At 65.2% G+C, this 57,671-nt stretch carries 45 protein-coding genes and 1 riboswitch (2 of these 46 cut by a window edge); of the genes, 27 read left to right on the forward strand and 18 right to left on the reverse strand.

The window, feature by feature from the left end; translation table 11 throughout:
- A protein-coding gene (locus F7D09_RS11265) for a DUF3027 domain-containing protein (RefSeq protein WP_226835784.1) crosses the window boundary here: on the forward strand, nt 1–47 show its 3' portion. 1,327 nt of this gene lie to the left of the window's left edge; 47 of the gene's 1,374 nt are visible here — the last part of the coding sequence; its start codon lies beyond the left edge, outside the window; the stop codon is at nt 45–47.
- Nucleotides 48–146: 99 nt separating this feature from the next.
- Here the strand turns inward: F7D09_RS11265 and F7D09_RS00500 are convergent, their stop codons facing one another.
- Entirely contained in the window at nt 147–1,121 is a 975-nt protein-coding gene (locus tag F7D09_RS00500; protein WP_152233544.1) for a universal stress protein, read from the reverse strand.
- A 230-nt stretch (nt 1,122–1,351) separates the two neighbouring features.
- On the opposite strand from F7D09_RS00500, the gene F7D09_RS00505 reads away from it, so the two are divergent.
- The 5 genes from F7D09_RS00505 to F7D09_RS11270 all read left to right on the forward strand — a co-directional run bounded on the left by F7D09_RS00505 (nt 1,352) and on the right by F7D09_RS11270 (nt 7,187).
- Nucleotides 1,352–3,961 carry an ATP-dependent Clp protease ATP-binding subunit gene (locus tag F7D09_RS00505; protein ID WP_152233481.1) on the forward strand — a complete coding sequence of 870 codons (2,610 nt, stop codon included), beginning with the start codon at nt 1,352–1,354 and terminating at the stop codon, nt 3,959–3,961.
- A 437-nt stretch (nt 3,962–4,398) separates the two neighbouring features.
- A complete protein-coding gene (locus F7D09_RS00510; protein WP_152233482.1) occupies nt 4,399–4,788 on the forward strand; it encodes a hypothetical protein in 390 nt (129 codons plus the stop codon).
- The gene (locus F7D09_RS00515) at nt 4,788–5,159 is read left to right on the forward strand and encodes a hypothetical protein (RefSeq protein WP_152233483.1); all 372 of its coding nucleotides are present in this window, start codon (nt 4,788–4,790) and stop codon (nt 5,157–5,159) included. The genes F7D09_RS00510 and F7D09_RS00515 overlap by 1 nt, the downstream gene beginning before the upstream one ends.
- A gap of 136 nt (nt 5,160–5,295) precedes the next feature.
- Complete coding sequence (locus tag F7D09_RS00520) at nt 5,296–5,973, forward strand: response regulator transcription factor (RefSeq protein ID WP_193312242.1); 678 nt, start codon at nt 5,296–5,298, stop codon at nt 5,971–5,973.
- Nucleotides 5,974–5,981: 8 nt separating this feature from the next.
- The gene (locus F7D09_RS11270) at nt 5,982–7,187 is read left to right on the forward strand and encodes a sensor histidine kinase (RefSeq protein WP_226835786.1); all 1,206 of its coding nucleotides are present in this window, start codon (nt 5,982–5,984) and stop codon (nt 7,185–7,187) included.
- A 125-nt stretch (nt 7,188–7,312) separates the two neighbouring features.
- On the opposite strand, the gene F7D09_RS00530 is transcribed toward F7D09_RS11270, so the two are convergent.
- Nucleotides 7,313–8,740, reverse strand: a complete 1,428-nt coding sequence (locus F7D09_RS00530; protein ID WP_152233485.1) for a DUF349 domain-containing protein — start codon at nt 8,738–8,740, stop codon at nt 7,313–7,315.
- A gap of 87 nt (nt 8,741–8,827) precedes the next feature.
- On the opposite strand from F7D09_RS00530, the gene hisS reads away from it, so the two are divergent.
- On the forward strand, nt 8,828–10,240 hold the full coding sequence (gene hisS, locus F7D09_RS00535; RefSeq protein ID WP_152233486.1) for a histidine--tRNA ligase: 1,413 nt from the start codon (nt 8,828–8,830) through the stop codon (nt 10,238–10,240).
- Nucleotides 10,237–12,033 (forward strand): aspartate--tRNA ligase, encoded by a 1,797-nt coding sequence (gene aspS / locus F7D09_RS00540; RefSeq protein WP_152233487.1) that lies wholly within the window; start codon nt 10,237–10,239, stop codon nt 12,031–12,033. The genes hisS and aspS overlap by 4 nt, the downstream gene beginning before the upstream one ends.
- A gap of 228 nt (nt 12,034–12,261) precedes the next feature.
- On the opposite strand, the gene F7D09_RS00545 is transcribed toward aspS, so the two are convergent.
- Nucleotides 12,262–13,764, reverse strand: coding sequence for a DUF2142 domain-containing protein (locus F7D09_RS00545; protein WP_226835800.1), 1,503 nt, complete (start codon nt 13,762–13,764; stop codon nt 12,262–12,264).
- Nucleotides 13,765–14,272: 508 nt separating this feature from the next.
- Between F7D09_RS00545 and F7D09_RS00550 the strand changes: the two genes are divergently transcribed.
- From F7D09_RS00550 to F7D09_RS00585, 8 genes are all read left to right on the forward strand, one after another.
- Entirely contained in the window at nt 14,273–14,830 is a 558-nt protein-coding gene (locus tag F7D09_RS00550; protein WP_152233489.1) for a YbaK/EbsC family protein, read from the forward strand.
- Between the two features lie 76 nt (nt 14,831–14,906).
- Entirely contained in the window at nt 14,907–15,707 is an 801-nt protein-coding gene (locus tag F7D09_RS00555; RefSeq protein ID WP_152233490.1) for an amino acid ABC transporter ATP-binding protein, read from the forward strand.
- A 24-nt stretch (nt 15,708–15,731) separates the two neighbouring features.
- Nucleotides 15,732–16,565, forward strand: coding sequence for a glutamate ABC transporter substrate-binding protein (locus F7D09_RS00560; protein ID WP_152233491.1), 834 nt, complete (start codon nt 15,732–15,734; stop codon nt 16,563–16,565).
- Nucleotide 16,566: 1 nt separating this feature from the next.
- Nucleotides 16,567–17,244, forward strand: a complete 678-nt coding sequence (locus tag F7D09_RS00565; RefSeq protein ID WP_152233492.1) for an amino acid ABC transporter permease — start codon at nt 16,567–16,569, stop codon at nt 17,242–17,244.
- A 7-nt stretch (nt 17,245–17,251) separates the two neighbouring features.
- Nucleotides 17,252–18,505, forward strand: coding sequence for an amino acid ABC transporter permease (locus tag F7D09_RS00570; protein ID WP_226835788.1), 1,254 nt, complete (start codon nt 17,252–17,254; stop codon nt 18,503–18,505).
- Between the two features lie 140 nt (nt 18,506–18,645).
- Nucleotides 18,646–19,185, forward strand: a complete 540-nt coding sequence (locus F7D09_RS00575) for a hypothetical protein (RefSeq protein ID WP_152233493.1) — start codon at nt 18,646–18,648, stop codon at nt 19,183–19,185.
- The gene (locus F7D09_RS00580) at nt 19,185–21,992 is read left to right on the forward strand and encodes a hypothetical protein (protein ID WP_152233494.1); all 2,808 of its coding nucleotides are present in this window, start codon (nt 19,185–19,187) and stop codon (nt 21,990–21,992) included. Before F7D09_RS00575 ends, F7D09_RS00580 begins: the two co-directional genes overlap by 1 nt.
- Complete coding sequence (locus tag F7D09_RS00585; RefSeq protein WP_152233495.1) at nt 21,989–22,708, forward strand: hypothetical protein; 720 nt, start codon at nt 21,989–21,991, stop codon at nt 22,706–22,708. Before F7D09_RS00580 ends, F7D09_RS00585 begins: the two co-directional genes overlap by 4 nt.
- A gap of 414 nt (nt 22,709–23,122) precedes the next feature.
- On the opposite strand, the gene F7D09_RS00590 is transcribed toward F7D09_RS00585, so the two are convergent.
- The 4 genes from F7D09_RS00590 to F7D09_RS00605 all read right to left on the reverse strand — a co-directional run bounded on the left by F7D09_RS00590 (nt 23,123) and on the right by F7D09_RS00605 (nt 26,778).
- Nucleotides 23,123–24,343 carry a caspase family protein gene (locus F7D09_RS00590; protein WP_152233496.1) on the reverse strand — a complete coding sequence of 407 codons (1,221 nt, stop codon included), beginning with the start codon at nt 24,341–24,343 and terminating at the stop codon, nt 23,123–23,125.
- 111 nt (nt 24,344–24,454) lie between these two features.
- A complete protein-coding gene (locus F7D09_RS00595; protein ID WP_152233497.1) occupies nt 24,455–25,645 on the reverse strand; it encodes a zinc-ribbon domain-containing protein in 1,191 nt (396 codons plus the stop codon).
- A 170-nt stretch (nt 25,646–25,815) separates the two neighbouring features.
- Complete coding sequence (locus tag F7D09_RS00600) at nt 25,816–26,391, reverse strand: hypothetical protein (RefSeq protein WP_152233498.1); 576 nt, start codon at nt 26,389–26,391, stop codon at nt 25,816–25,818.
- Nucleotides 26,392–26,454: 63 nt separating this feature from the next.
- On the reverse strand, nt 26,455–26,778 hold the full coding sequence (locus tag F7D09_RS00605) for a cytochrome c-type biogenesis protein (protein WP_152233499.1): 324 nt from the start codon (nt 26,776–26,778) through the stop codon (nt 26,455–26,457).
- A gap of 347 nt (nt 26,779–27,125) precedes the next feature.
- Here F7D09_RS00605 and F7D09_RS00610 point away from each other — a divergent pair, with 347 nt between their 5' ends.
- A complete protein-coding gene (locus tag F7D09_RS00610) occupies nt 27,126–28,262 on the forward strand; it encodes a hypothetical protein (RefSeq protein ID WP_152233500.1) in 1,137 nt (378 codons plus the stop codon).
- A gap of 109 nt (nt 28,263–28,371) precedes the next feature.
- Nucleotides 28,372–29,457 (forward strand): PPK2 family polyphosphate kinase, encoded by a 1,086-nt coding sequence (locus tag F7D09_RS00615; protein ID WP_152233501.1) that lies wholly within the window; start codon nt 28,372–28,374, stop codon nt 29,455–29,457.
- A gap of 83 nt (nt 29,458–29,540) precedes the next feature.
- On the opposite strand, the gene F7D09_RS00620 is transcribed toward F7D09_RS00615, so the two are convergent.
- A complete protein-coding gene (locus F7D09_RS00620; RefSeq protein WP_152233502.1) occupies nt 29,541–29,795 on the reverse strand; it encodes a hypothetical protein in 255 nt (84 codons plus the stop codon).
- On the opposite strand from F7D09_RS00620, the gene F7D09_RS00625 reads away from it, so the two are divergent.
- From F7D09_RS00625 to F7D09_RS00635, 3 genes are all read left to right on the forward strand, one after another.
- Entirely contained in the window at nt 29,794–30,234 is a 441-nt protein-coding gene (locus F7D09_RS00625) for a hypothetical protein (protein ID WP_152233503.1), read from the forward strand. The genes F7D09_RS00620 and F7D09_RS00625 overlap by 2 nt on opposite strands.
- A gap of 80 nt (nt 30,235–30,314) precedes the next feature.
- Nucleotides 30,315–30,644, forward strand: a complete 330-nt coding sequence (locus F7D09_RS00630; protein WP_152233504.1) for a hypothetical protein — start codon at nt 30,315–30,317, stop codon at nt 30,642–30,644.
- A 338-nt stretch (nt 30,645–30,982) separates the two neighbouring features.
- Entirely contained in the window at nt 30,983–33,550 is a 2,568-nt protein-coding gene (locus F7D09_RS00635; RefSeq protein WP_152233505.1) for a DEAD/DEAH box helicase, read from the forward strand.
- 120 nt (nt 33,551–33,670) lie between these two features.
- Here the strand turns inward: F7D09_RS00635 and F7D09_RS00640 are convergent, their stop codons facing one another.
- The 5 genes from F7D09_RS00640 to F7D09_RS00660 form a co-directional block, all read right to left on the reverse strand.
- On the reverse strand, nt 33,671–34,105 hold the full coding sequence (locus F7D09_RS00640; RefSeq protein ID WP_152233506.1) for a hypothetical protein: 435 nt from the start codon (nt 34,103–34,105) through the stop codon (nt 33,671–33,673).
- Nucleotides 34,106–34,164: 59 nt separating this feature from the next.
- Complete coding sequence (locus tag F7D09_RS00645) at nt 34,165–34,875, reverse strand: hypothetical protein (protein WP_152233507.1); 711 nt, start codon at nt 34,873–34,875, stop codon at nt 34,165–34,167.
- Nucleotides 34,876–35,094: 219 nt separating this feature from the next.
- Entirely contained in the window at nt 35,095–35,619 is a 525-nt protein-coding gene (locus F7D09_RS00650; protein WP_152233508.1) for a hypothetical protein, read from the reverse strand.
- A 50-nt stretch (nt 35,620–35,669) separates the two neighbouring features.
- A complete protein-coding gene (locus F7D09_RS00655; protein WP_152233509.1) occupies nt 35,670–35,924 on the reverse strand; it encodes a Txe/YoeB family addiction module toxin in 255 nt (84 codons plus the stop codon).
- A gap of 2 nt (nt 35,925–35,926) precedes the next feature.
- On the reverse strand, nt 35,927–36,232 hold the full coding sequence (locus F7D09_RS00660; protein WP_152233510.1) for a type II toxin-antitoxin system Phd/YefM family antitoxin: 306 nt from the start codon (nt 36,230–36,232) through the stop codon (nt 35,927–35,929).
- Between the two features lie 216 nt (nt 36,233–36,448).
- Between F7D09_RS00660 and F7D09_RS00665 the strand changes: the two genes are divergently transcribed.
- Together F7D09_RS00665 and F7D09_RS00670 are read left to right on the forward strand one after the other, a co-directional pair.
- Complete coding sequence (locus tag F7D09_RS00665; RefSeq protein ID WP_226835790.1) at nt 36,449–37,942, forward strand: replication-associated recombination protein A; 1,494 nt, start codon at nt 36,449–36,451, stop codon at nt 37,940–37,942.
- 252 nt (nt 37,943–38,194) lie between these two features.
- Nucleotides 38,195–39,700 (forward strand): MDR family MFS transporter, encoded by a 1,506-nt coding sequence (locus F7D09_RS00670; protein WP_152233511.1) that lies wholly within the window; start codon nt 38,195–38,197, stop codon nt 39,698–39,700.
- Here the strand turns inward: F7D09_RS00670 and F7D09_RS00675 are convergent.
- On the reverse strand, nt 39,697–42,399 hold the full coding sequence (locus F7D09_RS00675; protein ID WP_376863599.1) for an energy-coupling factor transporter ATPase: 2,703 nt from the start codon (nt 42,397–42,399) through the stop codon (nt 39,697–39,699). The two genes, F7D09_RS00670 and F7D09_RS00675, sit on opposite strands and share 4 nt — an antisense overlap.
- 119 nt (nt 42,400–42,518) lie before the next feature.
- Entirely contained in the window at nt 42,519–43,136 is a 618-nt protein-coding gene (locus tag F7D09_RS00680) for an ECF transporter S component (protein WP_376863597.1), read from the reverse strand.
- Nucleotides 43,121–43,272: riboswitch (FMN riboswitch) on the reverse strand. Its footprint overlaps the gene before it by 16 nt.
- 212 nt (nt 43,273–43,484) lie before the next feature.
- Between F7D09_RS00680 and ppgK the strand changes: the two genes are divergently transcribed.
- Together ppgK and F7D09_RS00690 are read left to right on the forward strand one after the other, a co-directional pair.
- The gene (gene ppgK / locus F7D09_RS00685; protein ID WP_152233513.1) at nt 43,485–44,252 is read left to right on the forward strand and encodes a polyphosphate--glucose phosphotransferase; all 768 of its coding nucleotides are present in this window, start codon (nt 43,485–43,487) and stop codon (nt 44,250–44,252) included.
- A gap of 129 nt (nt 44,253–44,381) precedes the next feature.
- Nucleotides 44,382–45,551, forward strand: a complete 1,170-nt coding sequence (locus tag F7D09_RS00690) for a pyridoxal phosphate-dependent aminotransferase (RefSeq protein WP_152233514.1) — start codon at nt 44,382–44,384, stop codon at nt 45,549–45,551.
- A 356-nt stretch (nt 45,552–45,907) separates the two neighbouring features.
- Here F7D09_RS00690 and F7D09_RS00695 read toward each other — a convergent pair whose 3' ends face one another.
- From F7D09_RS00695 to F7D09_RS00705, 3 genes are all read right to left on the reverse strand, one after another.
- The gene (locus F7D09_RS00695; protein ID WP_152233515.1) at nt 45,908–46,753 is read right to left on the reverse strand and encodes an ATP-binding cassette domain-containing protein; all 846 of its coding nucleotides are present in this window, start codon (nt 46,751–46,753) and stop codon (nt 45,908–45,910) included.
- 118 nt (nt 46,754–46,871) lie between these two features.
- Nucleotides 46,872–48,557 (reverse strand): aryl-sulfate sulfotransferase, encoded by a 1,686-nt coding sequence (locus F7D09_RS00700; protein WP_152233516.1) that lies wholly within the window; start codon nt 48,555–48,557, stop codon nt 46,872–46,874.
- Nucleotides 48,558–48,808: 251 nt separating this feature from the next.
- The gene (locus F7D09_RS00705; protein WP_193312244.1) at nt 48,809–51,010 is read right to left on the reverse strand and encodes a glycosyltransferase; all 2,202 of its coding nucleotides are present in this window, start codon (nt 51,008–51,010) and stop codon (nt 48,809–48,811) included.
- A 558-nt stretch (nt 51,011–51,568) separates the two neighbouring features.
- Here F7D09_RS00705 and F7D09_RS11275 point away from each other — a divergent pair.
- Nucleotides 51,569–55,018 (forward strand): tetratricopeptide repeat protein, encoded by a 3,450-nt coding sequence (locus F7D09_RS11275; protein WP_404979572.1) that lies wholly within the window; start codon nt 51,569–51,571, stop codon nt 55,016–55,018.
- A gap of 253 nt (nt 55,019–55,271) precedes the next feature.
- A protein-coding gene (gene ligA / locus F7D09_RS00720; RefSeq protein ID WP_152233517.1) for an NAD-dependent DNA ligase LigA crosses the window boundary here: on the forward strand, nt 55,272–57,671 show its 5' portion. It continues 321 nt past the right edge of the window; only the first 2,400 of its 2,721 coding nucleotides appear in the window; it begins with the start codon at nt 55,272–55,274; its stop codon lies beyond the right edge, outside the window.

Raw genomic sequence — 57,671 nt, forward strand, 5'->3', positions numbered from 1 at the left:
CGAACGGCATCATCCTGCTCAAGTCGCAGCTGCCGCTCGACGAGTAACCGATACACACACATACACACGACGATGGGGGCTTGCGCGGGACGATACGATCCAGCGCAAGCCCCCATCGTCGTCAACATGTCATCGTCGTCGTGCCGTCAATGCACGACGGTGACCGTGCACTCGGCGAAGTTGAGGATCTGCCGCGACACCGAGCCGAGGAAGTGCGCGTCCAATCCGCTCAGCCCGCGCGAGCCGACCACCAGATGGCTCGCATAACGCGACGCGTTAGCCAGACCCTTCGCCGCGGCGATATGGAACGCGTTGACATGGACGTCGACGTCCGGCTCGACGTCGATGCCGTCGAGCGTGCGGCGCGCGATCGACATCGCGTACTCCTGACCGGCGTCCAGAGGAGCGACTGCGTTCTCATAGCCCGGCACCTCGCCCAGGTCGCGCAGCTGCCAGCAGAACATCACATGCAGCGGCACATCATGCAGCGCCGCCTCGCGCGCGGCGAACCGCAACGCATGGCGGGACGTCTCCGACCCGTCGACGCCCACCACGACCGGACGGCTCTCCTGCGGTGACGTAACACTGTCGGCGTCATGATGGATGGTCACCTCCGGGGCGAGCGAACGGGCGATGCTGTCCTCCACATGCTGGTCCTCGCTGCCGGCGACACGCACCACCGTCACCGGCACCTTCGCCGACTCGGCCAGCGACGCGGACAACGAGCCGACGAACCACCGCGTGACGCGGCCCAGCGAACGGCGGCCGACGACGATCTGCCGCGCGTCGGAACCGATCTGCAGCAGCCCCGACGTCCCCGAGGCGTGCACGGACGTCAGCTTCAGCCGGTCATGGTCGAACGACATGCCGCGGCTCGCCTCCTCGACCCACGACAGCAGCCGCCTGGTGATGTCCTGCCGTGCGCGCTCCCAATCCTCCTCGCTCTGCGGGCGCGAGCCGGCATCCCACGAATGGCTCCACGCATATACCGCGTTGACCGCGGAGCCGGTGAGTGCCGCCTCGTCAAGGGCCCACTGCAATGCCGCGAACGATTCGGCGGAACCGTCCACGCCCACCACGATGTCACCCCGTTCGTTCCATGCCTCACGGGCGATCCCCATGCCTGCATCGACATTCGCATCCGTCATGACAGCCTCCTTGTCCATAGCCGACGTCATTGCCGGCCCACGTTGCCCGGGCAAGCCGGCCGACGCATCGACGCCTCCGGCGTGCCGATAACTCCAGCATAGCGGGTCGTTTTGCGTTCTCAGCGCAATTCGTGGAAAGCAGGGCATAAACGTCACCGCGAATCGGTAGAGTGGTGTGGACTATCGAGATTGGAAGGACAAGCATGTTCGAACGGTTTACCGACCGTGCCCGGCGCGTGATCGTGTTGGCGCAGGAGGAGGCACGCTCTCTCCAGCACAACTACATTGGCACCGAGCACCTGCTGCTCGGCCTGATCCGCGAGGGCGACGGCGTCGCCGCCAAGGCGCTCGCCTCCAAAGGCGTCACATTGGACGACACCCGCAAACAGGTCGAGGAGATGATCGGCAAGGGCAATGCATCGCCGAACGGCCACATTCCCTTTACTCCGCACGCCAAGCAGGTGCTGGAGCTGAGCCTCAGGGAGGCCCTGCAGCTCGGCCACAGCTACATCGGCACCGAGCACATCCTGCTCGGCCTGATCCGCGAGGGCGAAGGCGTGGGCACCCAGGTGCTCATCAAGATGGACGTCGACCTGGGCGAGCTGCGCTCGGCGACGATCGACATGATTCGCGGCAACAGCGGCAACGGCAACGCGAACGGCAAGGGCGAGCTGGCGAACGCCGGCGGCGTGCAGAACAAGGCCAGCCAGACCGGATCGGCCATCCTCGACCAGTTCGGCCGCAACCTGACCGCGGAGGCCGCGGAAGGCAAGCTGGACCCGGTCATCGGCCGCTCCAACGAGATCGAGCGCGTCATGGTCGTGCTTTCCCGGCGCACCAAGAACAATCCGGTGCTGATCGGTGAGCCCGGCGTCGGCAAGACCGCCGTGGTCGAAGGCCTCGCGCAGAAGATCAACGCCGGCGACGTGCCGGAGACCCTCAAGGGCAAGCAGGTCTACTCGCTCGACCTCGGCTCCATGGTGGCCGGCTCGCGCTACCGTGGCGACTTCGAGGAACGCCTCAAGAAGGTCCTCAAGGAGATCAAGACCCGCGGCGACATCGTCCTGTTCATCGACGAGATCCACACCATCGTGGGCGCAGGCTCCGCCGACGGCGCGCTCGGCGCCTCCGACATGCTCAAGCCCATGCTGGCGCGCGGCGAGCTCCAGACCATCGGCGCCACCACGACCGACGAGTACCGCAAGTACATCGAAAAGGACGCGGCCCTCGAACGCCGGTTCCAGCCCATCCAGGTGCACGAGCCGACCATCGCCGAGACCATCGAGATCCTCAAGGGCCTGCGCTCGCGCTATGAGAACCACCATCACGTGACCATCACCGACGGCGCGCTGCAGTCCGCCGCCGAGTTGTCCGCCCGGTACATCCAGGACCGCAACCTGCCGGACAAGGCGATCGACCTGATCGACGAGGCCGGCGCACGCCTGCGGATCAAGCGGCTCACCGCCCCGCCCGAGCTCAAGGAACTCGACCAGAAGGTCGCCAAGATCGCCGAACAGAAGGACCAGGCCATCAAGGACCAGGACTTCGAGAAGGCGGCCGAACTGCGCGACAAGCAGGAGAAGCTTGAGACCGAGCGCAAGGAGAAGGAATCCTCCTGGCGCGAAGGCGAATCCGACGTGAAGATGGTCGTGGACGAGGACGTGATCGCCCAGGTGATATCCTCGACCACCGGCATCCCCGTGTTCAAACTTACGCAGGCCGAATCGAAGAAGCTGCTCAGCATGGAGTCCGAGCTGCACAAGCGCATCATCGGCCAGGACGAGGCGGTCTCCGCGCTGTCCCGTTCGATCCGCCGCACGCGCGTCGGCCTCAAGGACCCGAAGCGCCCGTCCGGCTCGTTCATCTTCGCCGGCCCCACCGGCGTGGGCAAGACCGAGCTCGCCAAGGCGCTCGCCGAATTCCTGTTCGACGACGAGGACGCGCTCATCCGCGTCGACATGTCCGAGTTCTCCGAGAAGTACGCGGCCTCGCGACTCTTCGGCGCGCCCCCGGGATACGTCGGCTACGAGGAGGGCGGCGAGCTCACCGAGAAGGTGCGCCGCAAGCCGTTCTCCGTCGTCCTGTTCGACGAGATCGAGAAGGCCCATCCGGACATCTTCAACACGTTGCTGCAGGTGCTGGACGACGGCCATCTGACCGACGGTCAGGGACGCAAGGTGGACTTCAAGAACACCATCATCATCCTCACGACGAACCTCGGCACGCGCGACATCGCCAAGGCGGCCAACACCGGCTTCAGCCTCGGCTCGAACAGCGAGTCGAGTTACCAGCGCATGAAGGAGCAGGTGAGCGCCGAACTCAAGCAGCAGTTCCGCCCCGAGTTCCTCAACCGTCTGGACGACATCATCGTGTTCCGCCAGCTCACCGAGCCGCAGGTGCGCCAGATCGTCGACCTCGACATCAAGCAGCTCAACGACCGCCTGTTCGACCGCCACATGTCGCTCGAACTCACAGACAAGGCCAAGGACCTGCTCGCGCAGAAGGGCTTCGACCCGCTGCTCGGCGCCCGCCCGCTGCGTCGCGTGATCCAGCGCGACATCGAGGACGCCATCTCCGAGAAGATCCTTATGGGCGACCTCAAGGACGGCCAGCGCGTCGTGGTCGACTCCGAAGGCGAGGGCATCCTCGGCGAGTTCACCTTCAAGGGCGAGACGTTCGAAGAGCCGCAAAGCAAGGAGCCGAAGTCCGATGCCGCGACGACCGACGCCGCCGAGCCGGCGCAGGACAGCGCCGAACCGGTCACGGCCGGTGCCGCTTCCGATACTGCGGAAGCTCCTGAGCAGGAGTCCTGAAGGCGGCGGTAACCTGACCGCATCATGAATATGGCCGGGCATCCCAAACGGGATGCCCGGCCATATTCATGTGTGTATGTGTGTATGTGTGTTTGTGCATGTATGCGTATGCGGTGCGTGCGAGGGTAGCCCGCGGCATATCCGTCACGCTGCTCGCCCGGTCACGGTGAAGTGGGTTCGCAGCCATTGGGCCGCGGCTGAATCTTGCGACGCCGTCCTGAGGACTGCAAATCGTCTCCGGTCGTCAAACGGCTCTGCATCGCCGCAATACTATGGCGATTATCCGATGACAGTCATCGGACGGGAAAGGAGCAATCATGAACAAGAACATGATGCGGCGATATCTCGCCACACTCATCGCCATGATTTGCACCATCGCCTGTGCTGTGCCATCCGCAATCGCTTCTGACACACCGTAAGAGAGCACTGGAGGTGCGATGATGCAATGGATCAGAGACAGGCTGAACGTCGATGATCGTAGAGTCCATGTCAGCAAAGCCATAAGTTTGCTGTTGTATGTTGCCTACATCGTGACTGGCATCATATATCCGGATCTGATGAAAATCGGTGGAGGGTGGCTGTCTTTTGCTTTGTTTGCGATGTGCTTGGCACTGCTGGTGTTCCCCTGCCATGCCCCTGTGCTCAATGGCATCGGTTTTTGTGGTATGTTGGCGCTGGAAGCGATGAGGAATCTCATTCCGCCTTTGAAGTTCATTCCGGAGTCGTTCATTGGCTACCTCCTTATGTGCATGTGCATTACATTGGCGGCGTGGGGCACTTCTTTTGGTAGAAAGCATCAGGCTCCGAAGCCTGATCAGGAGGTGTGATGATGCAGTGGTGGAAAAAGACATACCGAATCGGTCGCGGAGATTGGCGTGTCAGCCAGATCATTGGATTCGTTCTGTTTGTCGCGTATGCTGTGGCGGCAAGCCTCAATCCCGCTCTGGTGGACGCCGTCGGAGGCTGGCCATCCTCTGTGGTGACCTTGGTCTTGGTGTTGCTGATGGCTTGGCCGTTCCCCGCTCCGGTGCAGAACATCATCGGATTGGTCGGCATATCGGTCTTGGAGATCATCAGGATAGTTCAACCGGCCCTGTACTACTCGAACGCGTGGCTCATCCTCTATCCGACGTTTCTCATACTGATGCTATGGCGCAAGTCGAAGGATACCGATAAGCAGCGGAACTCAGAATCCTGAACGTTTCCCATCCGACGGATATGTGGGAGCTACGGCGTTGCGCTGCGGCTCCCACGCCTTGGTTTGGTATAGTCATGTGCGGAACATGGATGTCCTGACCGTATGGATGGTGAACGGGGCAAAGGAGCACGGTCGCATGTCATATACCGCTTCGATGAGCAGGTTGGTTTCCGCGCAATCGCCGTTATGTCCTTCCATCGCGTTGCTGGACAACGACCCGATCACCCTTGCTGGCTTGTCCCAGATCATTGAACAGCATCATGCGGGTAGGGTGATATGGACGACAAGTTCCGCGCAGCAGGCCGTCCACGATTGCTGCGATCCGGCAACTAGACCGGATGTGTTGGTCACGGACGTGTCGATGAAGCCATTGTCCGGCGGTGAAGTATGCCACAGAATACGGCGCAGGCTGAGCCGTCCCGCCATCCTTGCGATCACGTCGTTTCCGCTGACGGTATACGAGCAGGAGGCGTCCGCATCCGGGGCGCAGGGTATTGCATCGAAAGCGGACGTATCCGCGTTGGTCAACGCGGTGCGTACCGTCTCCGCCGGTGGAACCTGGGGGCAGGGTTTCGAGCCGGCGGCGATTGCGCATCTGCGTATTTCCAGCCAACGGATCGACCGCGGCGTGCTGTCCGGACGGGAAAGCGAAGCCATGGATTTGCTGGCGCAGGGGTATGCCGTCTCGGTCGTCGCCGTCAAGATGAACGTGACTGGATCGGCGGTCAAATCGTATATCGCGCGCGCCAAATCCAAGATGGGAGCGACCTCGTTGCGAGAGCTCATCGCCATGTGGACGGGGGAGAACCAGTGAGAGGCCGCATGAAGACACTTGCCAATACGACCGGGATTGAGAAGACATCCCAAGCATTGTTCCGCATCGGCGTGGCGCTGACCGTTCTCATGCTGCTGCTGAGCATCCTTGATTGGGTGTCCGATCCTGCCGCGGACGTGTATTCCATCGTCGTCGGCATCGTTGATCTTATCCTCATCGCGTTGATTCCGGTGTTCCCCGAAACCTGCGGAATCCTGATTCTGGTGTTGGAAATGGTGTGCTCGATATATGGAACCGTGGGCGGTCCGAGCCGCATATGGGGCGATGCTCTTGCCACGGGAGCCATCGTACTGTGTGATGGGCATGTGGCCACGCTGATAGCCATCATCGCCGGACAGGGCACGATACTGCTGATACAGACGGAGTACAGCCATGACGGCGCGGACAGGCTCGCGCTGATGTCCGATGTCTTTGTTCTCACCCTTATCGCGCTCGGTGGATTACTGGGGATGATGATCAACGTCATACTGAAGCGTCAACGGCTTCGCGAAGAGGAACATGAACGGAAGCTGGAGCAGGAAAGACAGCGGAATCGCATGAGGATGCTCGAATATGCAGCACAGGTGCATGACCATGTGTCAGGCCGACTCGCCAATATTGCGATGATCTGTTCAAGACATGCGGGTCCGCTCGCCTTGGACGGCGATGTGCCGGATGATGCCAGGAGTGCCGATGACGACGAGGATTGGCGTTTGGTCGCATCCCAGGCGGCGGAATCTCTGGCGGACGTCCATGCCATCATCGAGCTCATGTCCGGAATCCGCGACCGACAGGCTGAAGAGCGTGCAAATGAACCGTACCTGGATCGGCTGCGGCGTCTGTGCGGTGAGATATCCGGCAAACTCGACCATGATGGACTGCATGGAAGCTTTGCGGTCCGTGACAACGGTATTGCGGCCAAGCTTGACGGCGGGCGTCTGACACTGCTCGGTGAATTGCTCGATGAGGTCGGCAGCAACATCGCGCGGCATTGTCCCGTTGACGGGACATATGCGTGCAGCGTCATGCTTCACGACGGTGTCGCGGAGGTGACGCAATACAATGACGTCTCTGCGCAGCCCTGTGGAATCACGATGTCGACGCATAAGGGACTCGAGCTATACCGCGAAAGGGTGACCGGCATCGGGGGAGCGTTCCGCACCGGAACCAAGGACGGCATGTGGACGCTGTACGCATGCGTGCCGCTTACCTGACCGGCGACGATTGACATCAGTCAGGCCAACAGCCGCTGACGGAGGGGACACAATAGGAGGGCGCCGCAGATGAGAATCCGCGGCGCCCTCCTATTGCAGGTCTGACGGCCTCAGCAGCCGACACCTTACTTGATGGCGTTCAGCCACTGCTCCTTGGTGGCCTTCTCGGCCTCGAGCTTCGCCTTCTTCTTCGGGTCGGACTCGGCGGCGATCTTCTCGTCGAGCTCGGCCAGCTGGACGGTGAGCTGCTCCTCGAAGCTGGACTTGCGGGCGTCCGCCTCGGGGTCGGACTTCTTCCACGCGGCATCCTCGACGGCCTTGATGGCCTTGTCGACCGCGTCAAGACGGCCCTCGATGCGGCGGATGTCGTCGCGCGGCACGTAGCCGATCTGATCCCACTCGTCCTGAATCTCGCCGAGCGCCTGACGCGCCTTCTTCGCGGCCGCCTCGTCGGCGACGGGCAGCAGGGCCTCGGCCTTCTTCAGCAGCTCCTCCTTCTTGGCGAGATTGTCCTTCTCGTCGGCGTTGATCTGGTCGCGGTCGGCCTGACGGGCGGCGAAGAACTCGTCGGCGGCCTTGCGGAACTCGGCCCACAGGACGTCGTCCTCCTTGCGGCCGGCGCGGCCGGAGACCTTCCACTGGTCCATCAGCTCGGCGAAGCGGTGCGAGGTCGCGCCCCAGTCGGTCGAAGTCTTCAGCTCGTTCGCCTCGGCGATGATGGCCTGCTTGGCGGCGCGGGCGGAGGACTGCTCCGCGTCACGCTCCTGCATCCACTTGCGGCGGCGCTGGTTGAACGTGGTGCGGGCCACGGAGAAACGCTTCCACAGCGCCTCGGCGGTCGGCCGGTCGATGCGCATGCCGGTGCGCTGATGCTCCTGCCACTGCTCGAACACGGCGTGCAGTTCGTCGGCGGTCTCGCGCCAGTTCGTGTTGTCGTTCAGGGAGGCTGCGATCTGCTCGGCCTTCTCCACGATCTTCGTGCGCTCTTCGATGGCCTTGGCGACCGCGGCCTTGCGGGCGGCGGTCAGCTCGCTCTTCTTCTTGGCGCCGGCCTCCTTAAGCTGGGCGAACTGCGTCTTGAGCGCGGCGAGGTCGCCGACGGCAGCCGGCTGCTCAGTCTCCTGGGCGAGCGTCTTGAGCGTCTCGTCGATCTCATGCTGCTTGATCGAATCGGAACGCAGGCGGCCGGCGAACAGGTTCAGCTTCGCCTTGAGGTCAAGGTAGCGGCGTGCGTACAGCGAGAGCGCCTCCTCCTTGGAGACGTCGGGGAACTGGCCGACCTCACGCTCGGTCTCGCCCTCCTTGACGTACACGGTGCCGTTGTCGTCCACGCGGCCGAAGGCCTCGGCGGCCTTGATCGCGTCGGCCGAATAGCCGGTGGCGGCGGGCGCTGCCGGCGCCGCGTGCTTGAACGCCTTCTTCGCGAAAGCCGCGGGGGAGGGCGCGTGCGGTTTCGGCGTCGGCTTGGGGGTCGGCGCCGAAGGTGCGGGCGTCGTTGCCTGCGCGGCGGTTGCAGTGGTGTTCTCGGATGTGGTGGCAGTCTCGTCAGCCATGGCCAGCTCCTTATAAGCTTGAAGGTAGTCGTCGGAAGCGGAAAAAGCGGATGGCGTTTTCCGTAACCTCCCCTATTATAGGGAATCGTGGCTAAAGGCGCATCTATATCAGGATTTCCAGAGTGGCTCCCCTCTGAACGTGTTGTGGAGCAGCGTGTCATCGACACGCTACGTAGGGTTTTCGAGCTGAATGGCTTCCTCGGCATCGAGACACGCGCGGTCGAGACCGGGGCGAGTCTGCTGAAGAAGGGGGAGACCAGCAAGGAGATCTACCTACTGTCCCGTCTGCAGGAGGTCGGCCATGAGTCCGACACTCCGCTCAACGACCGTCTCGGCCTGCACTTCGACCTCACCGTGCCGCTGAGCCGCTACGTCGTCGAGCATTCCGGCGATCTCGCCTTCCCGTTCAAGCGGTGGCAGATCCAGAAGGTCTGGCGTGGCGAGCGTCCGCAGGAGGGCCGTTTCCGCGAGTTCGTCCAGGCCGACATCGACGTGATCGGCCAGGGCGACCTGCCGGACCATTACGAGGTCGAACTGCCGCTGGTCATGGTCTCCGCGCTCGAGCGTCTGCGCGAGTTCGGCCTGCCGAAGGCGACCGTGCACGCCAACAACCGCAAGCTGTCCGAAGGCTTCTACCGTGGGCTGGGCCTCACCGACATCGAAGGCGTGCTGCGCGAGATCGACAAGCTCGACAAGATCGGCGCCGACGAGGTGGCGAAGCTGCTCGTCGAAGGCTGCGGTGCCGACGAATCCCAGGCCCGCGCGTGCCTTGAGCTCGCCGAGCTGACCGCATCCGACGGCAAGGAGCTGGCTGAGCGTTTCGACGCGCTGTGCGCCAAGCACGGCATCGGCACCGACGGCGACGCCTACCAGCTCGCCCGTCAGGGCCTCGACACGCTCGCCATGATCGTCGACCAGGCCGCGGCCATCCGCCCCGGCTCCGTCATCGCCGACCTCAAGATCGCCCGCGGTCTCGACTACTACACCGGCTCCGTCTACGAGACGTTCCTCGACGGCGCGGCGTCCCTCGGCTCCATCTGCTCGGGCGGCCGCTACGACAACCTCGCCTCGCAGGGCAGCCGCAAGTACCCGGGCGTCGGCCTGTCCATCGGCCTCTCCCGTCTCGTGTCGTACATGCTGCACACCGCGGGCGCCCGTGCGAACCGCGTCTCGCCGGCGGCCGTGCTCGTCGCCGTGTGGAACGAGGCCGACCGCACGGCCGCGAACCGCATCGCCGATACGCTGCGCTCCCGCGGCATCGCCGCCGACGTGGCGCCCACCGCGGCCAAGCTCGGCAAGCAGATCAAGTACGCGGACAAGCTCGGCATCCCGTACGTCTGGTTCCCGGCGGCCGACGCCGGCGAGGACGGACAGGCGGCCGGCGACGAGGTCAAGAACATCGTCACCGGCGATCAGGTTCCCGCCGACGCCAAGTCGTGGGAGCCGGATACTGTGTACGCCCGGCAGGAAGTAACGATTCAAGGAGTAAAGGAAGCATGAGCCAGACGGCTTACAGAACACATCATGCGACCGACGTGACCGAAGCGCTCGTCGGCCAGAAGGTCACGCTCGCCGGTTGGGTCGACCGTCGCCGCGACCACGGCGGCGTCGCGTTCATCGACCTGCGCGACAACACCGGTCTGGTGCAGGTCGTCATCTACGACGAGGACATGGCACGCCCGCTCAGGAGCGAGTTCGTCATCCAGGTGACCGGCGAGGTCCGCCTGCGCCCGGACGGCAACGAGAACACGCATCTGGCCACCGGCAAGATCGAGGTCGTCGCCGAGTCCCTCGAGATCCTCGCGAAGGCCGACGCGCTGCCGTTCCAGGTCTCCACCGCGCTCGAGAACGAGTCCGAGAACAAGCTGCCCGGCGAGGACGTGCGCCTCAAGTACCGTTACCTCGACCTGCGCCGCCCCTCCATGCAGCGCAACCTCAAGCTGCGCTCCGACATGGCCAAGGCCGCCCGCCACGCGCTCGAGGACATGGACTTCACCGAGGTCGAGACCCCGACGTTCATCAAGTCCACGCCTGAAGGCGCCCGCGACTTCCTCGTGCCCGCCCGCCTCGTGCCCGGCTCCTGGTACGCGCTGCCGCAGTCCCCGCAGCTGCTCAAGCAGCTGCTCATGGTCTCCGGCGTCGAGCGCTACTACCAGCTCGCCCGCTGCTACCGCGACGAGGACTTCCGCGCCGACCGCCAGCCCGAGTTCACCCAGCTTGACATGGAGATGAGCTTCGTGGACCAGGAGGACGTCATGGCCATGGCCGAGAAGGTCATCGCCGCCATCTGGAAGACCGCCGGCTACGAGGTCACGCTGCCGCTGCCGCGCATCTCCTGGCAGGACGCCATGGACAAGTACGGCTCCGACAAGCCGGACCTGCGTTTCGGCAACCCGCTCGTCGAGCTCACCGACTACTTCAAGAACACGCCGTTCCGCGTGTTCCAGGCCCCGTACGTGGGCGCGGTCCTGTTCAAGGGCGGCGCCTCCACGCCTCGCCGTCAGTTCGACGCATGGCAGGAGTGGGCCAAGCAGCGCGGCGCCAAGGGCCTCGCGTACGTCGTCTTCGCCGAGGACGGCGAGCTCAAGGGCCCCGTCGCCAAGAACCTGTCCGAAGAGGAGCGCAACGGCCTTCGTGAGGCCGTCGGCGCCGAGCCCGGCGACGCCGTGTTCTTCGCCGCCGGCCGTCGCGAGTCCTCTCAGCTGCTGCTGGGCGCCGTGCGCGTCGAACTCGCCCGCCGCGAAGGCCTGCTCGACCCGAAGAAGTTCGCGTTCACGTGGGTCGTCGACTTCCCGCTGTTCAAGCCGACCGACGATCCGGACGACGACGACGTTGCGGTCGGCCACTCCAAGTGGACCTCCATGCACCACCCGTTCACCATGCCGAGCAAGGACTGGATCGACAAGTTCGACCAGGATCCGGAGCACGCCATGTCCGACTCCTACGACATCGTCTGCAACGGCGAGGAGATGGGCGGCGGCTCGGTGCGTATCCACCGCGACGACATCCAGGACCGCGTCCTCAACGTCCTCGGCATCTCGCCCGAAGAAGCCAAGGAGAAGTTCGGCTTCCTGCTCGACGCGTTCAAGTACGGCGCCCCGCCGCACGCGGGCATCGCCCTCGGCTGGGACCGCACCGTGTCGATCCTCGCCGGCGCCGACACCATCCGCGACGTCATCGCCTTCCCGAAGGCCGGCGGCGGCCGCGACCCGCTGACCGGCGCCCCGGCCCCGATCACCGACGAGCAGCGCGCCGAAACCGGCGTCGACTACGATCCGGAAGACGACGAGTGATCGAATAGGGTTCCATAGGTTCCCGTAGGTATTGAATGGCGCCGGCAGCATATTGCCGGCGCCATTCGTCATAAGAACCCAACGGAACGTACTCTAACGGGCCTTTCGAGTACGTTCCGTCATGAAAATCCAACGGAACGTACTCGTATGGATGCTTCGGGTACGTTCCGTTAGTGAACAACAACCGACCGTACTCAAGTCGAGTATCCCGGGTACGTTCCGTCGATATCACGCCGGATTGTGATGGGACTGCCGTACTGTTCCCACCATGCAGTCGCAGGCGCACAATGTCAGCAGTCCGGCGAACGGCAGCATGTACCGGAACTGGAACCCGCGCACGACGGTCGCGTCCTGCGGTGTGTACTGCAGCCACAAAGCGAGATAGGTCAGCAGGATGGCGGCCACACATGCGGCGCATGCGCACCACCAGAACAGGGACATGAACCTGCCCAGCCTCCGTCGTGCCATGGCGACGAGCAGCACGGCCAGGACCGCGGCCGTCAGCAGCCACAATGCGCGGATCAGCATGGACTGCATCGGGCTGTCCAGATTCGACTTGGCCGTGACGACCGCCCGGACGATGGCGGCCGCGGCGCCGAACACGCCGTTGGCGCCGAAGGGGTCGGCGAACAGAAGCCGCTTCCTTTCCATCATCGTCTCATAGGAGACCACGCCCGGCGTGGTCGTGAACCATGAGGTCAGTCGCATCCAGACGGCAAGGAACGCCGCCCCTGCGGCATTGCCGAGGATTACGAGAACACTGCGGGCGGTGCTGTCCGGGTGCGAACGACCTGGGCGTATGCTGCCTGATTTCGGCAATGTGAACAGGCTGAGCGCCAGCAGCGGCGCCATCGTGAACTTCGCGGCGACCATGAGCAGGCCGGATGCCATCAAGGCGACCGTCATGCCGATGCCGCCGTCGCGGTTACCGGGCGCACCTTCGTGGCGTTCGTCGCCGTCGTGGTGTCGCCGCGCATCCTGCGTGCGTGCGATGTGCGCATACAGCAGGCACGAGTACAGCAGGCACATCGCCTGCGCCATCGAATCGGCCGACACGGCGAACGCATACCGGTACGTCATGAGCGGGCAGACCATGACCGTAGCCACCGGCAGCCGCCAGCGGGGCAGCGCGGCCAGCGCGGCGAACATACAGCAGACATAGACCGTCAGCATGAACGATTCGGCAAGCACATACGTGACGCCGGCGTCGAGTTCCAGCGCATCGCCGAGCGCGAACGCCGCAAGCTGCGGCAGGTAGGCTGCCGGGGAGTTCACCGCCGCGTTGTTGTACGGCACGTCCAGACAGCGTGTGGACTGTGCCGGACTGGACGTCGCTGTATCGGACGTCGCTGTATCGGACGTCGCTGTATCGGACGCTGCGGAATCGGGGCGTGTGCCGGCGGCGGACAGCACGTCGGCCGACACGGCGGACGGATCGTAACCGTCGTCATGCTCGATGGAGAAGACGATCCAGTCGCGCCCCACGCAGCCGCCGACCGTGCCCTCGCCGGAGTGCAGCCGGCTGTGCGCGCTCACCGGCCGGGCGAGCACGTCGCCGTTGAGGATGCCGCTCACCCGATACGTGTGCGCCCACACGTCGGGAATGTGCCCGGTCGGCGTGACGGCGATCATCACGATGCCCGTCAGTGCGATCACCGCCGCCGCCAGCCACGGCAGCAACCGGTCGAAACGAGCGGACGGATGCCGCAGCCGACGCAGCGTCCGCGTCATCACACCGCATACGGCAGGTCCTTCACCTCGCCTATCAAATCCGTCGCGTCGCATGCCAGCCATCGTATCGCACGACAGTCATCGTATCGCACGACAGTCATCATATCGCATGCTAGCCGTCGTATCGCATGCTAGCCGTCGTATCAGCCCGTCTGCAGACCGGCCTCTCCGTCACAGCGGGTACCTGCACGTTGTGACGCTGCTTGAGAATCGTTGGGATTGCTTGGGTTCATGCATGGCGTCACAGCGGGTAGGTACCCGCTGTGACAGGGAAGGGGAGTGAGTGGGGCGGCAGGTGACGGTGGTTGCAGTGGTGGCGGTGACAGTGGCGACGCTGGGCGACTGGGCGACGCTGGGCGACTGTGCGACGCTGGGCGGCGATAGCGGCCGATAAGGAACGCCTATAAGGGCGCGGCGTGGCGGCGTGCGGGCGGCCGGTACGCTGGTGACGACATCGGCCGGACGACATCGACCGGCTGCATGACATCGACGTGGGGGAGGCAATCATATGACATTGGAGATATTGGATTGGCATGACGGCGACCTGCTGGCGAAACCCGTCTTCGACCGGCTCAACGCGCTGGTGGACGCCGGCGTGCCGGACAGCAGGATCCTCGGCGTGACCATCAACTCGGACGAGGAGTCCGACACCGACCTGTGGTGCCCGCGGCACGGCATCCCGTTCGCCATCACCGGCAACGTGGTGATCGTGCACACGCACAAGACGCGCAACGCGCCGCCGCAGTTCGCCGCCGCCCTGGTCACGGGCGACACGCGCGCCGACCTCAACGGCCGCGTCAAGCACACGCTCGAGGTGAGCAAGGTGAGTTTCGCGCCGGTCGAGGCCGCGGTCGAGGCCACCGGCATGGAGTCCGGCGGCATGTCGCCGATCGGCCTGCCCGACGGCTGGCCGCTGCTCGTCGACCAGCATATCCTCGCCCTGCCGAAACTGTACATCGGCTCGGGCATCCGCCCGTCGAAACTGGTCGTGGACGGTTCGATCCTCGCCGACCTGCCGAACGTGACGTTCGTCGCCGGGCTCGGCAAGCCGCGCCAGCTGCCGTGATACGAATGTCCGCAATGTGGACGTGATATGGACGTCAGGTAGCGAGACGGTAACAAACCGCCGATATACTGGCCGGATGGAAGAAAAGAAAGAAGCATCAATTCCCAAGACCCCGCTGGTGCCGGGCACCGACACCGCGGCACATCCGCTCGTCGAGCTCACGCATGTCGAGAAGCATTTCGGCGCGCTCCACGTCCTCAAGGACATCAACCTGACCGTCAACAAAGGCGAGGTGCTCGTCGTCGTCGGCCCGTCCGGCTCCGGCAAGTCCACCATGTGCCGAACGATCAACCGCCTCGAGACCATCGACTCGGGCGACATCCGCATCGACGGCAAGACCCTGCCGCAGGAGGGCCGCGAGCTCGCGAACCTGAGGGCCGAGGTCGGCATGGTGTTCCAGTCGTTCAACCTGTTCGCCAACAAGACCATCCTCGAGAACGTGACGCTCGCGCCGATCAAGGTGCGCCACATGGACAAGACCGATGCCGAGCGCCTCGCCATGGACCTGCTCGCCCGCGTCGGCGTCGACTCGCAGGCCGCCAAGATGCCCTCGCAGCTGTCCGGCGGCCAGCAGCAGCGCGTCGCCATCGCACGCGCGCTCGCCATGAAGCCGAAGGTCATGCTCTTCGACGAGCCGACCTCCGCGCTCGACCCCGAAATGGTCAACGAGGTGCTTGACGTCATGGTCGAGCTTGCGCATGAGGGCATGACGATGATCTGCGTCACCCACGAGATGGGCTTCGCGCGCAAGGCAGCCGACCGCATCGTCTTCATGGCGGACGGCCGGATCCTCGAGCAGAGCACGCCCGACGAGTTCTTCGAGCATCCCAAGACCGAGCGCGCCAAGGACTTCCTCTCGAAGATCCTCACCCACTGAGCGACGCGAAGCAAAGGGGTTGATATGTTCACCAAGAGATTCAAACGCGCCGGTGGGCGCATCCTCGCCGTCGTCTGCGCACTCGCCTGCACCCTCTCGCTGGCCGCATGCGGCGAAAGCGAGGAGGGCAAGATCCGCATCGGCATCAAATTCGACCAGCCGGGCCTCGGCTTCAAGAAGTCCGGCACCTACGTCGGCTTCGACGTGGACGTGGCCAAGTACATCGCCAAGAAGCTCGGCTACACGGAGGACGAGATCGTCTGGAAGGAGGCGCCCTCCAAGCAGCGCGAGGCCATGCTACAGAACGGCGACGTCGACATGATCCTCGCCACCTACTCGATCACCGACGAGCGCAAGAAGGCCGTCTCGTTCGCCGGACCCTATTTCGTCGCCGGCCAGGACCTGCTCGTGCGCAAGGACGAGAAGTCCATCAACGGCCCCGAGGACCTCAACGGCAAGCGGCTGTGCTCCGTGACCGGATCCACCTCCGCCGCCACCGTCAAGGCCAAGTTCGCCTCCGAAGTGCAGCTCATGGAGCAGCCCGGCTACGCCGAATGCGCGACCGCGCTGTTCTCCGGCATCGTCGACGCGGTCACCACCGACGACATCATCCTGGCAGGTTTGGCGTCCGCCTCGCGCGGCAAGCTGCGCGTCGTCGGCAAGCCGTTCACGCAGGAATACTACGGCGTCGGCATCAAGAAGGGCGACACCAAGCTCGCCGCGAAGATCAACAACGCCATCGCCGACATGATCCAGGACGGGTCATGGAAGCGCGCCGTGACCGACAACACGAAGGGCACATCCTACATGCCCAACGCCAAGTACAACCCGCCCACGCCGGACGAAGGGGAGGAGTGACATGAACGGGTTCATCCAGCTGTTCACCGAATACAACATCCCCGCCGCGTTCCTCGTCAACATCGAGCTGACCCTCTGGTCGGCACTGTTCTCGCTGATCCTCGGCGTCGTGCTCGTCATGATGCGCATCTCGCCGATCTCCTCGCTGCGCGCGGTGGCCGGCGCCTACGTCGAACTGTTCAAGAACCTGCCGCTGACCATCATCATGGTGTTCATGGTGCTCGGCGCCTACGCGCAGCTCAAGCTCAGCTTCTCCGACACGTTCGCCACGAACTTCTTCTGGCTGGCGGTCACCGGCCTGAGCCTGTACACCGCCGCGTTCGTGTGCGAGTCGCTGCGAAGCGGCATCAACACCGTGCCGCTCGGCCAGGCCGAAGCCGCACGCGCGCTCGGCCTGAGCTTCATGCAGTCCGCCACGCAGATCATCCTGCCGCAGGCGTTCCGTGGCTCCGTGGCCCCGCTCGGCAACACGCTCATCGCGCTGCTCAAGAACTCCACCGTGGCCGCCGCCGCATCCGTGGCGACCGAGACGTCATCGCTGATGAGCGAGATGATCGAATTCCACGCCGACGTGATCATCCAGATCTTCCTGATCTTCGCGTTCGGCTACGTGATCCTCATCATCCCGATCGGCATGCTCACCACGTACCTGTCCAACAAGCTCGCCGTCAGGAGGTGACCCGGCAATGGCAGACAATTCGCAATCCGTACTGTTCGACGCGCCCGGCCCCAAGGGTCGGCGCACCATCCGCATCGTCAACTGGATCGCCGCGCTGGTCTTCATCGGCGTGCTCGTGCTCATCCTGCTGCGCCTGCACAACCCGCCGGACGGCGAGGACCAGCTCAGCTGGGAGCTGTGGAAGCCCGCGCTCGACCAGGAGGCGTGGACCGACTTCTACCTGCCCGGCCTGTGGATGACCATCAAGGCGTCGGCGCTCGCCGTCGTCGGCGCCGTCCTGTTCGGCCTCGTGTTCGGCGTCGGCCGTCTGCTGCCGAACGCGCTGGTGCGCGGCGTCTCCGCCGTGATCGTCGAGTTCTGCCGCGCGGTGCCCGTGCTGCTGCTCATGATCTTCTTCTGGCGCTGGTTCGCGTTCGCCGGCCTGTCCGACCCGTCCTATTGGGCGGTCGTGCTCGCGCTGGTGCTGTACAACGGCTCCGTCGTGGCCGAGCTGGTGCGTTCGGGCGTGGGCAACCTGCCGAACGGCCAGCGTGAGGCGTCGCTCGCCCTCGGCCTGACCGAGACGCAGTCGCTCATCCAGATCGAGGTGCCGCAGGCCGTGTACGCCATGCTGCCGGCGGCCGTCACCCAGCTGGTCGTCGTGCTCAAGGACACGGCGCTCGGCTCGATCATCATGTACACGGACCTGCTGCAGGAGTCGCGCCGACTCGGCTCCATGTACTTCAACATCCTGCAGACGCTGGTCGTCGCCGCGGTCGTGTACTTCATCGTCTGCTGGCTGCTCTCCAGACTCGCCGAATGGCTGCCCGAACGCATGCAGCAGCGCACCGCCGCCCCGGCCGAGCCGGAGCCGGTCGCGCCGATCGCCATCATGGACCCGTCGAACGTCAACCAGATCGCCGTGGCCAAGGAGGTCGAGGAGCTGCCGCTCGGCGGCGCGCCGCGCAAGTACCACGTGCACCACCGCGGCACGAACGCGTCGATCCGCAACTGGCGCCACACCCGTTACGTGCAGGGATACGACGAGACGCACCCCGAATCGCAGGTCGACCCGGAGACGGGCCGGCCGTTCAGCGAGGAGGAGGCCGCGCGCAAGGCAAAGGCGGCGAAGCTGAAGGCCGCGAAGGCCGCGCACGACGGCGAGACGGGCGAACACCATGACCAGTACGGTCATGGCGAAAAGCACGATCGCGCCGTGTTCAAGCCGCACAACGACATCGGCAAGGGGCATACGAACCTCGGCGGCAAGCCGAAGATCTGAGCCTCGGCGGCCTGCTGCGGCCGCGTGACGCCGACCATCGTGATCGACTCCCCATGTTCTCCCATTCCGGCGCTAAGGAATGGGAGAACACGGGGAGTTTCCATATCGGCCGGACGTACGACCGGATGTACACTGAAGGCATGATTGTCGCAGTAACAGGCCATCAGCGCATCCCCGCGCAGGCCATGCCGTATGTGCGGCGCGGCGTGCGGGACTACCTCGCGTCGCGCCTCGTCTCGTCGGCGGCACTGCAAAGCGCGGCGGCCGTCGCGTTCGGCGGTGGCGCGTCCGGTGCGGTCTCTTCGGGGGCCACGCTCGTCAGCTGTCTCGCCGTCGGAGCCGACCAGCTGACCGCCGACATCGCGTTGCGGCTCGGCTACGACCTCACCGCGATGATTCCGGCTCGCGGCTATGAGACGACCTTCGACGAGGTCGGGCTCTACGAGTATCAGCGTCTCGTCAGGCAGGCCAGCCGCACGGTCACGCTCGACTTCGACCACCCATGCGGCGAGGCGTATATGGCCGCAGGACTGCGTCTGCTCGACGCCTGCGACGAGCTGCTCGCCGTCTGGGACGGCTACCCGTCGGCCGGGCTCGGCGGCACCGGCGACGTCGTGACGTACGCCCGTCACGCCGGCATCCCCGTACATGTGGTATGGCCTGCCGGGGTGAGGCACTGATGGCGGCGGCATCGCAGCGCTCTGCCGCGCCTGCCGCATCCCCGTGGAAGCGGCCGTCCACGGACGACCGTAGCAGGCGGCTGTCTGACGCATGGTATCCCGGCGAATGGCTGGAGCCGGTCGAGCCGGATATCGTCAAACCCTTCCTCGAGCGGTACATGATCGGCATGTCGGAACGCATGGCCGCATACCTGCGTGCGCAGGGCGCCTCGCTGGACGACGGTCCGGACGCCGGTCCAGGCACGTCCCGCGGCGTCGACTTTCTGAACCTGTGCCTGATCGTCGACCAGGAGCATACGTTCCCGATCGGCGAGCGCAACCTCGCCGACGGCACGTACGAGCCGGACGAGGAGACGACCATGTATGCGGCGATGATGCTGCAGCGTGAGTTTGACCGGTTCATCGATTTCGTCGCCGGGCTCGACCCGCGCATCGACCGGCGCGGCTTCGTCGCCGCGCTGAACGAGGCCTACGGGTTCGCGGGGGACATCGACTCCGACGCGTTCCTGTCCGCGCTCGCCTCACGTGCGGCCGGGCAGATGGCGAGGGAGCGGCTGCGACAGTGGGCGGGCGGCGTCACATGCGGCGACCGACTGTCTGCGCCGTGCGGTGCCGGAGACGACGCGGCTGGGGAAGGCTCGGCTGGGAACAGCGCGACCGGAGACGACGCGGCTGGGGACGACGGTAGCGGAGACGATGCCGGATGGCAGGACGCATGGGAGGCCGTTGCGCTCCGATACGCCGGCGCATGGGGGCTGGCCGGCGGCGCCGTCTCCGGCCGTGCGGCGTCCACGGTTCGCGGCAGAAGATCGTCCTGCAGGTCCGGCATGCCGGCGGCGCTCGAGCGGGCGCGGACCCATTGGGTGAAGTGCGTGAGCGGGACGAAACGGCACACGCCGCGTCTGCGGCGCGATGTGGAACTGTGGTGCATCTGGCACGCGGTGCTGGAGACCGTGTGGCATGCGGACGAGCAGGCCTACGACGCGCGGTGGGGGCGCACGCCGCAGTCAGAGCGTGACTCGAGACGGTTCGACGGGCTTGCGCCGTGGACGGCTGCGTCCGGCGTTGCGGATGGTACCGGTTCCGGCACGTCGGCGAATGCCGGCGACGGTGGCGTTTCGGACGGTGGCGTTGCTGTCGATGGCGCTGCTCTAGGGGATGCCGGCTCTGATGACGTGCCGGACGGTACCTCATGGAACACGCTGATGGGTCGCATGACCGTCACGCATATGCGCGTGTCGCGCGGCTACGCCCGTTGGTGCGACATGATGCCGCAGGAGCGTGACGTGGCGCAGATCAGGCTCGCGGCGCGCGCCATCGCCGACGATGCCGCGTTTCTCGGCCGCGTGCTGTTCGCCGTATGCAACGCCCTGACGCGCGGCGGCGAGACGCCACGCAATGCCGGCGAGGCCATGCGCATGATGCTTGCCTACGCCTGCATCGGCAAGACGGTCCGCATGGGCGGCGGTTCGACTCCAGCCGGCGGGGAAGCCGGCGAGTACGTCTACGTCGGCCTGCGCAACGCGATCCTCGGATACGGCGGCTATCAGGGCGTGCGGCGTACGCTCGCGGCGGACGAATACCGCGACTATGTCACGCTCGTCTCCGGCGGTGCCGCGGACGGTCCGTCATATGGGGACATGGCCGAGGCGGCGGACGATGATACCGATGACATCGGCGGGGCGGCACGGTCGGTGGCGTCATCGGTGGCGTCATCGTCGGCGCAGGATTCACGCCGCCGCAGCGTATGGGTGTTCCCCGGCATGGCCGACCGGTACGAGTCCGTCAAGGACGAAATGACCTCGCGCGCCGCGCAGGCCACGTTCGGCGCGTCCGGGGTCCCGGGCGTGCCCGGCGACGATGATGGCGAGCCCGAAGCCGGCATCATGCCCGAATCCTGGTGGCGGTTCCACCGCGTGGCCGACCAGGCCGTCAGCCGTTGGATCGGCGGCGAGACCATACACGCCGAAGCGGTCGACGGGCACGGGCACACGCTCGCCTACCGGTCCACGAACCCGATCGCAGCGTATCAGGACGTCAACGCATGGCGTCTCGGCGAAGCGCTCGAACGGTATGAGGGCGAAAGCGGCTGGGGCAGCGGAGGCCGTCTCGCCGACCTGTATCGCGACCGCGGGCACCTGAGCAAAGGCGGCGGCAAGGCGTCGGACCGGTCCATCCGCGACTATGCGGTCAGCGCGCGCGGTGTCGGCGACGCCGTGCAGTATCTGGCCGCGGTCGCCGGACTGGGCATGATGCTCGGCTCCAGCGACTCGGTTGAGATGTTCGTCCGTCTCATCGACCTGTGCGACGCGCGCGGCGGCGAGACGTTCCGCAAGGCCTGCTGGACGCTGATCCGCGTGGCCAAGGCGAAACGGCTGCGGCTCACCGTGCCGAGCGCCCACGGCAGACGCATCGGCATCAGACTGCTCGCATGGACGCTGGCGGATCCGGAACGTCTCGCCGAAGCGGCAAAGGAGTTCAAGATCGTCAACCTTGCGCGTGCGCTTGGTGAAGGAACGGCGACCATTGAAAACTGGCGTGACGTCGCGCGTATGATTGACGCCGCCGAACACACCGTGCGCGGCACAATGCTCGCCGCGTTCGCGAAACTGCGCGCCGGCGACCGACGATGGGCACAAATCCGCGTCATGCCGGCCGAATGCGTCGGGTCGCTGATCGACGGCGGGGACGAAGGCGTGTGCGCATGGCACACGGCCGCCGCCTCGACTGCATCGGCTGACCGTGCCGTGGACGGTGCCGCGAACGGCGGCGACGGTACGGCGCGGCAGACAAGGAGGACACGATGAGCGACATCTACAAGCCGTCTTCGGCCGGTGGATCCCGCGACGGTTCCGGCCCAGCGTCGCCATGGTCTGACGGTCGGCGACGTCCCTTCACGCCACGCGAGGTGATCGCGGGCGTCACCGGCGGCTTCGATCAGGAGCTCGCCGGCAAGATGCTCGCTGACGATGTCGCACTCGCCTACGTGAACCGGTATCTGACCAGGTACCGGGCGCTCGCCGGACACCTGCCGTACCCATACGAGAGCCGCATCGAACGCGAATGCAACGAGCCCACGGAAGATGGCGACGCCGACCTCAAGGTCGCGCTCGCCATCGGCTACGGCGTGCCCGACAGCATGTTCGATGAGCTGCAGCAGGAACTGGACGATTGGGACGGCGCCGTCACCATGGGGGCCATGGAGTTCGACGCCGAGCTCGCCTCGCTGCTTGAGCCGGTGCTGCTCGGCGACGAGACGGGGGAGCGGCCGGCCGTCGGCGAACACTGGGATGTGGAGTTCTCCTCGCAGCGTTGTCGGGTGCGGGTGCGGCGCGATACTGCCGACGACACGCTTACGGTCGCCGTCGACATGCCCGAACGTGATGGTTTGCACCGGCTGACGTTGCGGTTCGCGGACGGTAGCGACCTGACGCTCGACATCGACGTCAAACGCGGCTCATGGCGCCGCGGCGGCATCGACGCCGGCGGCACCGGCCTCCCCACCGCCTGCACCCTGTCCTAATCGACCGACCGTACTGTAACGGCTGCTACGAGTACGGTCGGTTGAACAATAATGACCGACCGTACCCGAATGGGCTGTTACGGGTACGGTTCGTCGGGAAAAACCGACCGACCGTACTCGAATGGGTTGCTCCGAGTACGCTCCGTCAGGAAAAACCGACCGACCGTACTCGGAGGAGCGGCTACGAGTACGGTCGGTTGTCTCGGCCCCCTCGGTGGAGGGCCGAGCCGTATAGCAAACAGCGGAGCTGTTTGTAGGCGAGGTGCGAGCGACAGCGAGCCAGTATTGAGTCGGCCGTAGGCCGTCCGTAATTGCAGGACGCTGTCGCGGCCGGCGGCCGTGACTGGGGGAGCGCCACCCGCGACGAACAATAAACGTCAGTCGCCGGCCATCAGACACGTATCCACCACCGCGCTACCGTTTATGCTGGATATCCCAATACAGCCGTCCCAGATCGGTGAGCCGCACATACCCCTGCCGTCCGGTCGGCTCCTGCCGGTCCGCATCCCACTCAGCCAGGCAAGCCCAGAACAGGTCCGCCGGATGCTCCGAACCGTCCCCATCGCGAATGAACGCCTCCAGCAGTTTCGCGTTACGCAGATGCTTGAACAGTTCCATGTCGCGCTGCAGGCCATCCAGCTCATCCCATGTCTCGCTGCCGAACCTCATCACGCCCTCGCGTGCGGTCGGCGACTCATGTTCGGGATGCACAGCGACCGCGGCCTCCTTGGTTGGGAATCCCGTGAACGCAGTCAACGGCACACCGTCGAACTCGCGCACGGCCCCTCGCCGGCGACGTGACATCGGCCCCGCAGTCTGCATGCCGTCCGGCGCGATGCGAGCCAGCTCCTCCTCGGTGATCTGCCGGCTCGCGTTCACCTGGCGCAGCACCGTCGTCGCTTCGCTCCACGTGCGCAGCACCGGCTGCTGACCGTCCTCGCCGAGGTTGAGCAGCGCGCATACGGTGGAGTGCAACGACAGTGGTGTGATCACGCCCTGCACGTCCGCCGCACTGCCCTGCAGGGCCGCCATGAGCGCGCTGGTGTACAGCAGGTGCGTACCGAACAGGGATTGGGAGGCCGTATGCTCATCCGTGCTGGCGAGCACGGTCGTGTTGCGCGGCCACTCCATCGCCGCCGCCACGCCCGCGTGACAGCAGTCGAGGATGATCGTGATGCTGCCCGCCTGCGACGAGAACGCGGCTTCACGGATCGCGCTCACGCGAATGCCACGGCGATGGGCGTCATCGCTGTCATCGGCCGTTTCGATGTTGCCGTTCGCCGGCTCGTCGTCCGCGGTGAGCAGCAGCAGGTCGGCGCCATCGTCGACCGGTATCGCATGACCGGTGAAATAGAACAGCGCGTCGCCCCGCCGCACCATACGGAACAGGTCACGCATGCGGTCGGTGAGCGCGTCCGCGGTCATTTCAGGATCGGCGGCGTCGAACGGATCCGGGCAGGCGTATACCGTGCCGCCCAGCAGACGGAAGTTCGGCTGCGGCGTACGCGGACTGTTCTCGCGCAGCACCTCGGCGAACGCGTGCGCGTCCGTGCAGCAGCAGGACGGCTGCCGCTTTGCGTACGCGGCGCTCGCATACCGCCCGACACCGATGAACAAAGCCAGCCGTTGCGCCATCGTGACCTCCTCGCTGTACCGCAAAACCCGACAACACGTGTTGATGGGTATAGTTCCATCCTAATACCGTGTCGCGTGCCATCGGGGTTCGGCAATGCGTATGTGCGTCACTTACTGCAGCTTCGCACCGCACTGCGGGCAGAAATTGATGCCGGGGCGCAGCTTCGTACCGCATTGCGTGCAGAACTGCAGCATGTTCGGCGCAGGCGAAGCAGGGAGCGGAACGGCCGGAGCGATGGTGGGAGCCGTGCCTTGCGTGGGATTCGGCATCGGGACAGGCGCGGCGGTCGGCAACGGAACAGGTGCGTGACCCGGAGTCGGTGCCGTCGAGGCAGGTTCAGTCGTGTCATGTGCCGTCGGAGCCGGCACGGCAGTCACCGGAGCCGGCACGGCAGTCACCGGAGTCGGCACGGCAGTCACCGGAGTCGGCGCGGTGGTCGCCGAAGCGGCGGGGATGGGTACGGCCGGTGTGGCTTGCGTCGCCGCCGCGGTGCTCAAGGTGCCGGCCGGTATGTCGGACTTGCCGAAGATGCGCTTGACGTTGCCGGTGCCGGGATCCAGCCACAGGTCGTTGTACAGCAGATACACTCGGCCCGAAAGCCAGCGAGCCTGCCGGCAGATTGCCGACTGGTACGCGTCGCTGATCGGCGCATCCGGATACCTGGACAGGTTGCCGGGCGTCAGCAGCCACTCGTACGAGAAACCGGCGATGGTGTACGGCAGGTGCAGGATGTCGTCAAGGAACCCGTCTTTGGGCTTGTAGGTGCCGTGCAGTTCCTCGTATCGGTCGCGGAAGAACCGGTACATGGCATCATCGTTGGTGAGCATCGTGGCGGCGGTGGTGACGCTGCGGTCATACGCTGCGCCCAGCGCCGCGAGCAGACCGATTGCCGAGATGACCGCGACCAGCAGCCAGCCGATGAATCCGGGCAGGTTCTGCGCACGCAGGTCGCCGAGTTCCTTGTTGAGCTGGTCGGCGGACATGTAGCCGTACATCTCCCATACGTCGCCGGTGCCATAGTCCGTGTACCTGTCCGGCTGGAGGATGGACCCTGCCGTATAGCCATAGTAGGATCCGGCCGGCTTGAGCCCGTAGTAGAGCGCTGCGATGATGCCGATCACGGGGATGACGGCCGCGGCGAACTTCCACCGTTCCTCGAACAGCGCCGCCATCGCCATCGGTACGAATTTGCACTGCGAAATGTTCCATGCGTCCGGGGTGACCGGTGGAGTGACTTTCATATGGTTTTCGGCAAGCGCGGATTCCGCGCCGTCGTTCGATGTTGACGTGCCATTCGTCATGATGATTCCTTACCGTGTCGTCGTGTCGTCGTGTGGTGACGTTCGCCCGAAGTGCTGATGTCGGTGAGGCGTTGGCGTCGGCTACGGTGTCGTAGACGACGCCAACGCCGTTCAGCCGATCTGCGGGTCGGGCAGGTCGCCGTTGGGCATGCCGGTCAGGTGATCTCCGGTCACGGCCTCGGCGGCAGCGGAACGGCGGGTGCTGTGCCGGAGCCTGCGGCCGGCGCCGGCGTGGTCGTGGCTGCAGCGGCTGCGGTGTTCGCCGCAGCCGCCTTCTGCCGGGCGTTCCGGTTCGCCTGTTCGACCACGTCCTCGACCCACGACTTGAGCGTCTTCATCTCATCGATGTTGCGCACCACGTCGTCCACGGTCGTCCAGTTGATGAAGCCGAACTCCGCCCGGTGGAACTGCTGGTTGAGCACCAGATACGCGGTGAACTCGCTGCCGCCCACGGTGCGCAGGTGGATCGCATGGTAGGCCCACTGGATGCCGTTGGGCTGATCCTTCGTCACTTCCAGCTTGTCGTCGAACGGCGAGACGTTCAGCAGCGGCCGGATGTCGGACCAGTCGGCGGTGCACGGGTAGCGGAACTCGCGCCCGGTGATCTCCTGCTGCTCCCGGTACGTCTTGCGGTTGAACACGTTGCGGTTCATCGCCGCGTCGGCCTTGTTCTCAAGCCATTGCCACACCACGGCGATGGCGACGATCGCGGCGAAGAACAGTATGCCGAGAATCGTGTTGTCCATGATGACGCTCCTTTGTTCCGGATGGTTCCGTGTGCTGATGCGTTGAAGCGGTGTGCCGTCCGCTCACAGTCTGGATTCGCGGTCCCGGCGCCGGGCCTCGGCAAGCTCCTCGCGCAGCTGCGCGATCTTCTGATGCCGCTTCTCCTCCTCGCTTTTCGCGGTGACCAGGAAGATGACGCCGCACAGCAAGGCGATCGGCCCGGCAATCCACGCCCACACGTAGATGGTGTTGAACGGCGGCTGATACATGATGAAGGCGAACAGCGTCAACGCTGCGCCGACGCCAAGGGCGGCGAACGCGGTCTTGTACGAGTTCGACTTCTCCTGCTCGTCGAGTTCCTTCTGGATGGTGCTGATGCCGCGCACCGGCTTGTTCTCGTCAGTCATGATGTACTCCTTCTCGTTCGGTGTCAGGGTTCCGGCGATTGCCGTCGCCCGGGACATGTCGCGACTTCGCGTGGTTCGGATATGAAAAAACGGGCGGATTCGGGATATCACGTCGAATCCGTTCGCGACATATTCGATGGGGGGAATAAGAGAGAAGGCCAATGCCTTGAAACATCTCTCACTGTATCGCACTGCGCTCATTGCGGCAAGCTCTCTGCGGATGCCATACCGACAATGACTGCATGGTTTTCATATCCCCTTTCGCCGGTTCGCCGGCATATCTCCGGTGTCGCGGAATGCAACAGCGTCCGCGCATATGCGACACGAAACACGAAGAAAGAAGGCACATGATGTCACGTATCAGCAAAGCCATGGCCGTGGTCGCCTGCCTGGCCGCCGTCACGTCGCTGACGGCATGCGGCCCGATTGGCGGAGGCCCGAACGCAGTCGGCTCCGATTCGGCGGCGCAGTCCGCTGACATGAAGAATCGCCGTGAGCTGTGGAGCCGTGCAGTCGGCGGCGCGGACCTGGCATACCGGGATCTCGGCAACGCCATCGATGACGCCGGCAACGCACTCGATGGCGTACCCGAAAACTCGAATGACGATGATGTGGTCTCCCTGCGCTCGGTGCTGTCCGGCGCGAAGCAGCTCTATGATGAGACGACGATCGACGATACCGAACCGAAAACCGCCGATGGCTACAGGACGGCCACCAGCAAACTCAACGATCAGGAGAGGGAGCTGAGCAACAAGACCGAAGCGTTGTCCTCCGCGGTCTCCACTTACGAGAAAGCCGTCGAAGCACGCAAGACCGGTCTGCGCTATTCGATCCTCACCAACGAAGGGTATTCGTACGATGTTTCGGTGAGCGGCCTGGGGGTAACCACGCACCCCGATTCCACGCAAGGCCAGCCGGGCACCGCCAAGATGATCTATATGCTCAAGCCGTCGGTCGCGGCGTCCGTCACCAATACGACGTCCGGCAAGCAGGCTCCCACCAGCTGGGGAGGCGGAGGCCTGTTCGGCAGCGGCGACAGCAGCGTCTTCGGCACGGTGTATCCGGTGTATACACAGAACGTGTGCACGTTCCTTGTCGGCGACTATGACATATGCCACCAGTACTCCATTGACGGCAAAACCTATTGGACCGGTGGCCTCACCGTACCGATCGCCTTGCCGGCGGACGGGACGTTCGATGTGGGAGAGACCAGGGACGTGGAGTTCCAGCTCCCGGATGACTCGTCGGATTGGACCTTCGACAACTTCGGCATCACCGGCGCGTCCAACTACTATTTCAAGCAGGATTCCCTTGATACGGTCAGCGGCATCCTTTCGCAGCCGGCAGGATGGGTGGCCACGACGCCGATCGGAAACTACTGGCGGGATTACGGGTATGGCGAGGGCGGCTACAAGGCGGGTGACGGCAAGCTTGCCGAAATAGACGGGGACACCTATCTGCTCGCCAAGACAGAAGGCATCTGACCGACAGGACGGATGCCGAGTCCCATCACCGGCCGCGCACCCGGTGTCTGGCCGTCGCCGGCGTGCACCGCCTGCATCCTAGTGGTCCATGCGGGTACAATCGTGACGTATGGCCAAGGATGACAGAAGGACCGCCGACGACGGCGCAGACAAGGGCTCGTCGCGCAAGATCAAGGGATCGCCGAAGGCAAAGGACGCGTTCAGGGCGAAGGACGCAGATGCCGGCAGGCGCCTCGGCCGCATCCTCGACGCCGCCGAGTCGCGCATCGACATGATCGAGGCGAGCGCCACCCTGCCGGAGCGGCTCGCCAACGCCGCGAAATCCAGTGAGCTGCTCAGCGCCGTATGGTCGCTGCCTCCCGCGCAGCGGCTCATGTTCCACCGCGGCGTCAGCGTCGCCGACCTCGCCGAGCATGGCGCCGCCGAGACGCCGGGATTCGACGGCGACAAGGCGGACGCCGAACGGTTCATGACGCTCAGCTCATCCGAGATCGCCCGCTACCAGCGGCTCATGTACGCCAACGGCGTCAAGGGATCGACGCGGAGGCTGCTCATCGTGCTGCAGGGCATGGACGCCTCAGGCAAGGGCGGTATCGTGCGGCACGTGTTCCGCCAGGGCGACCCGATGGGCATCCACTACCACGGTTTCGGCAAACCCACCGACGAGGAGTCCGCGCACGGGTTCCTGTGGCGCGTGGAGCGTGAGCTGCCCGACCCCGGCTGGATCGCGGTGTTCGACCGGTCGCATTATGAGGACATCGTCATGCCGCACGTCTACGGCACATATCCCGAGGATGTGTGGCGAGGCCGCTACGATCTGGTCAACGAGTTCGAGAAGAGCCTTGTGGCCTCCGGCTGCGCGATCATCAAGATCTTCCTCGTCTCCAGCCGCGACGAGCAGCGGCGGCATTTCCTGGGCCGGCTCGACGACCCCACGAAATACTGGAAGTTCGACATGTCCGACCTTGACGCGCGCGACCGCTGGGACGACTACATGGCCGCATGGCAGGAGGTGTTCGAGAAGACGAGCACGTCGGCCGCACCCTGGCACCTGGTGCCCGCCGACAACCGCTGGTATTCGCGCGCCGTCGTCTCCGAACTGCTGCGCACGACGCTGCGCAACATGAACATGACCTGGCCGCCGCTCGCCGACGGCATCGACCCGGACGAGGTGCGGCGCCGGCTCGCCGATTAAGGCGATGCGTGGTGTCATGCGGGAATGGCCGTCGGCAGTGTCGCCGGCGGCCTGTTGCGTTCCGCGGAACACGGGAAAATGCGTCACACCATGCTATACTGACCAGTAGTGATGCCGAGGTTGGCGTCACCGGTTTCAGGACGCTCGTCCTCCTCCTTCTGCACGTTCCATTGCGTGCGCACCATACCGTTGCGTTGGCTTGACTTCGTGATCGTCCATATGGGAATCGCCTCCGGTTTTTCATATCCGTTTTCGTCCAGTCCGCGACATCGTACCGGTCGAGCGGCATCCAGTGAGATGCCGCGAACAGAGAGTCCAGAGAAAGGACATGTCATCATGAACGAATCATTCGATACGATGCCGGGCGGTGCGGGAGCCGCCATGGCCGTTCGTGAAGCGGGCGGCAGCGTCGCCGGTCGGCGTTCCGGAGCCGTTCGTCTCGTCGCCGCGTTGTGCGCCGCGCTGCTGGCGATGGTCGCGCTCTCCGGCTGCGGGTTCGGCGGGTTCAGCATCCAAGGCCAGTGGGAGAGTGTCGGCGACGGCACGTGGGGGCTCGTCACCCGCAAGGGCAAGGTCGTCACGTTCCACGAGTCCACCGCGAACCTGTTCAGCCCGCGCGACACGTACACGTTGACGAAGAACTCCGACGGCAGCTACAAGCTGGAGGTCACCGGTCTGCTCGGATCCGGCGGAACGTTCCACGTCACCACGAGCGGCAACGACCACATGACCCTCACCGCCGGCGACATCACGCTCGAATTCAAACGGGTCGGCTGACCGCCGGACTCGCACCGGACGCGCCGTCTGCCGTCCACATCCAACGATCTTTCCCATCAACAGACATCAAGGAGACCATCATGAAGAACATCACGAAGATCATCGCGGCGACCGCGGTCGCGACCGCATGCGCGGTCGGCCTGAGCGGCTGCAGCATCCCGTTCCTGAGCAAGGCGTCGAACACCACCTGCGAAGAGTACGGCAAGCAGGACTACAGCGACCGTTCGGACACGATCATGAAGATGATCGAGGAGCACGGCTTCGACTCGACGAGCAGCGTGTGGGGCACCGTCTCCATCGGCGCCAAGGTCGAGGTGTTCTGCGGCGCCGCCGTCGGTTCGGACGCCACGCAGAACCTCAACTCGAAGATCGAGGACGCCATCGACTGGAGCACCGTCGGCAAGGACTGACGGGTCGCTGAGGGCAGCCGACGGTCCTGCCGCCGTGCCGCCAGCCCCGCCAACTCCCGGCTTTCTCCCATTTCGCAACCCTGAAACGGGAGAAAACCGGGAGTCCGGCTATGCTATTCCCGGTTTTCTCCCATCTGACATCCGCCGGATGGGAGAAAACCGGGAGTTTGACTGTCCTACTCCTGGTTTTCTCCCGTTCTGGACCACTGAAATGGGAGAAACCCGGGAGAACGCATGTCGCGACTCCCGGTTTTCTCCCATCTGACATCCGCCGGATGGGAGAAAACCGGGAGCTGCCATGTCCGGCCCGGGCCGCACGGTGTGTAGACTGAGGAACCATGGCAGACAACGAGCATTACGGATCATTGGGCGCGCTCGCCCCCGCATGGGACGGCGAGGACGCGCGCAACCTCGACACCGACGAGATCTACGAGCGGTTCTTCGACTGGGTTGCGGACGTCAAGGGCATCGAACCGTGGCCTCACCAGGAGGAGGCCATCATGGACCTGCTCGCCGGCGACCACGTGATCCTCAACACGCCGACCGGCTCAGGCAAGTCGCTGGTCGCGCTCGGCATGCACTTCACCGCATTGTGCACCGGACGGCGCTCGTACTACACGGCGCCCATCAAGGCGCTCGTCTCCGAGAAGTTCTTCGACCTGGTGGAGGTGTTCGGCCGCGACAACGTCGGCATGATCACCGGCGACACGCATATCAACGCGGATGCGCCGATCATCTGCTGCACGGCGGAGATCCTCGCCAACCAGGCGTTGCGCGAAGGTCGCCACGCCGACGTCGGCATGGTCGCCATGGACGAATTCCACTATTACGGCGACTCCGAACGCGGCTGGGCGTGGCAGGTGCCGCTGCTCACGCTGCCGCGCACCCAGTTCCTGCTCATGAGCGCCACGCTCGGCAACGTCGATTCCATCGCCGACAAGCTCGAGGACATGACCGACACCGACGTGGACGTGATCGCCGACGCGCCGCGCCCCGTGCCGCTCACCTACGAGTACACGCTCGACCCACTCGACAAGACCGTCGAACTCGCGTTCCGCAAAGGCGAGACGCCCATCTACGTCGTCCACTTCTCGCAGGACGCCGCGCTCGACACCGCGCAGACGCTCGCCTTCACCGGCGTCTCCAGCAAAGAGCAGCGGGGCGCCATCGCCGACGCCATCAAAGGCGTGAAGTTCACCACCGCGTTCGGCAAAATCCTGCAGCGGCTCCTGCGCAACGGCGTCGGCATCCACCACGCCGGCATGCTGCCGCGCTACCGCCGTCTCGTCGAACAGCTCGCCCAGCAGGGCCTGCTGCCCGTGATTTGCGGCACCGATACGCTCGGCGTCGGCATCAACGTTCCCATCCACTCCGTCGTGCTCACCGCGCTGACCAAATACGACGGCGTGAAGATGCGCCGCCTGCGCGCCCGCGAATTCCACCAGATCGCCGGCCGCGCAGGCCGCATGGGCTTCGACACGGAAGGCCTCGTCATCGCCGAGGCGCCCGAATATGAGATCGAGAACCAGAAGGCCGTCGCCAAGGCCGGCAACGACCCGAAGAAACTCAAGAAGATCAAGCGCAAGAAGCCGCCGGAGGGATTCGTCACCTGGAACCAGAACACGTTCCAGAAGCTCATCGACGCCGCACCCGAAACGCTCGTGCCGCACATGAAGATCACCCACTCCATGGTGCTCAACGAGATCGCGCAGGGCGGCGACGCACGCGCCCGCATCGACCGGCTCATCGACGACTCCGCGCAGACGCCCGACCAGAAGGAGCACCTGCACCAGCGCGCCGACGAGATCTTCCAGACGCTGTTCGACACGAAGGTCATCGAGACCGAGCCGCGCGAGGACGGCGGCGACGACTACTTCCTCGACGTGGACATGCCCGACGACTTCGCGCTCGACCAGCCGCTCAGCCCGTTCCTGCTGGCCGCGCTCGAACTGCTCGACCCCGAATCCGACACGTACGCGCTCGACGTGATCTCCATGGTCGAAGCCACGCTGGAGGACCCCAAGCAGGTGCTGCGCGCCCAGGAGCGCGCCGCCCGCGACAAGGCCATGGCCGACATGAAAGCCGACGGCCTCGAATACGACGAGCGCATGGAGAAGCTGCAGGAGGTCACCTACCCCAAGCCCTTGGCCGACATGCTCGAAGCCGCGTTCGACGAATACCGCCACGACGTGCCGTGGGCGAACGACTACGAGCTGAGCCCCAAGTCCGTGGTGCGCGACATGGTCGAGACCGCATCCGACTTCACCGGGTACATCGCCCGCTACAACATCGCACGGTCCGAAGGCACGCTGCTGCGCTACCTGTCCGACGCCTACCGGGCGCTCGCCCGTACCGTGCCCGACGACAAGCTCGACGACCAGCTGCGTGACGTGATCTCATGGCTGCGCGTGATCGTGCGCTCCATCGACTCCAGCCTCGTCGACGAATGGGAGAACGCGGGCGCGGACACGTCCGCGGCGTCCGAGGCGGCCGCGTCCCTGGCCGCGCCCGGCAGCCACGCCGCCGTCGTGGAGGACCGCCGCGGCCTGACGGTGCTCGTGCGCAACGCGCTGTTCCGCCGAGTGCAGCTCATGGATCTCGACAAGCCGGACGAGCTCGGCGCGCTCGACAAGGACTGGGGTTACGGGGTTCACGAATGGGAGGACGCGCTCGACGACTTCTACGACGAGCACGAATACGTCAACACCGACGCGAAGGCCCGCTCCGCCGAGTTGTTCATGCTTGACGAACGCCACGAGCAGGACGAGCACACGTGGCGCGTGCGGCAGATCATCGACGATTCGGACGGCGACCACGACTGGGCCATCACCGGCACCATCGACCTCGACGCCACGCAGGATTCCGGCGAGGTCGTGTTCCTCGACTATGAGGTGGGCAACGAGTAAGAGCCTGCGTGCAAGGCGGGAGGCCCGGATGGCCGGTATGTGCCGGCAGTCCGGGCCTCCTGTTGGTTGGTGGGTGGTGAGCCGTGGCAGCTGTGCTATGCCGTTGCGACGGTGGCGTCGTCACGGCAGCCTGACGAATTCCGCTTTCGTTGTGCCGTCCGGGTCGATTGCGGACGTCAGCTTGACGATGGCGTCGGCATCGCCGATTTTGACGCCTTTGGATTCGCGGAGCGAGAGCTTGTCAAGAGGAAGACCGGCTACGGCGATGTTAGGGGAGCTGGGCTGCGGCGGATCGCTTTCCAGGGTGTAGTCACACAGGTACGGCGTGCCGTCCTTGGTGACAAGTGTGCTCTTGATTCGGACGGTAGTGCCAGCCTTTGGATTCGCTTTGATGATTGCCGCCACGGAGGTGTAGGTCTGGATCGTTTGCTGCTCGGTCTGCTGTTTGTCCGTGCCGCCGGCGCAGCCGGCCAGCAGCAGGCAGATCGCGGCGATCAGTGCGGCGATGAAAGTGGCAAGGAGTCGCAATCTTGTTGCGGTCGTTCTGTTATTCATCGAATCTCACTTTCGCTGTGGTAGTTGCATCCCAGTACCGGTAGCTGTCCGGCACTGCGCTAACGAGAGAGTATGTTGATGCCGCCGCGTAGCGGTGCTCCACAGGAACTTTTCCCGGTGCATATGTCCGGGGTGGAGGTGTCAGTTTCTTCGCCAGCGACTATGGTAATCGGCACGGATTGAGTGGCTAGGGTGGAGACGGTTGGAAGCGACTCGTAGTTACGGGCCGCTCTTTTATCAACTTTGATGGTGACGGAGTTGGTTTCCGGGTCGGGGTAGGCGTCAAGAATCGATGGATTACCGCTGGCCTCAGCAAGAATCTGCTGTGCCCACTCGTCCAGCTGCGCGTATGAGTAGTCGGCTGGAGTAATGGTGATGGCAACACCATACTGTTCTGCCAGCTGGGTGATGAGCGGTGTGTCCTTGGCCTCGTCCGTGGTGCTGACCGTGGTCGTACCAGAAACCGGGTCGTATGAGAATCCGCCGATCGTATCGCCCAGCTTTTCGGCGACAAGCGTGCGGAACATCATACGATCGCTCTGCCCCTCGACCCTTCGCTTGGCGGTGTCTTCGGGCAGTCCGTAGGCGTTTGCCAAGGATTTGGCGGCTTCGCCGTATTCATCGGGTTCCGTGGAATCTGTAGCTGTGTTTGCTTCGTCTGATGCTTGTGCAATGAGGCTGCGAGACGAGGAGGCTCCAATGGCAAGCAGCATCGCCAGCAGGACGCAGAGCATCATCGAGGTAAAAATATGGAGAGTTCTACCTTTCATGATGAGACCTTACCTATAGAAAGAATCGATGAGAAACCCCGTCTACACTGACCGGAGCGGCTTAGTCGGATATTTCCAACTAATGAGATGCAGCAGCCTTAAGCTATATGATTATCATATAGCAGTTTTTATTGACTCGCTTATGAAGACCATCCGCGTGTTGGCGTTTTGAATCAATCCAGGTAATTTGGATAATTAAATCAATTGCATGGTTGCCCGTCACGGCAGCCTGACGAATTCCGCTTTCGTTGTGCCGTCCGGGTCGATTGCGGACGTCAGCTTGACGATGATGTCGACTGCTCCTGAGTATTCGCCCTTGGTCTCGGTGAAATTGAATTTGTCGAAGGGCAGTCCGTAGATTGCAATGTTCGGCCTATCCGGTTGCGCAGGGTATGTATCGATGGAGACGTCGGTGACGAAGGGGATCCCGTCTTTGGTGAGGATTCCAGCTTTGATGCGTATCTCCTTGCCGACTGGCGGGTTTGCCTTGATGACGCTCGCCACGGAGGTGTAGGTCTGGATTGTCTGCTGCTCGGGCTGCTGTTTGTCTGTGCCTTCGGCGCAGCCGGCCAGCAGCAGGCAGATCGCGGCGATCAGTGCGGCGGCGAAAGTGAGGGTTTTGGCTTTCATGTTGAGGCCTTTATTTGTGTGGAGGTTTCGCTGGGGATCTCCGTCGGCACTGACCGGAGCGACTTGGCCGGATGCTTCCGGCCAATAGAGAAGGTACGCGATTGATGTATTCATTCAATTATATGGGCTTGATGCAATGACGCGCCAGCGGTTTGGACAATCGATCAATAATGATCCCGCGCCGAAAGGATGCAGAGTCTGTCGCCTTCTACGGTATAGACGATACGGTTCGCCGAGTCTATGCGGCGTGACCATGCGCCGGCCAATCCCCACTTCAATGGTCCCGGTTTGCCGATGCCTTCAAACGGTGATCGCATGATGTCGCGGATCAGCGTATTGATGCGTCTGAGCGTGCGCTTGTCCTGCGTCTGCCAGTACAGGTAGTCGTTCCACGCGTCTTCGGTCCAGCACAGTAGCATGGTCAGTCGTCCATTTCTGAGGTGGCATCCTTGGCGACGTGTGCGGCATCCGAGTCGATGAGCTTATGCGGTGTTGCCCGTCCTTGTCTTACCTGAGCCAGGCCTCGCGTGATCTTGTCGCGCAGATGGGGATTCTGATAGATGCGAAGCGTTTCCATCAACGAGTCGTAGTCGGCGGCGCTCATGACGACCACATTGTCTTCGGGGTCGGTATTGGTGACGAGCAGCATGTCGGCGTCCTGATTGACCTTGCGCATGTACGACTTGAGATTGTTGCGGAATGTGCTGTATGCGACAGCCTGGACCATGATTACCTCCTTGAGTCCTGTACATGTTATTGTACAGGACTATATGGTCGATGGGGTGTTGTTGGCTGCTACTGCGTCCTTCCGTCAGAATCCTATGGGTCCATCGCGCCCCCGCTGGCGGGGGCTGGCAGCTGCAGCTGACTGGGGGGTGGTTATCCCCGCCGGCCGACACGCTGGTGTAGAACGTTTGTTCGATGCGTGGTGTATGGTGGGCGCATGTGCGAAAACGACCTGTTTGATGTGGCGACTGGAGCGTCGGCGGACATGACCCGTCCGCTGGCGGTCCGCATGCGCCCGCAGCGAATCGAGGATGTGCTGGGCCAGTCGCAGGTGCTGGGGGAGGGGTCCCCGTTGCGCAGGCTGGCGAACCCGGCGTCCAAGGGGTCGCTGACCGCACCGAGTTCGATCATTCTGTTCGGACCTCCCGGCGTGGGCAAGACCACGCTCGCGTACATCGTCGCGAGGCAATCCGGCCGCGCGTTCGAGGAGCTGTCGGCGGTGACGGCCGGCGTCAAGGACGTGCGCGATGTGCTCGCCCGCGCCCGCAGACGACTCGTCGGCGACGGCATCGAGACGGTCCTGTTCATCGACGAGGTGCACCGCTTCTCCAAGTCGCAGCAGGACGCGCTCCTACCGGCAGTCGAGAACCGGGACGTCACGTTCATCGGCGCGACCACCGAGAACCCCAGCTTCTCGGTCATCAAGCCGCTGCTCAGCCGTTCCGTCGTCGTCAAACTCGAATCATTGGAACCCGCCCAGCTCGACGAGCTGATTCGTCGGGCACTGGAATCGCCGGAAGGGCTCAAAGGCGAGGTCAAGGCCACCGACGAGGCGGTCGACGAAATCGTGCGCATGGCAGGCGGCGACGCACGCAAGTCGCTCACCATCCTCGAGGCGGCCGCGGGCGCGGTCACCGGCGACAAGGCACGCAAGAAAGGCGCGCGCAAGCCCATCATCACGCCGGACGTCGTCGGCACCGTCATGGACGCGGCCACCGTGCGCTACGACAAGGACGGCGACGACCATTATGATGTGATCTCCGCCTTCATCAAATCGATGCGTGGCAGCGACCCCGACGCCGCCATCCACTATCTCGCACGAATGCTGAAAGCCGGCGAAGACCCGCGCTTCATCGCCCGACGCATCATGATCGCAGCGGCCGAGGAGGTCGGCATGGCCGCACCGCAGATCCTGCAGGTCACGGTGGCGGCTGCACAGGCCGTCGCCATGATCGGCATGCCGGAGGCGCGCATCATCCTCGCGGAGGCGACCATCGCCGTCGCCACCGCGCCGAAATCCAACGCCAGCTACAATGCCATCAACCAGGCGCTCGCCGACGTGGACGCCGGTCTTATCGGCGCGGTGCCGCTCTACCTGCGCAACGCGCCCACCAAGCTCATGAAATCATGGGGGAACCATGAGGGTTACCGGTACGCGCACGACTGGCCGGGTGCGGTCGCACCGCAGGAATACATGCCAGAAGTGTTGCGCGGGCGCGAATACTACCATCCCAACGACCGCGGTTACGAGCATGAGGTCGGCCAGCGTCTCGCCAAGGTGAAGACGATACTGCACGCGCACGGCGACGGCGGGCGCGGTGACGGTGCGCATGGTGACGGCGGGCACAGTGCGACAGCCCAGGGAGGCGCGACGGCGCAGGACACGCAGGGGCAGAAAGGAGACGTTCACGGCAACACACCAAAGGCATAAGCAGGTCGGGGCCTGTCGGGTAGACTGACATCTTGGCTCGGCGGAGTGTGGGTATCGTAAGGGACAACCGGAAACAACTGCCGCCGGCATGAATGGGATTTCTACATGACCTTGAAACCGATTTCGATCGTACGGGAAGACTCCGTCGTGACAGCGGAAAGCGACACAACAAGCAGCAACGCAACAAGCAGCGGCATGACAGGTAACGATATGACAGGCATCGGCATGGCGCATGGCAATGAGGGAGGCGATATGGCAGATGATACAACACGGAACGGCGCCAGGCCGGGCGCCCCGGCGCAGGACGAGCGCATCCCGATGAAGCTCATCGGATCCATCATCGCCGTCGGCTCGCTCGCCTTCGTCGGCATCCTCACCGAAACCGTGATGACCGTGCTGTTCCCCGAACTCATGGTCGAATTCCACGTCACCACCGCCACCGTGCAATGGATCACCACCATCTACCTGCTCGTGGTCGCCGCCACCATGCCGCTGTCGTCATACCTCAACCGACGCTTCCGCCTCAAAAACCTGTTCGTCGCGGCGGTGGCGCTCGCGGTCGTCGGCTCGGCGCTCATGATCGTCGGCCACGCGTTCCCGCTGATCCTGCTCGCCCGCGTCATCCAAGGCGTAGGGTCAGGCGTCGCCACACCCTTGATGATGAACATCATCCTCGAACAGGCGCCGCGCAGCAAGGTCGGCCGACTCATGGGAGTCGGCTCCCTGGTCATCACCGTCGCCCCCGCCATCGGGCCGACTGTCGGCGGAGCCATCGCCAGCGTGCTGCCATGGCGCGCCATTTTCATGATCGTCATCCCCATCGTGCTACTCGTCTCGCTGCCGGTGGGCTTGAAGTGCATCGAGCAGAAGCGGCCCACCGAGGATGCGCGGCTCAACCCGCTGCAGTTCCTTGCCATCGTGCTGGGATTGAGCGGTCTGATTCTCATGCTCAACCAGGCCGGCATCGCCATCGGCGCCGCCGCGGCCGGCACCGGTGGGGTGCTGCGGCCTGCCGTCATCGCCATCGTCAGCCTGATCGTCGGCGTCGGCTCGCTGCTGTTCTTCGGCTGGTCGTCGCGCAAGTCCTTCTCGCCGCTGATCCGACTGGGCTGGCTGCGCGATCCGGTCGTCCTGCTTCATCTGCTGCCGTACCTGATCATGCCGATCGTCGGCATCGGATTCGGCTATGTGATCACCAACGTGGCGCAGATGTCATTGGGCGTTAGCGCGTTCCTCGCCGGAGCGCTCGTGCTGCCGGGCGCGTTGATCGGCGCGTTCTTCGCCCCCGTCGGCGGTATGCTCTACGACCGTTTCGGACCGCAGAAACCGGTCCTGACCGCAATCTCGGTGGCGACGCTCGGCCCGATCCTGCTGCTCGTGTTCTCGATGCGGCTCACACCCGTCACTCTTGCGGGATTCTATTTCATTTTCGGACTGTGCTATGCGCTCGGCTTCTCCAACATCATGACCAGCGCATTGAGCGGCATCGACCACGAATTCATGCCGGACGGCAACGCCGTGTTCAATACGGCGCTCCAGTTCGGCGGGGCCGTCGGCACCGCGCTGTTCTCTACGATCCTCGGGCTCACCCAGACCGCGCTGAGCGGAGGAGCGGCGGAAGGCAGCAGCGCGTTCCGCCATGCGACCGCGGTCGGCGGCGCATGGACGTTCGCGGTCATGACCGTCATCTGCCTGACCGCCATCGCATCGCTCGTCTGCGCGTTCCGGCTGCGCAGCCGACGTGGCATCGCGCACTAGAGCAGACGCAGCAACAGCAGCGCCGTGATGTAGGCCACGCACAGCACTCCGGCGGCAATGTCGCTACCCCGGACGCGCATGGCACGCCAATGCGTGCGACGTGCGCCCTCCTCATAGCAGCGCGCATCCAACGCGAGGCTGAGATTGTCCGCATGACGCAACGCACCCGCGAACACGGGCACGATGATCGCCACCATCGCGCGAATCCGCCTGGTCGGCGATCCGGTCTCGATGCTGCCGCCGCGCGCCGACTGCGCGTCGATGATCGACCTGACCTCGTCGCCCAGCGTCGGCAGGAACCGCAACGCCAGGCTCATCACCAACGCCACCTCCTGCGTATGCCAGCCGAAACGGCGTAGCGGCGACAGCAGCGACTCGAACGCGTCCGTCATGGCGATCGGCGTGGTCGTCGCCAGAAACACCGCGCCCAACACGATCACCATCGCAAGACGGCACGAATACAGGACCGCCACCATGACGCCGCCGCTCGTCACCGTCAGCGGCCCCCACTGCGCCAGCGTCGAACCGGAGCGTACAAAGAACACATTCACCGCACCCATGACGGCGAACACGATCAGGAACATGTGCACGGAAGCCAGCAAACGCAACGGCCGCAGCCGTGCCGCGGCGATGACGCACGCAGTCATCGCGAACCCTGCCGCCAACTGCCACGGGGTGACGATCGCGAACGCGGTGAACATCAGCGCCAGCACCGAGACCATCTTCACCCGCGGATCCCACGCGGCCACGAACGAAGGACGGTGTGCGCGGCCACGTGCCTGAGAACCACGGGACTTCTCGCCGCCGTCCGTCCGAGAGCCCGAAGCCGTTTCGCCGTCAGTTCCGGTGGCGTCCATGGTCCCGGCAGCCGGTGCGGCGCCGGCGGTCTGTACTGTATCGACGGTCTGTACAGTGTAAGCAGGGTGCGCAGCATCGGTATCATGCGTGCCGTCGGCCGCTTCTCCCGCACACGACACGGGCTCCAATTCAATGATCCGATCGGCCAGCAGCTCGGCTTCACGGCGCGAATGCGTGATCATCACCACGGTCACGCCGCGAGACCTCAGCGTGCGCACCAGCTCATGGATCCGTGCAGTCGCCTCCGCGTCAAGGCTCGCCGTCGCCTCATCCATGATGAGCACCTGCGGCCGGCAGGCGATCACGCCGGCGATCGCCACAAGCCGCTGCTGGCCGCCGGACAACGCGAAGGGGGAGCGGCCTGCAAGATGACCGATATGCAGCAGACGCAGCGCCTCGTCGACGCGGGCGTGCACCTCGGCCTCGGCGAGATGCTGGTTGCGCGGCCCGTAGGCGACATCCTCGGCGACCGTTTCGGCGAACAGCTGCCGTTCCGGATGCTGCATCACATAGCCGACCTCACGGCGCAGCGCCTCGCGTTGCTTGCGCGTCAGCATGCGCGGCCTGCCTCCGGAACGCCGGTTTGCCGAAGCGACCGGCAGCCCTGCGACGGTGATCGAGCCGGCCGACGGACGTTCCAGCGCACACAGCAGACGGGCCAGCGTGCTTTTGCCGGCACCGTTCGGCCCCATGACCGCCACGGTCTCGCCGGAGCCGACCTGCAGCGACAGGTCGTCGATGATCGCGGGGCCGGCGGCCTCATAGCGGTACGACAGCCGCTCGACTACGATCGCCGGCGAAGCGCCCGCCGCAGGGGCGGATTCTGCACTCTGCGGCGTCCCATCCCCGCTGGCTGTCTCGGCGGTAGCGCTCCACGTCCCGCCCCCGCTGGCGGGGGCTCCTATAGCGTGGATGGTGGTGGTTTCGTGTGTCGAGTCCGGCGCGGTTGCCTTGGCTGCGGCGCGTAGACTCCGCACTCCGCCCCCGCTGGCGGGGGCTCCCACGCAGTGGGTGGGGGTGGTTTCGCGGCGCGTACCCGCCTCTGTAGCCGCCTGCGCAACCTCCTCCACGACGCGGCCGGCCTCCAGCCGCACCACACGGTCGGCGTGCGCGGTCTCCTCCATGTGATGCGTCACCAGCACGATCGTCGTGCCGTCGGCGTGCAACCGGGCGAGGATCCGCATCACGTCCGCGCGGGCGGTCTCGTCAAGCATCGCGGTCGGTTCGTCCAACACCAGCATCCTCGGCCGCATCGCCAGCATGCCGGCGATGGCGATACGCTGTTGCTGGCCGCCGCTCATACGCGTCGGATCGTCGTAGCGCCGTCCGGCCATGTCCACGGCCTGCAGCGCCTCCCCGATGCGCGAACCGATATCGTCGCGCGGCACGCCGAGGTTCTCCGGTCCGAACGCGACGTCATCCTCGACGACAGTGGTGACAATCTGATCCTCGGGATTCTGGAACACCGCGCCGATGCCGTGCCGCGCATCCCTATACGCCTGCGCGTCGGCGCGGCGGGTCTCGCCATCGAACACATGCCGTCCGAGCAGCGTCACGTCGCCCTCATCCGGCGCGGCAAGCCCGGCGATCAGCCGCGACAACGTCGACTTGCCTGAGCCGTTGCGGCCGGTCAGGCACAGCCACTCGCCGGGCTGAATCGTCAGATCGACGCCTTCCAGGGCCCACGTGGCGCCGCGGTCGTAGCTGAACCGTACGCCGCTCAGCACGGCGGCGGATTGCGCGAGCCGGCGGCCGGACGGCGGCTCGGCGGCGGGGGAGTCGGACGTGGTCGTGGTGTCGGATGAAAGGGGCGTTGCGGCGTGCAAAACGTCAGTGGTCAATCGGGGAGTCCTCACAGGCAGATAACGGCGGAAAACAACGATATGGATACGGCGATGCCGTCGCGGCCGTGCGCGAAAGGCGACGGCCACGACGGCATGGTCATGCGGAAAACGGAGCGTCAGCGGTTCAGCAGATTGGAGATCGGCTTGTAGATAAGGAACGTGACGACGCCGTGGATCGCGAACTTGATGAGGTTGAACGGCAGCAGCGCGGGCACGATGATGGCGACCACCGCGGAGACCGGCCAGCCGGTGTAGATCGGCGTGATGACCAGATTGCCGCCGATCGCCGCCGCCAGCGCCAGCACGGCGCCGAGCACCAGGCCGATGACCGCGCCCTTGCGTGTGTGCCAACGACGGTAGACCAGCGCGGCCGGAACCGACAGGAACAGGGCGACCAGCACCGCCATCAGCGTGCCCCACGGGTCGGCGAACACGTGCGGGACGAAGCCGAGTACGCTCACGATGGCCGCCGCGGCCGGGCCGTAGGCGAAGCCGGCCACGAGGCAGACGATGCCGGAGGGGTCGTACTTGAGGAACTGGAACGCCGGGTTCGGCAGAATCGGGAATTCGATGAAGCTGGTCGCCATGGCCAACGCCACGAACAGCGCGTACATGGCGATGCGTCGCGTGGACCAGCGGCCGGAATCCGAAACGCCGGTGGAATGCGCGTCGTCGGGACGAACCGAAGTGGAAGAGGATGAGGATACACTCATGGTGAGCTCCGTTTCTTTCATCCGGACTGTTACCGTTGGCTCCGGAATCCCACCGGATCAGCCGCTGTCGCGGGTCGCGGGCTTCGGCTGACGGACCGTTGTGTGCCGGTCGTGCCGTTACCGCCAGTAAGGAATTGCACCTTCCCTGAAACTTGCCTGATTATCTATACGCTGCGGGGTGGATTTACGACAGTAGTTGTTTCACATGATGGACGTTCGCTTGCGTAATACGTGCGGCATGTGTGCGCAGCCATCCCGATTCATGGACACCGTCTCGCCGGAACCGTGCGACGGTGGGTATAATGCAAGCGAAGATAACGTTTTCATATGTCGTTGGGGCGGTTGCGTCCCACGGATGGGAGGTCAGTGATGATTGATACGGCACAGGCGTTTGGCGTGGACATCGGCGGCTCGGGCATCAAGGCCGCGCCGGTGGATCTGGAGAAGGGCGAGTTCGCCGAGCCGCGTCTGAAGATTCTGACCCCGGCCGAGTCGACGCCGCAGGCCATCGGCGCCGTGCTGCGCCAGCAGCTCGAGCATTTCGAGGTGTCCGAGGACATCCCGGTCGGCATCTCCTTCCCGGCTCCCGTCAAGCCCGGCCAGAAGCTCAACTGGATCGCCAACCTCGACCAGTCGTGGGTCGGGACCGACCTGACCGAAGCGCTGTCCGAGGAATGCGGCCGCCCGGTCACCGTCGTCAACGACGCGGACGCCGCAGGCCTCGCCGAGCAGCAGTTCGGCGCCGCCAAGGGCCAGGAGGGTCTGGTCATCGTGACCACGCTGGGCACCGGTATCGGCACCGCGCTGATCTACAACGGCGTGCTCATCCCCAACACCGAGCTCGGCCACATCGAGCTGGAGGACGGCAAGGGCGACGCCGAGCAGTACACCTCCTCCGCGGTGCGCGAGAAGAAGGACCTCGGCTACAAGAAGTGGGCGAAGCGTCTGACCCGCTACTACCGCCTCATCGAGAAGTACTTCAGCCCCTCGCTCATCGTGGTCGGCGGCGGCGTGAGCCGTCAGAGCGACAAGTTCCTGCCGTACATCGACATCGAAACCCCGATGGTCCCCGCCAAGCTGCGCAACGAGGCAGGCATCATCGGCGCCGCCTACTACGCGACCACCAAGCTCGCCTGATCTGACCGACCGTCAACGTCAGCGGCGACAATCGGCCGTCCGGCAACCAAGCCGGGCGGCCGACGTCGTCTCACAACAGGTGTGCACTCCGCCGTCCGTTCGGGGATGCCCGATTCTAAGGTGGGACGCATGACCGTACATTTCTCCTCGCGCGTGGACATCTCCGCGCCCAATCCGATCGCCGCGGCCGAAGCGCAGGCCCGCGCCGACGGCATCACGCTCGGCAAGCTCAACGATTCCAACCCGACCCGTCACGGCCTCGCCCCGGCACAGGTGCCGAGCGTGTACACGGCCGACCCGCGCGGCCCGCGCGCCGCGCGCGAAGCCCTCGCCGCGTTCCTTGCCACGGACGGCGAGCCGGCCGTCGACCCTGACCGCCTGTACCTGTTGAGCTCGACCTCCGAAGCCTACTCGTGGCTCATCAAACTGCTGTGCGACGCCGGCGACGCGGTGCTTGCGCCGAAACCCGGCTACCCGCTCATCGAATCGATCGCCCGGCTCGAATGCGTGCAGACGGTCGAATACCAGCTGCGTTTCGACGGCTCCTGGTACATCGACGTGAGCGAACTGCGCGAGCTGCTCGACGGCCCGGACGGCGGGCGCATCCGCGCGCTCGTGCTCATCAACCCGAACAACCCCACCGGCTCGTACGTCAAGCCCGAAGAGCGCGAGGCCATCATCGGCCTGTGCCGGGAGCGGGGCGTCGCCATCATCGCCGACGAGGTGTTCTACGATTACGCGCTCGAACCGTTCGACGGCAACGCCCGGCTGGCAGGGGAGAGCGGTGCACTCGTCTTCGCGCTCGACGGCTTCTCGAAGATGCTCGCCGCTCCGCACGCCAAGGTCGGTTGGATCCGCGTCTCCGGCCCCGACGAGGACGTCGCCGAGGCGCAGCGCCGGCTTGATGTCATCGCCGACGACTACCTGCCGATGAGCGACATCATCGCCACGCGCATTCCCGACCTGCTGGCTGCGGCGCCGGACCAGACCGCCCATGTGCAACAGCGGGTACGCGGCAACCTGGCTGCATTGCACGCCATGCTGGAGGACGACCGGCTCGGCGTCGTCTCCGTGCTGCGTGCGGAAGGCGGTTGGAACGTGCTGCTGCGCGTGCCGGGCGTCATCGACGAGAACGAGCTCGTGCTGCGCATGATCGAAGACCATCATGTCACCGGCCAGCCGGGATACTTCTTCGACATGACCGCGAACGGCTATCTGGCGATCTCGCTGCTGCCCGAACCCGACGAATTCGCGCGCAACGTGCGCACCGTGCTCGACACCGTAGCCGAACTCCTCTAACCGAGCCCGCTATTCGGCCACCTTGGCCGAGGAGGCTTTCGGCGGAACCGACTCGGGATCGCCACCCGCGAGGCCGTGCCAAGTACGACTGCTTACGAGTACGTTCGGCTGATAATTGATGACCAACCGTACTCGAACGGGTGTCTACGAGTACGTTTTGTCAGGAAAAATCCAACCGACCGTACTCAAACGGGTCGCTACGAGTACGTTCGGTTGAATAGTGATGACCGACCGTACTCGAACGGGTGGCTACGAGTACGGTCGGTTGTTGGCTTGGCCCCCTCGGTGGAGGGGGCTGTCGCGGCCAAGGGCCGTGACTGGGGGAGCGTCACCCGCATATCTCGGCAGTCCCCCACTCAGTGCGCCAGCTTCGACTCCTCGTACCGCCGGCGCACCAGATCGTTGTAGAAGGCCGCAGCCTCCTTCGGCGCCCCGTCGAAGACGATGCGATGCCCGTCCACCACCAGCGTGCGCGAGATCGCATACTGGGGGCGCACGATGAGATCCACGTCATGTGTGGCGAAGACCACCTGCTTGTCATAGCCGAACAAAGCTTCGGCCACATGCGCCGAACCGATCTCGTCCAGCCCCTTCGTCGGCTCGTCGGCCACGATCGCCGCGGGGGAGAAGCTCAGCGCACTTGCGATGGCCAGCAGATGCCGCTGCTCGCTGTTGAGCGCGCTGGCAGGCTGCCGGGCCACCGCGTTGAGCCGGAAGTGCGCGAACAGGTTGCCCACGATGGCCATGCGCTCCGATTCGGGCACCTTGTGCTTCTTGAGCGGCTGGTCGATCGCCTCGCGGATGGTCGCGGCCCGATAGTAGCTGTTCGGGATCTCCTCGCGGCGCACCCGGCCCACCAGGTCCTCGATCCGCCGCAGGTCCTTCTTCACGCCCGGGTCCAGCTCGTCGTCACCCGCCGTAATCCGCACGCTGCCGGACGTGGCGGTGAGCGCGCCGTCGAGCAGCTTGAGCAGCGTCGTCTTGCCGGCGCCGTTGAGCCCGATCACCGCCACGCGGCGGTCCTCGGGCGTGATGGTCAGGCTGGTGGCCAGCAGCCCCACGTTGCCGGCCGCGGCAGCCCCGGCGGCATTGGTAGACGCATTGCCGCCGTCATCGTAGGTGTAGGCGGCGTCCTCGAACGTGAACGTCACCGTGGACGGGCGCGGCTGGTCATGCCGGCCGAAGATATCGAAAAGTCCCATGCCGCCCATTGTAGTGATGGGATGCGGCATGGGACCTTGTCATGTCCGCCCGTGCGCTGCGGACGATCACTGCGGACGATCACTGCGGCACGGGCGTCGCGGCAGGCACAGCGCCAGGCTACGCGGCGAAATAGAACCCGCGGAAGTCGTAGCTGTACACGCGGTAGATGTACGCGGTGCTCAGCTTCATCTTGTACTGCGCGAGCAGCGTGCCGTCGGCGTCGTACACGCCGAAGACGCCCTGCATGCCCGTGTCGATGAGGATGTCACCGTCGTCCAGTTCTTGGGCGGAGCTCACGTACGGCGAGTACGGCACGTCGAACGAGGAGACCTCCGTGTAGGTGCCCGCCTTCTCGTCGACCAGATATCGGCGGTACTGCGAACGCGAGTCCTTGTCCTTGGAGGACTTCGCCGTGCTGATGCCGTCGATCACGGTCCAGTCGAAATCGGGGCGGGTCATCGCGTAGCCGAAGTTGTTGTCGAACATGTACAGGTAGTACTGGCCGTCAGGCAGCGTCGGGTCGTCGACGTAGGTGATCGAATGCTGGCCGCCCGTGTCGCCGAAGTCGCCCACCTTGCTCAGGAACAGGCTCTGATATGTGGTGCCGTCCCACACGCTCGGCTCGCCGATCATGTATGCGACCGTCGGATCGGACTCGAGGTCGTTGACCTTGATGATGGTCGACGTCTCTCGTGCCGACAGCAACGCCGAGCCGTCGTCGAGCAGCTGGATGGTGTTGAAGTGGATCCAGTCCCAGCGGCCCGACGCGGTCGGGTCGGACTCGTCGATGCCCGAATGCGTGGTCGACGACTTGTAGTCGGGCAGCAGTTCGCCGAAGTCCGCGAGCAGCGTCACCTTTCCGGTACTCGTGTCCACCTTGATGACCTGGTCCTGCACGGCGTGGTCGGAGCGTTTGAGGTCGGTGGCTAGCGAGACGATGTTGCCGTCCTTGTCGAGCGCGTAGTCGTGGTGGAGGATGAACCGGTCGCCCAGGTCGATGATCTTCTCCAGCTTGCCGAGCCGGTTCATGCCGACAAACGTCTTCGTGGAGGCGGAGAACCACATGAGCCCGTCGTCGTCGAACAGGAGGCGGTGCGAACGGTAGTAGAGCAGCGGGATCTCGCCGCGCAGTACGCCGTCCGTGTCGTAGTAGTACATGAAGTCCTGCTCGTCGCTGTCGTTGCCGAGGATCGCGTACAGGCCGTCGCCGAGGTCGGTGCCGTCGGACGCCTGCTTGGTCTGCTCGAGCCTGACCTCCTCGACGCCGAGCAGACTGGCGCCGGTACGCGTGATGGTGCGCGTCTCGCTGGTGCCGTCCTCGTACGTGACCTTGTAGGTGATGGTGTTGCGCTCGCCCGGGATGAGGCCGAGCACGGTGAACTCGTGCGTCGTCTGGTACGTCTTGTCCTGATAGGCGTCGCGCGTGAAGTCGGGGTAGCCATCCGCGTGGACCGTGTACGTCACCTTCGCGGCCTTGCCGGTGGTGAAGTACGTGTACAGGGAGGTGGTGTTCGTGCCGTACGGGTTGGCGGCGGTGAAGATGTCGTCGAGGCCGTGGGCCGCGTCGCCGCGTCGCTTGGCGAGGTTCTCGTCCGCCATCTGCTGATAGTCGATGGTGTAGACGGATTTGACGAGTGCGTTGAGACGGGCGAGGCGTTTCGTGCCGAGCGCCTCGCTGATGTTGTCGTTGGCGAAGACCGCCACGGACAGCGCCGCCGCGACGGCCAGTATGGCGGCGGCCGTCCGCATGACGGCGCGTCGTATGGCGGTTCCGGTTGATGATGTGACGGTGGGTGATGGCATGGTGGGTTGTTCTTTCGGACGTGAACGGTTACAGGTATGTGCCGTCGGTGTGTGCGTGGCCGATGCCAGCATGACCGCGGGTACGTTGTCGACTGCTTGTTGAAACACCATCATTCAACGCTCTGATGTGAAAGAAGCGATGATGATTCGATGGCAGGTACGTAACAAACGCGGCCGAATTATCTCAATGATCGCTGAACGCACGCTGATAATGGCCGATATCCGGGCGCGCCGGGGCCGTCGGCCGCCGCCTACAGGCGGAACCAGGCGAGCACGGTGTCGTACAGCGCCGGATTGTTGCGGACCAGCGCGTCGTCACGTCCCGGAACGAACAGGCCCAACACCATGAGCAGCAGCGAGGCGAGCGTCACGGCCACGACCAGCCAGCGCACGGCGGTCAGCATCATGGTCGGCTCGCCGTCCTCGCGCAGGCCCCGACGGCGCGGATGCACGACCGACAGCAGCACCGCGATCGCGCCCAACGAGACCATCCAGCCGAAATCGCAGATATACCGCCAACCCAGGCCGGCCGTCTTGCCGTCGAACAGCATGAGCAGCATCCCCAGCGCCAAGGCGAACGTCACCATGCCCCAATAGCCGGTCGGCTTGAGGCGACGTTTCATCACCGGCGCCGCGAAGGCGAGCAGCAGCAGCGGGCAGGAGACGAACAGGCCGCCCACCATCGGCTCGTAATACCCCCATTCGGGGAACGCCGTGACCGAAACGCCGAGGAACGGGAACTGCGGCAGGAACCGCAACGGCATGAACAGGTAGGCGCCCACGGTCTGCGGGAAGTTCGCCAACGGCTGTTTGAACCGGGTCATGTCGGTCACCGTCATCTGATAGTCATTGCCGAAATCAAGCGGCGAGCCGAACCTCACCATGTTGTACGCCATGAGCGGCGCCACCACGATGATGGCGGGGATGACGACCGCGGCAGGAGCGCGCAACGCCTGCCGCACCCTGACCGTACGGTTCTTCAGCCCGCGCACGATCGCCGTGATCTGCGGCCAGAACAGCGGGAACGCGAACAGCGCGGAAAGCGCGAACGTGGGACGGCAGCCGAAATTCGCGGCGATGCACGCCGCGCCCGACGCCAGATACCGCAGCGACAGCGGCTGCACGCCATCACCCACCGACCAGCTGCCCGTATGCACATGCCCGCCCGGGCCGGGATGCCGGTCAGGCGTCGCCTTGATCCACAGCCACAACCCCAACGTGGTGAACATCATCGACGCTGCGATAGGCACCGAATAGAAATTCGTGCGGAACCACAGATAACTCGACTCCGAACCCAGCAGAAACAGCACGATGCAGATCGACGCGGCCGCCAGCGACGCCTGCGGACGAAGCCGGTGCACCAGATGCACCACCAGCAGGCAGGCGAACACCAGGAACGCGAACATCGACAGCAGCACCGCCACCGCCGCCGGCAGCGTCGCCCCGCCCGGAATCCACAGGGATGTGACCGCCTGATACGGCAGGAAGAACAGCACCGCCGGAACCACGCCGAAATACGAATACCAGTGACCGTCATAGAACGCGTAATCCCAGTAGATCGGCGTCACGCCGGCATCGAGCAGCCGCGAACGCAGCAGCGTGTCATGCGGCTGCGCCGCCTGCGCGAGCTCGCTCGGCACCGGCAGGTCAAGCCACGCGTGGCCATGCAGCAGCGCGTCCGCCACATGGCCGTACTGGTCGAAGTCATACGTGTATCCGCTCGGATTCTGGAACACCAGCGGCGACGCGTTCGCCACCTGCCACACCACGCCCACCGCCGTGGCGACCGCTGCGGGGGCGAGCGCAGCGACCAGCAGCCACCGTTGCCGGGCGCTCGCAGGATTGAGCCGGATGCGCCACATGAACGAGCCGGGCCGCCACAACGCCACCAGCAGCACCGCGACCGCCATCGCGGCCACGCGCAGCACGCTGAAATCGAACTGGACGCGCACGTTCGCACGGACCGCCGAGAACGGGATGACGGAACCCTTCGGCTCCTCGATCCACAGGCGGATCCGATGGGAGGCGGGGGCCTTGAGATACAGGGATCGCGGCGCCGACGCGGAGACGGACGCCGAAGCGCCGGTCATGCCGTCGCAGTCCGCCCGCACGAACACGTTGCCCAACGGCGACTCGGGAAGCCCCTCGGGTATCGCCACCGGGTCGATGCGCGCGTAGGACGACGTCCCGTCGGCCTTCACCTCGAGCCACGCCTGCGTGGGGTCGGTCACCTTGAGCATGCCGTACTTGTCGCGTTGCAGGCCGGAGCCCATCGTGTTCGTCGCCGAGGCGGAGTCGGTGCTCGCGCCAAGCGTCGACCAGAACGGCATGTTGAACGCCACGCATTCGATCAGCAGTATCGCCAACGTGACGGCCACGACCGCGATCAGGCCGCGACGACGCCGTGCGGAGGCATGACGGACGGCCGCGCCGGGAGTCGTGCTGGGCGTCATGCTGAGGACGCGGCAGGCGCGGCGGGCTTTGCGGCAGGCCGAAACGGTACGGATACGGGTGAGGCAATCAGGCACCCCACCATTCTAGCGAGAGGCATGATTCTTGCCCTGAAAGACGGACTTACGCGGCGGTGCGGCGTCCTGCGGCGACGTTGCCGCCGATGCTGTTTCCGGCATTGCCGCCGACGTTGCGCAGCCGGGTTCACTGTCGGCTTCATGTCGCGTTTGATTGAAACAATGTGTGCCATGTTCCGAAACGATTCGCATGCTCACTCGCCCTCGGGCGACCCGAAGAAAGGCCGGCCCGACGGGCTGTTGGCAGGACTGCGGCGAACGGCGAGGAAGGCCGGCGACGGCCTCGCGTCGGCCGGCGCCGCCGCGGCGTCCCTGGCAGGCTCCCTCATCCCCGGTCCGCTCGGCGAGAGGATGCGGCGGACTGCAGGCAACGTGGGAGGCAACCCGTTCGAGGCGGCCGTGAACGCGGCCGCAGGGGCGGCGGATGCGGCCGGCGCTGCGGCAGACGGCGCCCCTGCCGGCTCCGACGCCGCAGCGGACGGCATGATGGCCGAACTGCTGCGTCATTCGATCAGACTCAACCCGCTCGTCAAGCGCAGGGCGTTCCCCGACCTTGCCGGGGTGCCGCGCACGATGTCCCTCGGCTGGGCGCAGCTCAACGAAGGCCCCGACGCGACGCTGTCCATCGGACTGTTCGCCGGCGCGGACAGCTTCTCGCAGATCGCGCTCGCCGACGGGCATGGGCGCGTGTTCGTCACCACCGACCCGCATGCCGACACGCACGGCATGGAGCCGCGGTTCCTGTTCTTCAAGGAAGAGGAGCTGGACTCTGTCGCCGCCTCGCGGATCGGGCGCGGGCCGTCCACGGCGGCAAAGGGCGGCGCGGAACCGGACGGCACCGTACACGCCATCCAAGGCGGCATGGTCGGCCGGGACCTGACCGGCAGGATGACATGGCTTGCCTCATGGCTCAAGACCGGCAACCGGTACACGCTTGAACAGCTGCGCGAGAACCTTCCCGCGGCGATGCGGCAGGGATTGGAATACCGTGACGCGATCACGCTCGGATTCCTCGCCGCCTACATGATGCCGCAGATGAGCGGCATGCTCGTCGGTTTCGGCTCGGGCAACATCTTCCGCAGGCTCAACCGCGAGGCTCCGATCGGTGCGATCCGCCGCAGCGTGCGCGACACGTTGGAGGCCCGCGCCCACGGCCTGCGGGCCTCGGGGCTCGAGGACCATTTCGCCGACCTCATGAACGAGGCCGGGGCTTTGGGCAACACGCCGGGACTGGAGGCCGTGCACGGCGCCGAACCGTTGCACCTATACACGTCCAGCTATTCGGGGGGCTATTTTCTCGCGTGGGACGCCGACCTCGAATTCGAGAGCGCATTGCAGGCGCTGCGCATCGAAGGCAACCTCAACCGGTTCTCGCAGGTGAGCGCATGGATCGAGCGCAGCGCGCGCAGCGGCGGCGTCACCGAGGATACGGTCACGCGCGCGCAGGCGGCGCAGATCGACCTCGCGCTGCTGCGCGACCCCGCGCTCATGGCGCTTCCCTGGCCGTCCGGCGCGCGCACGCCGCTCATCGACCCGTTGCACGACGACGGCGCTGAGGCCATCGAGCATGTGATCGCCCACGCACAACGCACCGCAGCATCCATCATTGCGGGCAAGGACGGCGTCGCGGCTTCGGCGTCGCCGCAAGCCCCGACGTCCGGCTCGCCGTGGGCGTACCGCCGGACCGTGTCGCTGCTGCTGCGTCAGCTGAGACTGCCGTACCGGTTCGACACCGAGTTCCGATCGAACTACGAGACAGGCGAGACCGCGGTCGCGTTCACCACCGCGGGTCCGCTCATGATGCCGCGCAGCCGGTACGACGAGCGCGCGCACGAGTGGAAGGCGCTGTCGGCGGATGCACGCACCTCCATGAGCGCCGTCTACAACCTGAGAGTCGGCCTCATCATCGCCGCGATGTGCTTCGCCGCCGACGAGCGGATGGAACGGGTGAGCCTGCGCATCGACTCGCTCGGCCTCGAAGAAGCAGTCGCCGAACAGGACAGCGCCATCTCGACCATGATGAGCGAGGCGCTGCGCTCCTTCGAGCGGCTGTACACCAGATCATCGGACGGCGTCGCATCCCAGGGGGCAGACCCCAAGGCGGGCCCCAAGGACGGCGACCTGCACGGCGACCCGTCGCGTGCGACGGCGCCCGAGCCGAGCCGCGGCGACGGCCAGCGGACGGACGGCGGCTCCGACAGCGCCGCCGACGGCGACCTGTTCGGCCAGATCCTCAAAGACAATCCGCAGGGTGATGACGTGCTCAACGACCCTCGCATCGACGAGCTGTTCCGCGACCTGCTGCGCATCGACGACCTGCTCAAGGAATCCGCTGCATCCGCGGACGGCGACGGCACGACCGACACGCCGGACGGCGACGTCGAGCCCCGGTCGGGCGGCACGCAGTCAGGAGCAGACGAGACAGCAGCACATGCGGCGGACGACGACGTCACCGACGCGGACGATCGCGACGTCACTGGCAGCGCGGGTGCCGGCAGCGCCGACACCGCGAGCGGCGATGTCGCGAGTGGTGGTACGGCGGACGCCGGTGACGCCGCGGACGCCGGCGAGCAGACCGCATCAGGCAACGATCCGATGAGCGTGCTGCACCGCAGCCCCACCGTCCGCAGCCTCGTCACCGTCACCTTCACCAGAACCGCGTTCATGGAACGGCTCCGCGCCGACGCACTGCGTCACCCCATCGACACGTACCTCATGTTCGACGCCGCCATCAGCATGGACGAGCACGGCGGGCTCGAGCCCACCGAACCGGACTTCGACCTGCACGACGCGCGATTCGCGCCGGTCGGCTCCCAGGAGGAGCCGGAACTGTCGGACACGCGCTTCGAGCCTGCGGCCGCCCGCATACTGGGCACATCTGACGCCGAGGGGCTGTCGATCCAACGCGCGGACCTGTTGCAACGGCGGGTCGACGAATTCCACCGGCTCGCCGCCGACACGACGATGCCCTCGGTGGCCAAGGCCCAGCAGGCCATGCGCATCATCGAACAGACCTCCGACCCCGAACTCTCCGCAGCGGCCGCGCAAGTGACCAGCGCCCTCATCGACGGGCGGGACACGCCCGACCTCGCCTTCGTCATGGCCGACGAGCTGGACAAAGGCAGGCTGCACGCGCGGGACCTGCTGTTCTCCGGCCAGACGGAACAGGCGTTGCAGGCCGCCGAAGAAGCGATCGCGAAGGTCGAGAAAGCGTATAAGGACAACCCCGGCGTGCCGCGATACTTCAACTCGTATGCGGAACGCGTCGTCTACAACCGCCTGTTCGCCACGGACGGCGAACGCACGGTGCTCATCCCCGACAACCTGTTCTACGCGCACGCCGAACTCGCCGACGTGCTCGCGCAGGCCAAAGGCGTCAAGGCGGCATTGCCGCATCTCAACGCGCTGGTCGCCTATGCGCCCGCGTATCCGCTCGGCCACATGAAGCTCGCCGTGCAGCTCGCGCGCAACGAGGACTGGGATTCCGCCCGTGCCGCATGCCTCAACGCGCTACGCGTGGCGCTCGACCGTGACGACGCCGCCTTCGCTTACTACCGGCTCGCCTACGCGGAGTGGATGCGCGACCGGTTCGACACGGCCGCCGCCGCATACATCATGAGCGAGCACATCGCGCCAGGGCATATCGGCGCGCTTGACGACGAGCTGCATGAGCTGGTGGCCCGCGCACAGTCGCAGTGCATCCCCGTGCCAGTCGACGTGGAGGAGGCGGCGCACGTGCTGCGCGCGCACGACCTGCCGGTCTGGCCGCGCACCGAAGTCGCCGACATCGTACGCGACGCTGCGAGGGTGTGCGTGGACTCCGGCCTGTTCGTGCCGGCGCGCACGCTGTCGGTGGCGGTCGCGCGCATGGCCGACGATGACGGCACCATGGACATGGTCCACGCGCAGTTCCTCCGCTCGCTCAGCGCCTAGCCGCACATCTTCGCCCCCGCTGGCGGGTCGAGCCGTGAAGCAAACGACGGAGTCGTTTGTAGGCGAGAACGCGACGACAGTCGCGCAGTGTTGAGTCGGCCGGAGGCCGTCAGTAATTGCAGGGCGCTGTCAGCGAAGCTGACTGGGGGTGGTCTGTGACATCCGCACGCCACCCCATTGGCGGTGCCCGCGGATACAATCGGCTGGACGGATGACGCCGCAGCGGCGTGCGACACGGACAATGGAGGGGATCATGACTCGCGCATCATCATCGACCGGCGGCGGAGACCAGCTGGCATGGGACTTCGACGCCCCCGACGATACGGAGCCGGCACCCGTCGAGAACGCCGGCACGGCGCGGTTCGCACCCGGCACGGCACAGTGGATCGCCGCGTTGCAGCCCACGGACGGCGACGCGGCCAGACTGGACCGCCTCGACGTGGCCGCCATGTCCTCCGAGGATGCGGCCCGTCTGTGGGCGAGGGTCGCCGCATGGGTGGAATCCGACCAGATCGCCTACTACATCGACGATGCGCCCGTGAGCTCCGACGCGGCATACGACGCGCGCCTGCGCTGCCTGCAGCGGCTCGAGGCGGCGTTCCCCGCACTGGATTCCCCGCAGTCGCCCACGCACCGGGTCGGCGGCACGTTCTCCAACGATTTCGCCTCCGTGCGGCACCCCTCGCGCATGATGAGCCTGGACGACGTGTTCTCCATCGAAGAGCTGCGTGACTGGTACGACGGCGTGCGCCGCGACCTCGACTGGCCGGACGGCAAGCCGCTGCCGATGACCTGCGAGGTGAAGATCGACGGCCTCGCCCTGAACCTCATCTACCGCAACGGCGTACTCGAACAGGGACTGACGCGAGGCGACGGCGTCACCGGCGAAGACATCACGCTCAACGTGCGCACCATCGGCTCCATTCCCGCAAACCTGGGCGGCCCCGCGCAGGACATTCCCGAATTCGTGGAGATCCGCGGCGAGGTGTTCATGCGATGGGATGACTTCAAGGCGTTGAACGCCGAACAGGAGGATGCCGGCAGGACGCCGTTCGCCAACCCGCGCAACGCGGCCGCCGGCAGCCTGCGCCAGAAGGATCCGCGCATCACCGCCACACGGCGGCTCAGCTTCTACGCGCACGGCATCGGCACCCTGCGCTGGGGCGCTGGCCGTGCCGCCGGCTCGCACGACGAGATCGCCGACCAGTCGCAGGCGTATGAGCTGTACTCCAAGTGGGGAGTGCCGATTTCGCCTCACAACCGCGAGGTCACCTCGTTCGGCCAGATCCTCGACATGATCGACTATTACGGCGAGCATCGCGGCGACATCGAACATGCGCTCGACGGCATCGTCGTCAAGGTCGACGACCTGGCTTTGCAACGCACGCTCGGCGCCACGTCACGCGCGCCGCGCTGGGCGATCGCCTACAAGTACCCGCCCGAAGAGGTCAACACCGAACTGCTCGACATCACCGTGCAGGTGGGCCGCACCGGTCGCGTCACGCCGGTCGCGGTGCTCAAGCCCGTCTACGTGGCCGGCTCCACGGTCGCGCGCACCACATTGCACAACCCGTCCGAGGTCAAGCGCAAGGGCATCCTCATCGGAGACACGGTCGTCGTGCGCAAGGCCGGCGACGTGATCCCCGAACTGGTCGGACCGGTCATCGAACGCCGCAAGGGTCGTGAAAACGAGCTGCGCGAGTTCGTCATGCCTTCAGTCTGTCCGTCATGCGGCGCGAAGCTCGCCCCCGCCAAGGAGGGGGACAAGGACATCCGCTGCCCCAACGTGGAAAGCTGCCCGGCGCAGCTGACCGAACGCGTGATCTCGCTCGCCTCGCGCAAGGCGTTCGACATCGAGCATCTCGGCGACCAGTCGGCCATCGCGCTGACCAATCCGGAGGAGAACAGGCCGGATTCCGTGGCGACCTATGCGCCGAACCTGACCGAGATCCTGGTCAAGCCAGGCGAGGAGCCGGAACCGTACGAACCGGTCGAAGGACTCGAACTGCCGCCGGTGCAGACGCCGGTGCTCTCCAGCGAGGCGGGATTGTTCGCCCTGACCGCCGCCGACCTGCGCGACGTGCGCGTCTGGCGTGAGGCCCCGATCATCGAAGTGCATGAGACGGTCGACGCCAACGGCCGCAAGAAGAAGACGCGCAAACGCGTCGGCGGCTCCGGCCTGTGGCATCAGGTGCCGGCGTTCTGGACCGCGCCCACGCCGGCGAAGAAACTCACCGCCCGGCAGCTTGCCGCCGGCGGTCCCTCGGATGTCGCGGTGACCGCGTACCCGGATTATGACGTGCCCGCCGACGCGGTGGTCGTGCGCGTGGAGCGGCGTTCCACCAGAGCCGGCGTGACCGAAGTGCCGGTGATCGTGCGGCCGGGCGAGAACACGCGCAAGATGTTCGACGAGATGGACAAGGCCCGTCACGTGGACCTGTGGAGGGTGCTGGTCGCCCTGTCGATTCGTCGGCTGGGGCCGCCCACCGCGCGGCTGATCGCCTCAGCGTTCGGGTCGCTGGACGCCATAGCCGCAGCGGATGTCGACGAACTGACGCAGATCGATGGCGTAGGCCCGGAGATCGCCGAATCGGTCGTTCACTGGTTCGCTGCTGCCCGAGAGCCCGGTGATTGGCGTGGCGAGACGCTTCGT

This window comes from Bifidobacterium leontopitheci (assembly GCF_009193355.1).
In the GTDB taxonomy this organism is placed as follows: Bacteria; Actinomycetota; Actinomycetes; order Actinomycetales; family Bifidobacteriaceae; genus Bifidobacterium; species Bifidobacterium leontopitheci.

Bases quoted from the DNA above. Each gene is read 5' to 3' on its own strand.
- F7D09_RS00500 (WP_152233544.1), bottom strand. From the start codon at position 1,121: ATGGGGATCGCCCGTGAGGCATGGAACGAACGGGGTGACATCGTGGTG.
- F7D09_RS00505 (WP_152233481.1), top strand. From the start codon at position 1,352: ATGTTCGAACGGTTTACCGACCGTGCCCGGCGCGTGATCGTGTTGGCG.
- F7D09_RS00510 (WP_152233482.1), top strand. From the start codon at position 4,399: ATGATGCAATGGATCAGAGACAGGCTGAACGTCGATGATCGTAGAGTC.
- F7D09_RS00515 (WP_152233483.1), top strand. From the start codon at position 4,788: ATGATGCAGTGGTGGAAAAAGACATACCGAATCGGTCGCGGAGATTGG.
- F7D09_RS00520 (WP_193312242.1), top strand. From the start codon at position 5,296: ATGTCATATACCGCTTCGATGAGCAGGTTGGTTTCCGCGCAATCGCCG.
- F7D09_RS11270 (WP_226835786.1), top strand. From the start codon at position 5,982: ATGAAGACACTTGCCAATACGACCGGGATTGAGAAGACATCCCAAGCA.
- F7D09_RS00530 (WP_152233485.1), bottom strand. From the start codon at position 8,740: ATGGCTGACGAGACTGCCACCACATCCGAGAACACCACTGCAACCGCC.
- aspS (WP_152233487.1), top strand. From the start codon at position 10,237: ATGAGCCAGACGGCTTACAGAACACATCATGCGACCGACGTGACCGAA.
- F7D09_RS00545 (WP_226835800.1), bottom strand. From the start codon at position 13,764: ATGACGCGGACGCTGCGTCGGCTGCGGCATCCGTCCGCTCGTTTCGAC.
- F7D09_RS00550 (WP_152233489.1), top strand. From the start codon at position 14,273: ATGACATTGGAGATATTGGATTGGCATGACGGCGACCTGCTGGCGAAA.
- F7D09_RS00555 (WP_152233490.1), top strand. From the start codon at position 14,907: ATGGAAGAAAAGAAAGAAGCATCAATTCCCAAGACCCCGCTGGTGCCG.
- F7D09_RS00560 (WP_152233491.1), top strand. From the start codon at position 15,732: ATGTTCACCAAGAGATTCAAACGCGCCGGTGGGCGCATCCTCGCCGTC.
- F7D09_RS00565 (WP_152233492.1), top strand. From the start codon at position 16,567: ATGAACGGGTTCATCCAGCTGTTCACCGAATACAACATCCCCGCCGCG.
- F7D09_RS00570 (WP_226835788.1), top strand. From the start codon at position 17,252: ATGGCAGACAATTCGCAATCCGTACTGTTCGACGCGCCCGGCCCCAAG.
- F7D09_RS00575 (WP_152233493.1), top strand. From the start codon at position 18,646: ATGATTGTCGCAGTAACAGGCCATCAGCGCATCCCCGCGCAGGCCATG.
- F7D09_RS00580 (WP_152233494.1), top strand. From the start codon at position 19,185: ATGGCGGCGGCATCGCAGCGCTCTGCCGCGCCTGCCGCATCCCCGTGG.
- F7D09_RS00585 (WP_152233495.1), top strand. From the start codon at position 21,989: ATGAGCGACATCTACAAGCCGTCTTCGGCCGGTGGATCCCGCGACGGT.
- F7D09_RS00590 (WP_152233496.1), bottom strand. From the start codon at position 24,343: ATGGCGCAACGGCTGGCTTTGTTCATCGGTGTCGGGCGGTATGCGAGC.
- F7D09_RS00595 (WP_152233497.1), bottom strand. From the start codon at position 25,645: ATGACGAATGGCACGTCAACATCGAACGACGGCGCGGAATCCGCGCTT.
- F7D09_RS00600 (WP_152233498.1), bottom strand. From the start codon at position 26,391: ATGGACAACACGATTCTCGGCATACTGTTCTTCGCCGCGATCGTCGCC.
- F7D09_RS00605 (WP_152233499.1), bottom strand. From the start codon at position 26,778: ATGACTGACGAGAACAAGCCGGTGCGCGGCATCAGCACCATCCAGAAG.
- F7D09_RS00610 (WP_152233500.1), top strand. From the start codon at position 27,126: ATGATGTCACGTATCAGCAAAGCCATGGCCGTGGTCGCCTGCCTGGCC.
- F7D09_RS00615 (WP_152233501.1), top strand. From the start codon at position 28,372: ATGGCCAAGGATGACAGAAGGACCGCCGACGACGGCGCAGACAAGGGC.
- F7D09_RS00625 (WP_152233503.1), top strand. From the start codon at position 29,794: ATGAACGAATCATTCGATACGATGCCGGGCGGTGCGGGAGCCGCCATG.
- F7D09_RS00620 (WP_152233502.1), bottom strand. From the start codon at position 29,795: ATGATGACATGTCCTTTCTCTGGACTCTCTGTTCGCGGCATCTCACTG.
- F7D09_RS00630 (WP_152233504.1), top strand. From the start codon at position 30,315: ATGAAGAACATCACGAAGATCATCGCGGCGACCGCGGTCGCGACCGCA.
- F7D09_RS00635 (WP_152233505.1), top strand. From the start codon at position 30,983: ATGGCAGACAACGAGCATTACGGATCATTGGGCGCGCTCGCCCCCGCA.
- F7D09_RS00640 (WP_152233506.1), bottom strand. From the start codon at position 34,105: ATGAATAACAGAACGACCGCAACAAGATTGCGACTCCTTGCCACTTTC.
- F7D09_RS00645 (WP_152233507.1), bottom strand. From the start codon at position 34,875: ATGAAAGGTAGAACTCTCCATATTTTTACCTCGATGATGCTCTGCGTC.
- F7D09_RS00650 (WP_152233508.1), bottom strand. From the start codon at position 35,619: ATGAATACATCAATCGCGTACCTTCTCTATTGGCCGGAAGCATCCGGC.
- F7D09_RS00655 (WP_152233509.1), bottom strand. From the start codon at position 35,924: ATGCTACTGTGCTGGACCGAAGACGCGTGGAACGACTACCTGTACTGG.
- F7D09_RS00660 (WP_152233510.1), bottom strand. From the start codon at position 36,232: ATGGTCCAGGCTGTCGCATACAGCACATTCCGCAACAATCTCAAGTCG.
- F7D09_RS00665 (WP_226835790.1), top strand. From the start codon at position 36,449: ATGTGCGAAAACGACCTGTTTGATGTGGCGACTGGAGCGTCGGCGGAC.
- F7D09_RS00670 (WP_152233511.1), top strand. From the start codon at position 38,195: ATGGCAGATGATACAACACGGAACGGCGCCAGGCCGGGCGCCCCGGCG.
- F7D09_RS00680 (WP_376863597.1), bottom strand. From the start codon at position 43,136: ATGAAAGAAACGGAGCTCACCATGAGTGTATCCTCATCCTCTTCCACT.
- ppgK (WP_152233513.1), top strand. From the start codon at position 43,485: ATGATTGATACGGCACAGGCGTTTGGCGTGGACATCGGCGGCTCGGGC.
- F7D09_RS00690 (WP_152233514.1), top strand. From the start codon at position 44,382: ATGACCGTACATTTCTCCTCGCGCGTGGACATCTCCGCGCCCAATCCG.
- F7D09_RS00695 (WP_152233515.1), bottom strand. From the start codon at position 46,753: ATGGGACTTTTCGATATCTTCGGCCGGCATGACCAGCCGCGCCCGTCC.
- F7D09_RS00700 (WP_152233516.1), bottom strand. From the start codon at position 48,557: ATGCCATCACCCACCGTCACATCATCAACCGGAACCGCCATACGACGC.
- F7D09_RS00705 (WP_193312244.1), bottom strand. From the start codon at position 51,010: ATGACGCCCAGCACGACTCCCGGCGCGGCCGTCCGTCATGCCTCCGCA.
- F7D09_RS11275 (WP_404979572.1), top strand. From the start codon at position 51,569: ATGATGGCCGAACTGCTGCGTCATTCGATCAGACTCAACCCGCTCGTC.